Source organism: Streptomyces sp. NPDC096152, assembly GCF_044763235.1.
Classification (GTDB): Bacteria; Actinomycetota; Actinomycetes; order Streptomycetales; family Streptomycetaceae; genus Streptomyces.
Window position 1 is genome coordinate 478,936 of sequence record NZ_JBIWFW010000004.1, and the last position, 56,268, is coordinate 535,203.

Here is a 56,268-nt window from a genome sequence, read left to right on the forward strand (position 1 = left end):
CACCGCCCGTCCGCGTCGGTGGCGGAGCCGCCGAGCGCCTGCCAGTCCGCCTCCCGGCCGCCACGGGCGAGGAGGTGGACGGTGACGCCCGCGGCGGGGCGGCCGACGCTGGTGTCCAGGATGTGCGTGGACACGGAGGCGGTGGTCTCGGTGCTCATGCGGTTCCCTCTTCAAGGAGTCGGGCCAGCCGGATGCGGTTGATCTTTCCCAGCTCGGCGCGGACGATCTCCCGCTCCCGCTCCGGCGCGTTGCCGATCCGCTCCTTGACCGCGTCCCGCATCTGCTCGCCGGTCCGGCCGGTGGCGCAGATGAGGAAGACGTGGCCGAATCTCTCCTGGTAGGCCAGGTTGAGTTCCAGCATCTCCGCCCTGAGCTCGTCGGAGGCGCCGGCCATGCCCCGCTGCTCGCGGGCCGAGGCCGGGTCCCCCGGCTTGGGGCGGCCGATCGGCGGGTGGCCGGCCATCGCCTCCTGGAGGTCCTCGCCGGTCAGCTCCGCCGTGGCGGCGTCACTGGCGGCGTAGAGGTCCTCGGCGGTGGGATACGGGCGGGCGGCGAGCAGCCGGCCGCCCCATGCCGTGGAGGCGCACACCTGGTGGAGCGCGGCGCGGGCCGCGGGCTCCTCCAGGGCGTTGAGGCGGGCGAGGCCCGGGGGCGTGGCAGTCGAAGTCACGGGTGCCTCCGTGGCCGTTTCGGCCGTCGTGCTGAGCGGGCTGCGTTCAGCTAACGCCCTCCGAAAGTCGGCGTCAACACTTTGTTGAAAACTCGGTGTTCCAAAACCGCCGCCCGGAATCGGGGCGGCGGTTCGTCGCGCGGGGCGTCTTCGGGCGGCCCGTGTCCGTCCCGGGACAGGCCCCCTGACCCGGGACAGGCCACCTGCCCCGCGTCAGGCCCCCTTCTCGCGGTTGAGGTAGTTGTAGACGGTGAAGCGGCTCACGCCGAGCGCGCTCGCCACGGTCTCCACGCCGTGCCGCACCGAGAAGGCGCCGCGCGCCTCCAGGACCCGTACGACCTCCTGCTTGGCCTTGCGGTCCAGCTCAGCGAGGGGCTTGCCCCGCTTGCGCTCCATGGCGGCCAGGATGTGGTCGAGGGAGTCGGCCAGTTGCGGCAGGCGTACGGCGACCGCGTCGGCGCCCTGCCAGGAGAGCACCACGTCGTCGGGGCCGGCCTCGTCCGGCGGGAGCATCTCGCCGCCGATCGCGTCGACCAGCGGTTTCACGGCCGCGATGAAGGTCTCCTCACCCGCGGCGGTCACCGGTCCTCCCCGAGGACGTTGACCTGCAGCGAGATCCGGGTGGCACCGGCCTCGAGGCTCCTGCGCAGCAGGGTGTCCACGGCGTTGAGCACGGCGTCGGCGCCGCCCTCGGCCGTGTTGCCGAACGGACCGACGTCGACCGCGTCCAGCTCGGCGGCCTCGATCACCTCGCGGGCCGCCAGCGCGTGCGCCGGTGCCTCGTCGAGGTCGAAGGGCTCGGTCGTGAACTCCACTTTCAGTCGCACTGTGCCCCCATGGCATCCGCTCCGACCCGCGCGTTCCGCCAGGTCCGCGGTCGGGGCCGGACCACCTCGGCCGCTTGGGGAGACCTTAACGGACGCGCGTGCGGACCCGGCCGCGGAAGACCACCGCGGAAAACCACCGCCCGCGCGACGGACGCGCCGCCCCGCCGCGTAGAGCAGATGACGCGCATCCGCACAGGGAGGGGACGGCACGGTGGCAGGGCGGACAGGCAAGGGCGCACTCCGAGGGGCGAGGGGCACGGCGCTCGCGGCGGCGGCCATGGCGGCGCTGACCGCGTCCCAGGCGCCGGGCGCGTTTCCGGCCGGGGCCTCGGCGCCCGCGCCGCGGGCGGCACCCGCCGATCACGGCCCCAGCGTGTCCGGTGACACGCCCTACCGCACCGGGCTTCCGCCGCTGCGGACCGGGAAGCCGAAGGAGGACGGCGGGCCGGAGGGCACGGGCGGCGCCCTGCCGGCGAGCGTCTTCGCGGCCTACCGGCGCGCCGAGGCCGAGCTGGCGCGCAGCGCGCCGGGGTGCCGGCTGCGCTGGCAACTGCTCGCCGCGATCGGGCAGGTGGAGTCGGGGCAGGCGCGGGGCGGCCGGGTGGCTCCGGACGGTACGGCCGTACCGCCGATCCTCGGGCCGAGGCTGGCCGGCGGCGCCTTCGCGGTCGTCCGCGACACCGACGGCGGCGCCTACGACGGGGACGCGGTGTTCGACCGCGCGGTCGGCCCGATGCAGTTCATCCCCTCGACCTGGGCCCACTGGGGCGCGGACGGCAACGGCGACGGACGGGCGGACCCGGACAACGTCTTCGACGCGGCCCTCGCCGCCGGACGCTACCTGTGCGCGGGCGGGCGGGACCTGTCCGACCCGGCCGATCTGGACCGGGCGGTCCTCGGCTACAACCACTCGGAGGTCTACCTGCGCACGGTCAGGGCCTGGTACGCGTACTTCCTGGACGGGCACCGGGTGGTGCCCGACCTGCCGGCCGGGTCCCCGGCGCGGCCGGAGCCGTCCCGGCCGGGGCGGCCGAAGCCCTCGCCGCGGCCGCGGGCCCATCGGCCGGGGCCGGGCGCCTCGGCGTCCTCCGCGCCGTCCGCGCCGCCGTCCGCGCCCTCCCCCACCCCGTCCGGCACGGCGGCGGCAGGGCGGGAGACGGACGCGCCGGCGCTTCCGGTCCCCACCCCGAGCCTCACGCTGCCCACGGGCAACGCACTGCCCACTGACGGCCCGCTGACCAGCGACGGCGGGAATCCGATCGGCGCCACCCCCTCCCCAACCGCGGCTACCCGGCGGTAATGTCGCCACCCGCCGGACGGAACGGGTCCGGCGGGTGAGCGCGAAGGGGCCCTCATGGCGACGGACAAGCCCGCGGAGACGTCCGGGGACGCGGCGGCCGGCATACAGGCGGCCCACGACCGTTGGCAGCGCATGTGGAGCCACCGTGAGCACCTGCTGAAGGTGGCACGGCGCCGGTCGATGAGCCCGGAGGACGCCGAGGACGCCGTGCACGAGGCCATGCTGCGCGCCGCCGAGCGCCCGGACCTCGACGACGACCGCCTCGGCGCCTGGCTGACCACCGTGACCATGCGGCTGTGCGTCGACCGGTACCGGCAGGTCAACCGGGAGGCCGAGGTGCGCAGCAGCCCCACCCTCGCGGCGCCGGTCCCGGTGCCCGTCGAGGAGGCGGTGTGCGACCGCGCCGAGGCGAAGTGGGTGGCGGTGCGCAGCGGTGAGCTGCCCGCCCGTCAGGCGGAGGCTCTGCGGCTGAGGTCGCAGGACCTGGACGTCGGCCAGGTCGCCGTGCGGATGGGCCTGAGCTACCGGACCGTCGAGTCGCTGCTGGCCCGGGCGCGGCGCACGCTGCGCGCCTCGCTGGCCGGGACGCTCGGGGTCGCGCTGTTCCTCATCGGGCGCGGCCGGCCGCGCGCGGGCGGCAAGGCGCAGGCGGCGGGGGTCACCTCGACGGCGGCGACCCTGGTGGTCGCGGGGCTGGTGCTGCCGTTCACGCTCCACTCGGACGGAGGCGGGGGCGGCACGGGCACACCCTCGTGGCGGGCGCCGGTGTCCAGCGGCACACGGGCGTTCCGGACCGACGACTCCGGACAGGCGCCCGACCCGGCGGTGCGGCGGCCCTCGCCCACGGCGTCCGCGGCCCCGCGCGGTGGCGCGACGGCTCCGGCGACCGGCGGAACGTTCCTGCCGCTGTCCGTGCCGTCGCTGCCCGAGGTCCCGCCGTCCCCGCTGGCGGGGTTGCCGGCACCGGAGGTGCCCCAGGTGCCCGCGGTTCCGAAGGTTCCGGACCTGCCGGGCTCCTCCGCCCTTCCGTCGCTCCCGCCGCCTCCGTCACCCGCATCCGTCGGGCCCCTCCCGTCGCCCCGGGCGAAGCCGGACACGTCCGCCGTGCCGTCCCCCTCGCTCTCGGCCCCCGCACCGGACGCGTCCACCGGAGCACTGCCGTAGGGCCTCTCTTCCGGATCTCGCCGGGGGCGCGGGGGCCTCGGACGGCACCGTCGCGCGGAGCAGGCCCGACCCGGAGCAAGGGCCCTGGCCCGCCGAACGCCCCGTCAAACCAGCCCGCGAAAAAAATTCGCCGGCCTCGCGACGGACGCCCCACCCCTCCCCGTAGAGCAGGTGTACGAGCTGCTGCCGCGGGCGAAGGGTGTACCGGATGGGTGTCGAGATCTGTGTGGAAGGACTGACCAAGTCCTTCGGTCACCAGGTCATCTGGCAGGACGTCTCGCTGACCCTGCCTGCCGGGGAGGTCTCGGTCATGCTCGGCCCCTCGGGCACGGGCAAGTCGGTGTTCCTCAAGACGCTCGTCGGGCTCCTCAAGCCGGACCGCGGATCGGTCCGGATCGCGGGCCGCGACATCACCAGGCTGCGTGAGCGCGACCTGTACGAGGTGCGGAAGTTGTTCGGCGTGCTGTTCCAGGACGGCGCGCTGTTCGGCTCGATGAACCTGTACGACAACATCGCCTTCCCGCTGCGCGAGCACACCCGCAAGTCCGAGAGCGAGATCCGGCGGATCGTGCTGGAGAAGATGGACATGGTCGGGCTGCTCGGCTCCGAGGGGAAGCTGCCCGGCGAGATCTCCGGCGGGATGCGCAAGCGCGCCGGACTCGCCCGGGCGCTGGTGCTCGATCCGGAGATCATCCTCTTCGACGAGCCGGACTCCGGCCTCGACCCGGTGCGCGTGGCGTACCTGAACCAGCTGATCGTCGACCTCAACGCGCAGATCGACGCGACCTTCCTGATCGTCACGCACGACATCGCCTCGGCCCGCCAGGTGCCCGACCACATCGGGCTGCTGTTCCGGCGCGAGCTGGTGATGTTCGGTCCCCGCGAGCAGTTGCTGACCAGTGACGAGCCGGTCGTCCGGCAGTTCCTGAACGGCCGGATGCAGGGTCCGATCGGCATGGCGGAGGAGAAGGACGCGGCCCAGGTCGAGCAGGAACTCGCCGAGCTGGACACCCCCGCGAAGACCCCCGGCGGCGAGGCGATGACTCCCCGCCTGCTGCCGGGCCCGGGCGTCTCCCGGCCGCCGCGATGGGAGGCCATCGCGAGACGGGAGGACGAGCTGCGGCGGAAGGAGGTGAGGAGCGCGTGAGCCTGTCCCCGACCGGAGCGCTGCGGCAATCGGGCAACCTGTTCGCGATGGCGCTGGACGTCGTCCGGGCCCTGCCCCGACGGCCCTTCCAGGCAAGGGAGTTCATCCAGCAGGCGTGGTTCGTGGCGAGCGTCACCATCCTGCCCACGGCCCTGGTGTCCATCCCCTTCGGCGCGGTCATCGCCCTGCAGATCGGCAGCCTGACCCGGCAGCTGGGCGCCCAGTCCTTCTCCGGGGCCGCCTCGGTGCTGGCCGTCCTGCGCGAGGCCTCGCCCATCGTCACCGCGCTGCTCATCGCGGGCGCGGGCGGCACGGCGATCTGCGCGGACCTCGGGGCGCGCAGGATCCGCGACGAGATCGACGCGATGCAGGTGCTCGGCATCGACCCGATCCACCGGCTCGTCGTCCCCCGCGTGCTGGCCTCGATGGTGGTGGCCGTGCTGCTCAACGGCCTGGTGTCGGTCGTGGGCGTGGCGGGCGGCTATTTCTTCAACGTCGTCCTCCAGAACGGCACGCCCGGCGCGTATCTGGCGTCGTTCACCACCCTCGCCCAGCTGTCGGACCTGTGGGCGGCGGAGTTCAAGGCGCTGGTGTTCGGGGCGATCGCCGCGATCGTCGCCTCCTACAAGGGGCTGACCGCGCAGGGCGGTCCGAAGGGGGTCGGCGATGCCGTCAACCAGTCGGTGGTGATCACCTTCATGCTGCTGTTCGTGACCAACTTCGTGATGACCGCGGTGTACTTCCAGGTCGTCCCGCAGAGGGGTTGAACGATGTCACTTCTCGAACGCCCCCTGCGCTCCCTGGAGGAGCTGGGCACCCAACTCTCCTTCTACGGACGCTCGCTGGCGTGGACGGGGCGTACGCTGCGCCGCTACAAGAAGGAGGTCCTGCGGCTGCTCGCCGAGGTGAGCTTCGGCCGGGGCGCGCTCGCCGTCGTGGGCGGCACGGTCGGCGTGATCGCCTTCCTGTCGTTCTTCACCGGCACCGAGGTCGGCCTGCAGGGCTACGCGGCGCTGAACCAGCTCGGCACGTCCAACTTCGTGGCGTTCCTCTCCGCGTACTTCAACACCCGGGAGATCGCCCCGCTGGTGGCCGGGCTCGCCCTGTCGGCGACGGTCGGCGCCGGCTTCACGGCCCAGCTCGGCGCGATGCGGATCAGCGAGGAGACCGACGCGCTGGAGGTGATGGGCGTCCCCTCCCTGCCGTTCCTGGTGACGACCCGGATGATCGCCGGATTCGTCGCCGTGATCCCGCTGTACGTGGTCGGGCTGCTGTCCTCTTACCTGGCCGCCCGCACCATCACCACCGGCTACTACGGACAGTCGACCGGCACCTACGACCACTACTTCCACCAGTACCTGCCGCCGGTCGACGTGCTGTGGTCCTTCGGCAAGGTGATCGTCTTCGCGGTCCTGATCATCCTGGTGCACTGCTACTACGGCTACCACGCGAGCGGCGGGCCCGCCGGGGTCGGGGTCGCGGTGGGACGTGCGGTGCGCACCTCGATCGTCGCCGTCAACGTCCTGGACTTCTTCCTGAGCCTGGCGATCTGGGGCGCCAGCACGACCGTACGGATCGCGGGGTGACACGGGTGAGAGCGCTGAGACTCAGGCTGTACGGGATCGTCTTCCTCGCCGTGCTGGCGCTGCTGCTGTCGCTCGCGGTGGCCGTCTACCGGCAGGCGTTCACGCCGGTCGTGCGCATCACGCTGGAGGCCGGCACGCTCGGCAACCAGCTCGATCCGCGGGCCGACGTCAAGCTGCGCGGGCTGCTGGTCGGCGAGGTGCGCGCGGTGCACGCGGACGGCGCGAAGGCCACGCTCGACCTCGCGCTCCAGCCGGAGTACGTCCGGTACATCCCGGCGGACGTGCACGCCCGGCTGCTGCCCAAGACGCTGTTCGGCGAGAAGTACGTCGACCTCGTGGCCCCCGCCGGCTCCACGGCCCGGGCCGTGCGCGCCGGGGACGTCATCACGCAGGACCGCACGAAGGCCGGCATCGAGGTGCAGCAGCTGATGAACGACCTGCTGCCCCTGCTGCGGACCGTCCGGCCGGGTGAACTCAACGCCACCCTCTCTGCGTTCGCGACCGCGCTGGAGGGCCGCGGGGACCGGATCGGCGACAACCTGACCCGGGTCGACGCCTACCTGCGACGACTGAACCCGCATCTGCCGTCCCTCAAGGAGGACATCTCGCGCCTCGCCGACGTGGCCCGGGTGTACGGCGACGCCGCCCCCGACCTGATGAACATCCTGCGCAACACCGTCACCACCAGCCGCACCATCGTGGAGAAGCAGGACCGGCTGGCCGCCGCACTGCGGAGCACCGCGACGGTCGCGGGCACCGCGCGGGACTTCTTCGACACCAACGGCGACCGGCTGATCACCCTCGGCCGGGTCTCCCGCCCCACGCTGGAGCTCTTCGCCCGCTACTCCCCCGAGTACCCCTGCCTGCTGAACGGCCTGGTCCGGCAGGAGCAGGTGTCGGAGGACGCGTTCCGCGGCGGCGAGATGCGGATCACCCTCGAAGTCGTCCGCCCGCAGGGCGCGTACCGGCCCGGCGAGGAGCCGCGCTACGGCGAGCGGTCGGGGCCGGACTGCCGGGGCATGCCCCATCCGCAGGTGCCCGGACCAAAGCCCAGACTCGACGACGGCACGTCGTCCGGCGGTTCGGACGGCTCACCGCCCGGAGGTTCCCCCGTGTCCTCGACCGCGGCCGAACAGCGCGCCGTCGCCTCACTGGTGTCCCCCGTCCTGGGTGTCCCCGCGGACCGCGTGCCGCCCGTCACGACCCTGCTGTTCGGGCCGCTGGCCCGGGGAACGGCGGTGAGCGTCGCATGAGGACGAAACGCCGTACGGAGACGAGCCGGGCCCGGCGAACCGCCGCGCCGCTGGTCAAGTTCAGCCTCTTCGCGCTGGTCACGATCGTGGCGACGGCTCTGCTCGCCGCCACGATCGTCAACGTCTCCTTCACCCCCGAGGACACGTACCACGCCGTGTTCAGCGACGTCACCGGCCTGGAGAAGGGCGACGACATCCGGGTCGCCGGGGTGCGGGTCGGCCAGGTCGAGGACATCGGGATCAAGGACCGGACGCTGGCGGAGGTCACCTTCACCGTCGCCGCGAACCGCCCCCTGCTCACCAGCACCCGCGCGGTCGTCCGCTACCGCAACCTGGTCGGGCAGCGGTACGTGGCGCTGACCGAGGGCGCGGGCGACGGCACCCGGCTGCGGCCGGACGGCACCATCCCGCTGTCCCGGACCCAGCCCGCGCTGGACCTCAACGCGCTGCTGAACGGCTTCAAGCCGCTGTTCGCCGCGCTCAGCCCGAACGACGTCAACCAGCTCGCCACCGAGATCATCCGGACCCTGCAGGGCGAGGGCGGCACGGTGAACAGCCTGCTCGCGCACACCGCGTCGCTCACCACGACGCTCGCGGACCGCGACCGGCTCATCGGCTCCGTGATCGGCAACCTCAACACGGTGCTGGCGACGCTCGACAAGCGCGGTGCCCGCTTCTCCGGACTGCTCACCCAGCTGCGCCGGGTGATCTCCGGGCTGTCCGCCGACCGCAAACCCATCGGTGACTCCCTGGCGAACATCGGCGACCTCACGGACGCCACCTCGGGGCTGCTGACGGACGCGCGTCCGGCGCTGAAGGACGACATCGCCGGGCTGAACCGGCTCACCGGAACCATGAACAGGAACGAGAAGACCGTGGAGGGCGTGCTGAAGCGGCTGCCGAACAAGCTCAACGCGATGACGGGGACGGCGTCCTACGGCTCGTGGTTCAACTTCTACCTCTGCGACTTCGACGGCCGCATCGTGCTGCCGAAGACGAAGCAGGTGCTCAGCCCGGAGTTCCATGTGGCGCAGGCGAGGTGCGGCGGATGAGCGTGCGCAGTCCGCGGGGCGGCTCCCGGCGCCCGCGCCCCGAACCGCTGTTCACGGTGAAGGTCCTGCCGCCGAAGCTCCCGAGGCCGAGACTGCCCAGGCCTCGTGTCCCTTCGCGCGGCGGCGGACGGGCCCGCCCCCAGCCTCTGTTCACGGTGAAAGTCCTGCCGCCGAAGCTGCCGATGCTGCCCAAGCCGAAGCCGAAGCCCAAGCCGAAGCCGGCCGGCCTCGGCGCCCCTTCGGGCGGCAGCCGGCGTCCCCGCCCCGAACCGCTGTTCACGGTGAAGGTCCTGCCGCCGAAGCTGCCCGACCTCCGGCTGCGCCGGCCGCGGCTGAAGCCCTTCCGTGAGCGCAACCCCGTGGTCGTCGGCGCCGTCGGCCTCACCGTCCTCGCGCTGCTGACGGTCGCCGCGTTCAACGCCGACAGCCTGCCGCTCATCGGCGGCGGGAAGACGTACAGCGCGGCCTTCTCGGAGGCGGGCGGGCTCAAGCCCGGGGACGAGGTGCGGATCGCCGGGGTCAAGGTCGGCAAGGTGGACGGCGTCGACCTGGACGGCGACCACGTCAAGGTCACCTTCAAGATCAAGGGCGACCCGGCGATGGGCACCACGACCGGCGCGGCGATCCGGGTCAAGACGGTCCTGGGTGCCAAGTACCTCGCCCTGTATCCCAAGGGACCCGGCCGGCTGCGGCCGGACAGCGAGATCCCACTGGGCAGGACGGTGTCCGCGTACGACGTCGTCGAGGCGTTCAGCGACCTGACGACCACGACCGAGGAGGTCGACACCCGGCGGCTCGCCAAGGCACTGGACACGATCTCCACCACCTTCCAGGACTCGCCCGCGGAGGTGCGGGCGTCCATCAAGGGACTGTCGAGGATCTCCCGTACCGTCGCCTCCCGCGACGCGGCGCTGCACGACCTCCTCGACCACGCGCACGGAGTGACCGGCGTACTGGCCGCGCACACCGAGGACTTCTCCGCGCTGGTGAAGGACGGCGACAAGCTGTTCAAGGAGATCAGCAGGCGGCGCGCGGCGATCCACCGGCTGCTCAAGAGCTCCGCCCTGCTGGGCATCGAGCTCTCCGGACTGGTCGAGGACAACCGCGAGGAGATCGGGCCCGCCCTGAAGAACCTCGACACCTTCGTCACCATGCTCGAACGCAACCAGGCGAGCCTCGACCGCAGCGTCGAACTGCTCGCCCCCTACATCCGGCTCTTCACCAACACCCTGGGCAACGGCCGCTGGTTCGACTCGTACATCCAGAACCTGGTCGCCGCCCCGGTCGTGCCGCGGTCGGGAGGCTCGCGATGACCCCACGCCTGCCCGCCCGCCGCACCCTGGCCCTGCTCACCGCGCTCGCGGTCGTCGCCGCGCTCGCCGTGGTGCTGTGGCCGCACTCCACACCCGTACGCGTCACCGCGTACTTCCCGCGCACGGTCGGCATCTACCCCGGCTCGGACGTCCGCGTCCTCGGCGTCCCCGTCGGCCGGGTCGAGAGGATCGTGCCGGAGGGCGACCGGGTGCGCGTGGAGCTGTCGTTCGACGAGGGGCGCAAAGTTCCCGCCGACGCGCGAGCCGCCATCATCAACTCCTCGGTGGTCAGCGACCGTTACGTGCAGCTGCTGCCCGTGTACCGCAAGGGGCCGGTGCTGCGGGACGGCGCCGTCATCCCCGAGTCGCGCACGGCCGTCCCCGTCGAGCTGGACCGGATCTTCGACAGTCTGCACACCACCGCCGACGCGCTCGGCCCGAAGGGCGCCAACAAGGACGGCTCCCTCTCGCGCCTGCTCGGGGTGAGCGCGGACAACCTGGACGGCCAGGGCAGGAACCTCAACCAGACGGTCGAGGACCTCTCCCGGGCGGTCACCACGCTCTCCGACGGGCGGGGCGACCTGTTCGGCACCGTGCGCAACCTGCAGGTGTTCACGGCCGCGCTGGCGGCCGACGACAAGAGCGTACGGTCCTTCGACACCAGCCTCGCCGAGGTGGCGAAGCAGCTCTCCGGGGAGCGCAAGGACCTCGCGGCGGCGCTGCTGCACCTGGGCACGGCGCTCGGCGAGGTGTCCGACTTCGTGCGGAACAACAAGAAGTCGCTGACGTCGGACGTCAAGGGCCTGAGCAAGGTCACCAAGGTCCTCGTCACCCAACGCGCAGCTCTGGAGGAACTGTTGACGGTCGCCCCCGCCGGCCTGTCGAACCTGCAGAACGCCTACAACCCGGCGGCCGGCACGCTCGACACCCGCAACAACGCGCAGGGGCCGCAGGACCCGGCGTCCCTGCTGTGCTCCCTGCTGCGGACGACCGGCGACACGGGCGGCCGGAACCCGAGCTGCGCGGAGCTGCGCAAGCTCTTCGACTCCCTGCCCGAGGTACCGCCGGCCCCGGCGGCGACCGGCACGGTGGACCGGACGCTCGGCGGAATCCTGGGGGCCCGGGCATGAGCGCGCCGCGCCGGGCCGGGGTGGCCGCGTGGACGGCGGCCGGCTCACTGCTGCTGACGGGCTGCTCGTTCAACGGCTGGTACGACGTCCCGCTCCCCGGCGGGGCCGCCGCGGACGGCCACGCCTACCACGTCACCGTCGAGTTCCGGGACGTCCTCGATCTGGTGCCGCAGTCGGCGGTCAAGGTGAACGACGTCACCGTGGGCGCGGTGGAGAAGGTCGAACTGGTCGGCTGGCACGCGCGGGTGCGGCTGCGCGTCGCCGACTCGGTGAGGCTGCCCGCCAACGCGGTCGCCGGCCTGCGGCAGACCAGCATGCTGGGCGAGAAGTACGTGGCCCTGGCCGCGCCGGCCGACACCCCGCCCGTCGGACGGCTCCGCGACGGCGCCGTGATCCCGCTGTCGCGCAGCGGCCGCAACCCGGAGATCGAGGAGGTGCTGTCCGCCCTGTCCGCCCTCCTCAACGGCGGCGGCGTGGCCCAGCTGAAGACGATCACGGTGGAGCTGAACAAGGCCCTGGCCGGCCGGGAGAACCGGGTCAGGTCCCTGCTGAAGCAGCTCGACACGTTCATCGGCGGACTCGACGAGCAGCGCGGGGAGATCGTCCGCGCGCTCAAGGGCGTCGACCGGCTGGCCAAGCGCCTGAAGAAGGAGCGGAAGACCATCGCCCGGGCCGTCGACACGCTGCCGCCCGCGCTGAAGGTCCTCGCCGACCAGCGCCGGGACCTGACGAAGATGCTCACCGCCCTGTCGGACCTCGGCAAGACGGGCACAAGGGTGGTCAAGGCCTCGCGGGACGACACCGTGGCCGACCTGGAACAGCTGCGGCCGATCCTGTCGCAGCTCAACAAGGCGGGCGACGACCTGCCCAACTCGCTGGAGATGCTGACCACATACCCGTTCCCGCGCAACGCCGTCGACGCCGTCAAGGGCGACTACGTCAACCTGCGGATCAACGCCGACCTCGACCTGGCGGGCATCTACGGCAACCTCACCGACAAGCCCGGCAAGGGCGGCTCCGGAAAGGGGCCGGGCCCGGCGCCCTCGCTCCCGGGCCTCCCCGGCACGCCGGGCCTGCCGAGCGTTCCCGGCCTGCCGACGCCCACGCCCCTGCCGAGCACCCCGGGCCTGCCGAAGGTGCCGAAGCCACCGACGAGTTCCCCGCCGGCGACGGACGGCGGGGGCGGGTCCCTGTGCCCACCGGTGTGCACTTCGGGCTACGACACCGCGGGCTACGGCACCGCTGGGGACGAGCGCCGCCTCCCGCCGGGGATCGACCTCGCTCTCGCCGCACTCATGCTGAAGGGGATGCAGCCGTGATCACACGTACGGTCAAGGCCCAGTTGCTCGCCTTCGCCGCGGTCACCGCCGTCGGGGTGTCGTACGTCGGTGCCGAGTACACGGGCCTGGCGGACCGCGTCCTCCACCGCGGCTACACGGTACGGGCCGACTTCGCCGAGTCCGGGGGCGTGTTCCCCGGCGCCGAGGTCACCTACCGCGGGGTGCCGGTCGGGCGCGTGGCCGCTCTGCGGCCGACCCGCTCCGGGGTGTCGGTGGCTCTGCGGATCCAGGACGGCAAGCCGCGGATCCCGGCCGACGCCCTGGCCGTGGTCGCCGACCGCTCGGCGGTGGGCGAACAGTACGTCGACCTCCAGCCCCGGCATCTGGGCGGCCCGTACCTGAAGGACGGGAGCCCCATCCCGCGCGGGCACACCCGGACCCCGCTGCCCGTCACCGACCTCGTGCTCAGCCTGGACCGGCTGGTGAACTCCGTGGGCAAGGACGATCTGCGCACCACCGTCGACGAACTGGGCAAGGCCTTCGCCGGCACCGGGCCGCGGCTCGGCCGCCTGGTCGACTCCGGCAACGCGCTCGTCGAGTCGGCGTCGGACTCCCTTCCGCAGACGGTCTCGCTGATCGAGGACTCGCGCAAGGTGCTCAAGACACAGGCCGACCAGGGCTCGGCGATCAAGTCCTTCTCCCGCGACCTGGCGACGCTGACCGCGCAGGTGAAGTCGAGCGACGGCGACCTGCGCCGGCTGATCGGCAACACGGCGCCCGCCGCCGAGCAGATCGACTCGCTGCTCAGGTCCACCCGGCCGCAGCTGCCGGTGCTGCTGGCCAACCTCATCAGCGGCGGCCAGGTGACCCTGGCGCGGCTGCCCGGGGTCGAACAGGCCCTGGTCACCTTCCCGGTGGTGGTCGCGGGCAGCTACACGGTCCTGCCCGGCGACGGCACCACGCACTTCGGGCTCGTCGTCAACGCCGGCGACCCGCCGGCGTGCACCCGGGGCTACGGGACGCGGCGACGCGACCCCGCCGACACGAGCACGCGGGCCGCGAACACCGGCGCCCGCTGCACGGCACCGCGCGGCAGCGCGACCTCGGTGCGCGGCGCGCAGAACGCGCCCGGCGCGCGAGCTGGTTCGGGTACGGCGAACCAGTCCGCGTACGTCACCCCGTACGACCCGGAGACCGGCACCGCCACCGGCCCGGACGGGACGCCCGTCGAGATCGGCTCGACGGGCGGCGAACGGACCACGTTCGGAAAGGAGTCGTGGCAATGGCTGCTCGTCGGGCCGATGGCCTGAAAGCCGACGGCAAGGAAGCCCGCACGGAGACCGAGGGCACGGACATCGAGGACACGAAGGCCGAGGGTGCGAACGCCGGGGGGCCGGACACCGAGGGCACGGAGACCAAGGTCAGGAAGGCCGAGGGCAGGAATACCGGAGGCGTGCGGCGGGACCGCCGCAGGCTGCTGCTCGCCGGACTGGTCGGCGTGACCGTCCTGACGGCCGTGCTGTCGGGCTGGCTGGGCGTGCGGCTGTCCGAGCGGCGCGCGGACGAGCAGCGCCGCCAGGACGTCCTGGCCGCGGCCCGCCAGTCGGCGCTGAACTTCACCTCGCTCGACTACCGCCACTACGGCCGGGACAGCGGGAACGTGCTGAAGGACGCCACCGGCGACTTCAAGAAGCAGTTCGCCGCGCAGACCGCCGAGTTGACCAAGCTGGTCGCCCGGAACAAGTCGGTGTCCGAGGGGCAGGTCCTCGAAGCGGGCATCGTGCGGTCCGACGACCACGCGGCCCGGGTCCTGGTCGTCGCGGACAGCAAGGTGACCAACACCGCCGTGCCCGAGGGGCAGGCACGCACCTACCGGCTCCAGCTCGACCTCGTGCGTCAGGGCGGCCGCTGGCTGACCTCCGGCGTCGAGTTCGTGGGCTGACCGCGCCGCGTCCCGTACCACCAGGCAGCACCAGTGAGGAGAACGACCGTGGCGAACCCGACGACCCGGACCCGAGGAGCCGGCGCCCCCGCACGGCGCACCATGACCGCGGCCGCCCGCGCGGCGGCCAAGCGTGCCGCGCGGGGGGAGCGCCCGGAGCCCGAGGCGCGCCCGGAGCGCCCTGGGCACGAGGGGAGCGAGGAGCGCGACACGCCCGTCGCCGCCGAGGACGACTCGACGGCGGAGGCGGACACAGAGGCACAGTCAGGGGCGGCGGCAGGGGCAGCGGCGGAAACGGAAGCGCACGCCGAGGCCGAGCCCGAGACGGAGACAGACGCGGAGCCGGAGGGCGCGCCCGCCTGGCGGCCCGGGCGGCGGCTGCTCACCGGGGCGCTCTGCGTTCTGCTCGTGGCGGGCCTGGTCGCCGTGGCCGTGCTCGGGTGGCGGTACCGGGAGGGGCGGCGGGCGGACGAAGCCAGGACCGAGGCGCTCGCGGCCGCGCGGAAGGCGGCACCGGTCGTGCTGTCGTACGACTACCGGCACCTGGACCGGGACTTCGCCCGGGCCCGCGCCAGCCTGACCGGGGCCTTCCGTCAGCAGTACCTCAAGACCACGCGGACGGTGGTGGGCCCGACCGCGAAGAAGTACCACGGCGTGGTGAAGGCGACGGTGGCGGCGCCCTCGGACGGCGGCGACCCGGCGGCCTCGGTCGTGTCGGCCGCACCGGACCGGGTCGTCGCCCTGCTCTTCGTCAACCAGGTCACCCGGAGCACTCAGGTGGACGGTTCCCGGCTGGACCTCAACCGGGTGCGGATGACGCTGACCCGCACCCCGTCGGGCTGGAAGGTGAGCGCCGTGGACGCGCTCTGAACCGGGAGCCGGCCTCCCTCCCACCTCCGGTGCCCCCGCGCGGCTCGCGCGGGGGCACTTCTGCGTGCGCGCTCTTGACAGCCTTCCCGAGCCGACGGCAGGATTTCCATTAAGCAGAATGTTGTTTCCGCGATACGGAACAGGAGCGGTGCCCCGATGGGATTCGCAGACCAGCGCTTCAACGTCAACCTGTCGATCCTCTTCACGGAACTCCCGCTCCTGGAGCGCCCGGCGGCCGCCGCCGCGGCCGGCTTCACCGCCGTCGAACTGTGGTGGCCGTGGATCGACACCCCCACCCCCGAGCGGTCCGAGCTCGACGCGCTGAGGAAGGCGATCGAGACCGCGGGCGTGCGGCTGACCGGCCTGAACTTCTACGCCGGACGGCTCCCGGGCCCGGACCGCGGCGCCCTGTCGGTCCCCGGTGAGGAGTCGGAGAGGTTCCGCGCGAACATCGAGGTGGCCGCCGGCCTCGCCGAGTCGCTGGGGTGCGGGGCGCTCAACGCGCTCTACGGCAACCGCGTCGACGGCGTGGACCCGGCCGAGCAGGACACGCTCGCGCTGGAGAACCTGGTCCTCGCGGCCCGGGCCGCCGACCGGATCGGCGCGATCCTGCTGATCGAGGCCCTGAACCGGCCCGAGTCGCCGCTGTACCCGCTGGTGTCGGCGCCGGCCGCGGTGGAGGTGGTCGACCGGGTCAACGCGGCGACGGGTCTCGGGAACGCGAAGTTCCTGATGGACCTGTACCACCTGTCGATGAACGGCGAGGACCTGCCGGCGGTGATCGAGCGGTTCGCCGCGAGGACCGGGCACGTGCAGATCGCCGACAATCCCGGCCGCGGCGCCCCGGGCACGGGTTCGCTCCCGCTGGAGGACCTGCTCGACCGGCTGCGGAAGGCCGGATACGACGGCTGGGTGGGCCTGGAGTACAAGCCGGGCGACCGGCCGAGCGCCGAGTCCTTCGCCTGGCTGCCGACCGAGACCCGCGCCGCCCGCTGAGCGCCGACCCCACGACACAGCAGACCAGTCAGAGAGGCACCCGTATGGCCACCCTTCCCAAGATCGCCTGGATCGGCCTCGGCATCATGGGCTCCCCCATGTCCGAGAACCTGGTCAAGGCGGGTTACGACGTCACCGGTTTCACGCTGGAGCGGGAGAAGCTGGACCGTCTGGCCGCCGCCGGCGGCACCGCGGCCGGCTCGGTCGCCGAGGCCGTCCGGGACGCCGATGTGATCATCACGATGGTGCCCGCGTCCCCGCAGGTCGAGGCCATCGCCTACGGCCCGGACGGGATCCTCGGCAACGCGCGTCCGGGCGCCCTGCTGATCGACATGTCCTCGATCACCCCGCAGACCTCCATCGACCTCGCCGCCGCCGCCGGGGAGAAGGGCATCCGCGTCCTGGACGCCCCGGTGTCGGGCGGTGAGGCCGGCGCGATCGAGGCCGTACTGTCGATCATGGTCGGTGGTGAGCGGGCCGACTTCGACGCGGCGAGGCCGATCTTCGAGGTGCTGGGCAGGACCGTCGTGCTGTGCGGTCCGCACGGCTCGGGGCAGACGGTGAAGGCCGCGAACCAGCTGATCGTGGCCGTGAACATCCAGGCGTGCGCCGAGGCCGTGGTGTTCCTGGAGAAGTCGGGCGTGGACCTGAGGGCGGCCCTGGACGTCCTCAACGGCGGGCTGGCCGGCTCGACCGTGCTGACCCGCAAGAAGGACAACTTCCTAGACCGGGACTTCAGGCCCGGCTTCCGTGTCGACCTGCACCACAAGGACATGGGCATCGTCACGGACGCCGCCCGCACCGTGGGCGCGGCCCTGCCGGTCGGCGCCGTGGTGGCCCAACTGGTCGCGTCCCTGCGCGCCCAGGGCGACGGCGGCCTGGACCACTCCGCCCTGCTGCGGGCCGTGGAGCGCCTCTCCGGCGCCCGGATCTGACCCGGAGCCCCCAGAACTCCGGGTGGCGCCGCCGCCGACACCTGTCCTGTCGCGCCCAGGCGGCGGCGCCACCCGGAACCATCCGCGACCGACCGGGGCCGCGGACCGAGGACTGAAGTCCCCCAGACCGCGCGGAGTCCGACGGAGGTCGTGACTCCCCGCGCAGCCCGCGCGGTCCCCCGGCGACCCGGACGAGGGGTGGCCGGGCGGTGGCCGCGTGGGCAGGGCGAGGACCGCGGCGGTGTGCGAGCCAGTGCGGTGGTGAAGGTCCCGGACCGTCCTCTCGACCAGAGGGAGGACGGCTTCCGGAGCCGTCGCATCCGCCGCGGTCCCAGCCCTTTCCGTCCCCTCCGCCGTGCGCCACGTGCACCACGTAGGCCATGTACGTCACGCACACCTCGTACGCCATGCACGCCTCGTACGCCAGGTGCGAGGCCCCCCCGGCCCCGTCCGGCGGCGCGAATGTCCTGTCGCGCCCAGCCTCGCGCCGTCGGACGGCCAGAACCGGCCACCTGACCGGGCACCTCACCGGCCGCGAGCGCCGGACGCGGAGGACAGCCCGCGTCCGGGCTTTCCGGCGTCCTCCGGGGTGCGGATCCGGGCCGCCCGCAGCAGCCTGAAGGCATGGACAGCCCCGCGCAGCATCCGCACATCGTGGTCCACGCCCCGGCCTTGGACGGCTCCCGGCGGGTCACCGAGGGCGAGGTGACCCTCGGGCTCGCGTCCCATCTGGACGACGTCGTCGAGATCCTCCGGCTGGCGGACCTGGACCGCATCGAGGTGGAGGAGAGCGATCTCATCGAGTGGCAGGGCGGCGGCCCGGACGACTGGCCGGGCCTGACGGAGCACGACGACCTCTGAGCCCCGCGCCCGGGACGGGCCCCCGCCTCGGCACGGGGGCGGCGGTGTGCGTGCGCCCCCAGCCCCGCGTACGGCGGTGTGCGTATCCCGGCTACGGCATGCTCAAATCAACCTCTGAACCCGGCGGAAGACGCTTCGAGCACTGCCCGCGCAGGGAACATTCACCTCACACGGGGCCCGCCGGCACGGGGGCGGCGGGCCCCGCGCCACGTGGGGGGTCTCATGGACGGCGTGCCGGCGAACCAACTCGGGCCACACGAGATCGCGTTGCTGCGCGGCGGTTCCCGCGCCGCCGTCCAGGTCTGCGTCCTCGCCCTCCATCTGTACGGCACCGTCGGCGCCGGACGCGGCGGCACGATGCGGGTCACGGTACGGTCCCCGGGCGCGGCAAGGGAGTTGCCCGTCCTTCCGCCGCTGACGAGGGCGGTGCACGCGGCGCTGTACCGGCCCGCGGGAATGGGGCAGTTGCTGCAACGGCGTGGCGTGGTCCGGGCCCTCGCCGCCCTGCGGCGCGACCTCCGGGCCGCGGGGCTGCTGCGCGCCGTCCCGCCCGGCCGCACGGCCCGCGGCCGGCGCGCGCTCCGCGCCCTGCGCGGGGACCATCCGCTGCCCGCGGCCCGGGCCGGCCTGTCCCCGGACGCCGTGCTGCTCGCGGTCGCCCTGTACGGCGACCGGGCCCTGACCTCGCTCGTGCCGCGCTTCACGCGGGAGGCCGGGCTCGTCGGGCGCGGCGGCACCACCGAGCGCGCGTTGCCGGAGTCCTGGAGCGGCGGGGGCGGGGACGGGGTCGGCTCCGGCTGCGGCACGGTGTGACCGGAGCCGGAGCCGGAACCGGGACGGCGGGCGGGCGGCGTCGGCGCGGAAGGGCGGCCCCCGTACAGGGTGAGCCGCCCTTCGCCGCGCCCGGCTGACGCACCACCAGTTCTACGGCTTCAGCGTCCTGATGGAGGTCGGCGCGTGGCCCGGCTCGGTCGCGATCTCCTCGAACTCGACGACGTCGCCGATGTCGTTGGTCGTCGACATCGAGATGTTGGTGACCCGCTCCAGGACGGCCTCCACGACGACCGGCACCCGGTACTCGGCGGCGAGCTTCTTGGCCTGCTCGAAGGCCGCGCCGAGCTCGCCGGGGTCGGTGACGCGGATCGCCTTGCAGCCGAGGCCCTCGGCGACCTTGACGTGGTCGACGCCGTAGACGCCCAGCTCGGGCGAGTTGATGTTCTCGAACTCCAGCTTGACCTGGAAGTCCATGTCGAACGCCCGCTGCGCCTGGCGGATCAGGCCGAGGTAGGAGTTGTTCACCAGGACGTGGACGTAGGGGATCCGGTGCTGGGCGCCGACGGCCAGTTCCTCGATCATGAACTGGAAGTCGTAGTCGCCGGAGAGGGCGACGACCTGCGCCCCCGGGTCGGCCTTCGCCACCCCGAGCGCGGCCGGGACGGTCCAGCCGAGCGGCCCCGCCTGGCCGCAGTTGATCCAGTGCCGGGGCCGGTAGACGTGCAGCATCTGGGCGCCGGCGATCTGCGAGAGGCCGATGGTGGAGACGTACCGCGTCTCCGGTCCGAAGGCCTTGTTCATCTCCTCGTAGACGCGCTGCGGCTTGATCGGGATGTCGTCGAAGTGGGTACGGCGCTGGAGCGTCGCCCTCTTCTCCTGCGTGGACGCCGCCCAGGCGGAACGGTCGGGCAGCCCGCCCCGTGCCTTCACCTCTCGTGCCACGTCGACGAAGAGCTCCAGCGCGGCCCTCGCGTCGGAGGCGATGCCGTAGTCGGGGGCGAAGATCCTGCCGATCTGGGTGGGCTCGATGTCGACGTGCACGAAGGTGCGGCCGGCCGTGTAGACGTCGATGCGGCCGGTGTGGCGGTTGGCCCAGCGGTTGCCGATGCCGAGGACGAAGTCGGACTCCAGGAAGGTCGCGTTGCCGTAGCGGTGCGAGGTCTGCAGGCCGACCATGCCCGCGTTCAGCTCGTGGTCGTCGGGGATGGCGCCCCAGCCCATCAGGGTGGGGACGACCGGAGTGCCCGTCAGCTCGGCGAACTCCACCAGGAGTTCGCAGGCGTCGGCGTTGACGACACCGCCCCCGGCGACGATCAGCGGCCGCTCGGCGGCGTTCAGCATCCCGAGCGCCTTCTCGATCTGCGCGCGGGTGGCGGCGGGCTTGTAGACGGGGAGCGGCTCGTAGGTCTCCGGGTCGAACTCGATCTCGGTCTGCTGGACGTCGACCGGAAGGTCGATCAGGACGGGGCCCGGGCGGCCGGAGCGCATCAGATGGAACGCCTGCTGGAAGACGCCGGGGACCTGCGCCGCCTCCAGGACGGTCACCGCCATCTTGGTCACCGGCGTGGCGATGGAGGCGATGTCGACGGCCTGGAAGTCCTCCTTGTGCATCACGGCGGTCGGCGCCTGGCCGGTGACGCACAGGATCGGGACGGAGTCGCCGATGGCCGAGTACAGGCCGGTGATCATGTCGGTGCCGGCGGGGCCCGAGGTGCCGATGCAGACGCCGATGTTGCCGGGGTGCGTACGGGTGTAGCCCTCGGCCATGTGCGAGGCGCCCTCGACGTGCCGGGCGAGGGTGTGGTGGATGCCGCCGGAGGCCTTGAGCGCCGCGTAGAAGGGATTGATCGCCGCGCCCGGCACCCCGAAGGCGTCGGTGACGCCCTCGCGCTTGAGGATCTCAACTGCCGCGCGGGCAGCGGTCATTCGAGCCATCGAGTACTCCTGCTCCGGCTGTCGGATTCGCACTCCGTCGCGCCCCGCGGAAGCTTCTTCCGTATAGTGGAAATTACTTTCTACGATCTGGAATCAATGTAGGCGGGGCGGGTGAAGGGCGTCAAGAGACGGCGACCCGGGGGCGGGCGGTACGTGAAGCGGCGGACAGACCGGGGGCGGCTGGAGCACGATGGGACCGCTCCCTCGATCCGACGTCCTGGAGTGGGCCCATGCCCGAGAGCGTGCCGGTGCGCTGCCCGGCCTGCCGGCGCGAGCACGTCTACACCGCGCCGTCCTATCCCTGCGCGTGCGGGGCGCCGGTCGCCCCGTCGCTGGACCGGGGCGCGCCCGCCCCGGTCGCCCACCGCGTCTGGGACGAGGACTGGATCACCGTCCGCTGCGGATCGTGCGGCCGCCGCGACCAGTGGCCCCGCCCGGAACTGGGCTGCTCGTGCGGGACGTTCCTGCGGATCCCGCTGAGGGAGGCGGCACCGGCGGCGGAGTCCGCGCCCACCGAGAGCGTCCCCGCCGCCCCCGCTCCCCCGCCGCGCCCCGCCTTCCAGCCCGTCACGATCCGTACCGCACGTGACGCGGTCACCGCCGCCGCGCTCTATCTGCGCTGGCTCGGCTACGAGGACATCCGCCGGTCCGACCGGCGGCCCCCGGCCGGCGTCGGCCTCGCCGCCCGGGGCCTGCTCGCCCAGGTCGACCCGGCGGTGCGGCCGGCCTCGCTGCGGGACGTGGAGTGCCTGTGGCTGACGGCGATGACGGAGTCCGCGGGCTGCGCCTACTTCTCCCTGGCCGGTTACACCGACGACGCCCGCGGCCGCGCCGACGCTCTGGGCATCCCGCTCTTCGTCCTCGACCTCACGGGCACCCCACAGCCGGTGAACGAACCGGCCGACGCTCTGCACACCACGGGCGCCTGAACGGCCACCGCACCGGCAGGGGCGGGACCCCGGCAGCCTTGTGCGCCACCGACTGCGCACGCGACCGGGGCCCGCCGTCGAGCACGTGTCTCATGCTCCCTCGGATACGGTTCACACCCCGTACTTCTCCCGCAGCTCGACCTTGCGCACCTTTCCCGACACCGTCATCGGGAAGGCGTCCAGGACGCTCAGCCGGGTCGGGACCTTGTAGTGTGCCAACTGCCCCTCGCAGAAGACCCGGACGTCCTCCAGCGTCAGCGGGTCGGCCGGGTCGAGCGGGATGACGCAGGCGAGCACCTCCTCGCCGTACCGCTCGTGCGGCACGCCGACGACCTGCACGTCGCGGATCTTCGGGTGGCCGTAGAGGAACTCCTCGATCTCGCGCGGGTAGATGTTCTCCCCGCCCCGGATGATCATGTCCTTGATCCGGCCGACGATCTCGACGTACCCGTCCTCGCGCATCACCGCGAGGTCGCCGGTGTGCATCCAGCGGGCCGGGTCGACGGCCTCGGCGGTCTTCTCCGCCTCGTTCCAGTAGCCGAGCATCACGCTGTAGCCGCGGGTGCACAACTCGCCCGCGGTGCCGCGCGGCTGGGTCACCCCGGTCACCGGATCGACGATCTTCACCTCGATGTGCGGCAGCACCCGGCCGACCGTGCCGGTGCGGTGGTCGAGGTCGTCGTCCATCCGTGTCTGGAGGGAGACCGGGGAGGTCTCGGTCATGCCGTAGCAGATGGAGACCTCCGCCATGTGCATCTCGGCGACCACCCGCTTCATCACCTCCACCGGGCAGGGCGAGCCCGCCATGATCCCGGTGCGCAGCGAGGACAGGTCGTAACCGGCGAAGTCCGGGAGGTTCAGCTCCGCGATGAACATGGTCGGGACGCCGTACAGCGAGGTGCAGCGCTCCTGTTGCACGGCCTCCAGCGTGGCCTTCGGCTCGAACGACGGCGCCGGGATGACGATGCAGGCGCCGTGCGAGGTCGCCGCGAGGTTGCCCATCACCATGCCGAAGCAGTGGTAGAAGGGCACGGGCAGGCAGACCCGGTCCTGCTCGGTGTAGCCGACCGTACGCCCCACCCAGTATCCGTTGTTGAGGATGTTGTGGTGGGAGAGCGTGGCGCCCTTGGGGAAGCCCGTGGTGCCAGACGTGTACTGGATGTTGACCGGGTCGTCGCAGCTCAGCTCGGCCGCGGCGGCGGCCAGGCGTTCCGGCGGCACCGAGGCGGCGCCGGCCGTCAGCGCGTCCCACGACGGGTCGCCTATGTAGACAGTTTCCCGCAACTCGGGGCATTTGCCGCGAACTTGGTCGACCAGCGCCCGGTAGTCGCTGCTCTTGTGGGCCTGGGAGGCGATCAGGACCGAGATGCCCGCCTGCCGGAGGACGTACTCCAGCTCGTGGGCGCGATAGGCGGGGTTGATGTTCACCATGATCGCGCCGATGCGGGCGGTGGCGTACTGGACCAGCACCCACTCGGGGCAGTTGACCGCCCAGATCCCGACCCGGTCGCCCTTGGCCACTCCCTTGGCGAGCAGTCCGAGGGCCACCTCGTCGACCGCCGGGCCGAACTCGGCGTAGGTCCAGCGGCGTCCGGAGGGCACGTCGACGAGCGCCTCGCGGTCGGGATACGCGGCGACCGCCCGGTCCAGGTTGGCGGCGACGGTGTCGCCGAGCAGCGGCGTGGCGCCGGTCCCGTGGCTGTACGACGGCTCGCTCACCGGAAGTCCTCCTCGCGGTACTCCTCCTCCGAGCCGGCGGCCGTGGCCTCGCGCAGCTCGATCCGGCGGATCTTGCCGGAGACGGTCTTGGGCAGCGCGCCGAACTCCAGGCGGCGGACGCGCTTGTAGGGGGCGAGGACCTGGCGGGAGTGCTCGAAGAGCACCTTGGCGGTGTCGGGGCCGGGATCCCAGCCCTCCGCCAGCACGACGTACGCCTTCGGCACGGCCAGGCGCAGCGGGTCCGGCGCGGGCACGACGGCCGCCTCGGCCACCGCCTCGTGCTCCAGCAGGGCGCTCTCCAGCTCGAAGGGGGAGATCTTGTAGTCCGAGGCCTTGAAGACGTCGTCGGCGCGGCCGACGTAGGTGATGTACCCGTCCTCGTCCCGGGAGCCGATGTCCCCGGTGCGGTAGTAGCCGCCCGCCATCGCCTCGGCCGTGCGGTCCGCGTCGCCGTGGTAGCCGGTCATCAGCCCGGCCGGCCGCTCGGACAGGTCGAGCGCGATCTCGCCCTCGTCGGCGCCCGGCGCGCCCGAGACCGGGTCGAGCAGCTCGACGCGGTAGCCGGGGCTGGGCCGTCCCATGGAGCCGGTCTTCAGGGGCTGGCCGGGGCTGTTGGAGACCTGCACGGCCGTCTCGGTCTGCCCGAAGCCGTCCCGGATGGTCACCCCCCAGGCGCGCCGCACCTGCTCGATGACCTCGGGGTTCAGCGGCTCACCGGCGGCCACGACCTCGCGGGGCGGGGTGCCCAGTTGGCTCAGGTCGGCCTGGATGAGCATGCGCCACACGGTCGGCGGGGCGCAGAAGGTGGTGACCCCGGCGCGCTCGATCTCCCCGATCAGCCGGACCGCGTCGAAGCGGGTGTAGTTGTGGATGAAGACGGTCGCCTCGGCGTTCCACGGCGCGAACAGGTTCGACCAGGCGTGCTTGGCCCACCCCGGTGAGGAGATGTTGAGGTGCACGTCCCCGGGCCTCAGGCCGATCCAGTACATGGTCGCCAGGTGCCCGATCGGGTACGAGGTGTGGGTGTGCTCGACCAGCTTGGGGCGGGCGGTGGTGCCCGAGGTGAAGTACAGCATCAGCGGGTCGTCGGCGAGGGTCGGGCCGTCCGGCACGAACTCGGCGGGGGCCGCACGGGCGTCCTCGTACGGCTCCCAGCCCTCCTCGGGCAGGCCGCCGACGCAGACGCGGGTGTAGGTGCCGGGGACGTCGGCGAACTTGCCGGTGTCCTCGGCGCGCACGATCACGTGCTTGACGTGGCCGCGCTCGACCCGGTCGCGCAGGTCGGCGGGCCCGAGCAGCGGGGTGGCCGGGATGACCACCGCGCGCAGCTTCATCGCGGCCAGCGCCGTCTCCCAGAGTTCGGCCTGGTTGCCGAGCATGACGAGGATGCGGTCCTCGGCGGCGACGCCCCGCGCGTGGAGCCAGTTCGCGACCCGGTTGGAGCGCTCGGCCATCTCGGCGAAGGAGATCCGGGTCTCGGTGCCGTCCTCCTCGACGATGTGCAGGGCGGTGCGGTCGTTCCCCTCGGCGACGACGTCGAACCAGTCCAGCGCCCAGTTGAAGTGCTCGGGGCGGGGCCACTCGAAGCCCGCGTAGGCCGTGGCGTAGTCCTCGCGGTGTTCCAGCAGGAAGTCCCGCGCCCTGCGGAAGACCTCGGTCGCCGTCGTCATCCGTCCTCCTCGCTCCCGTGGTGCCGGACCATTGCCGGGCGGCTCTCTGCCATCGTGTAATCCGTGATGGAGGTCTCACTACCCCCGAACGGGGGTGTGGGCTCGCACAGGGGCCGCGACGAAGGGGCGAGCGGGTGACATCGGACGCGTCCGCAGCGGTGGACATTCGGGGCGCGCTGCTGCGGCTGCGCCGGACGACGGGGCTGCCGGTCGCCTTCGGCGGGGTGGTGGAGTCCGGCCGGCCGCGGGTGCGGATCACCGAGCTCAGCGGCACGACGACGCTCGCGCTCAGCGCCCTCGCGGTGACCTCGGGCAACGGTCTCGGCGGCAAGGCGGTGGCCCTCGCCCGCCCGTGCGCGGTGACGGACTACTCCTCCTCCCGGCAGATCAGCCACGAGTACGACGTCCCGGTCGCCGCCGAGGGGCTGCGCTCGGTGCTGGCGGTGCCGGTCGTGGTGCGGCGCCGGGTGCGCGGGGTGCTGTACGGCGCGCTGCGCACGGCCCAGCCGCTCGGCGACCGCACGCTGAGCGCGGCCGTGGAGGCGGCGCGGGACGTGGAGCAGGCGCTGGTGGTGCGGGAGGAGGCGCGGGGGCTGCTGGCGGCGGTGCGGACGGCCCCGGACCCCGACGCCGCCGGCGTCGTCCGGGAACAGGTCCGGGAGGCCCACGCGGCGCTGCGCGCGCTGGCCCCGCGGATCACGGACCCGGCGCTGCGGGCCGAGCTGCTGGACGCGTGCGCCCTGCTGACGGGCGTCGCCCCGGCGTGCGGGGTGGGTCTGGCGCCCCGGGAGCTGGACGTCCTGGCCTGTGTGGCCGCCGGGGCGACGAACGCGACGGCCGCCGCCCGCCTCGGGCTGAGCCCGGAGACCGTCAAGGGCTACCTCCGCTCGGCGATGCGCAAGCTGGGCGCCCACACCCGGGGAGAGGCGGTGGCGGCGGCCCGCCGGGCCGGGCTGCTGCCGTAGGACCGGGCGCCGCGGTACACCGGTGCCGCCCCGCCGGACGTCGTGCGCGGAGTACGGTGGGGCGGGGCGTGGGAGTGGTGGCGGCGGGGTTGTCGGTGCGCGGTTCGTATTCATTCGGCGGTGCGGTGAATTCACCGCGACCGCGCCGCTGTTATTTCCCTCACCACCCCGCGGGTCCGAATTTCAAGGACGTGTTGCCTAGAATTTGCCCCGGACACGACACACGAGGGGAGCGGTGACCGTGCGACGGGACTTCAAGGACCCTGCGAGCTGCCGCTCCGACCAGGTCATCGGCCGGGCGGAGCCGTCGGCCGCGGCGCGCGAACAGCTCGCCCGCGGCGGCAGCGTGCTGCTTCACGGCCCCGCCGGAATAGGAAAGTCGACCGTGCTGCGGGCAATGGCGGCGGAATATGCCCCGGCGGCCCGGACCGTGTTGCGCTGCTCCGCGACGGAGTCCGAATCGCACCTGCCCTTCCTGGCGCTGGCCGACCTGCTCGGCCTGGTCCTGGACGAGGTGTCCGGCAGGCTGCCCGCCGCCCAGCGCACCGCCCTGGAGGCGGCGCTCACCGGCCGCGGCGAGTCCACCCTCCAGCGCGACGGCCTCGCGCTGCGTCTGGCCGTGCTGTCGGCACTGCGCGCGCTCGCCGCCGAGGGCCCGGTCCTGATCGTCGCCGACGACCTCCAATGGCTGGACCCGGCCAGCGCCGAACTGCTCGGCTTCGCCGCCCGCCGCCTGGGCGAGACGCCCGTGCAGATGCTGTGCGCGGTGCGCACCGAGGGCCAGGAGTACGACCGCCATCTGCGGGCCTGCCCGCCCGACACCCTGGCCGTCCGGCTGGGCCCGCTCTCCCGCACCCAGGTGTCCTCGCTGCTCGACCTCCGCGGCTACACCGGCCTGCCCCGCTCCACGGTCCGCGACATCCACCGCACCAGCGGCGGCAACCCCCTGTTCGCGCTGGAGCTGGGCCGGGCCATGGCCGAGAGCCCGACCGCGCCCCGCCCGGGCGAGCCGCTGCCGGTGCCGACCTCGCTGCGCGCGCTGGTGCTGAGCCGCCTGGAGATGCTCTCCGGCGAGGCGCGCCGGACCCTGCTCGTGGCGAGCGCGGGCGCCCGTCCCACGCCCGCGCTGCTGCGCGCGGCCGGCCGGGAGAGCGCCGAGGCGGAGTGCGCCCAGGCGGCCGAGCTGGGGCTGCTGACGACGGACCCGGAGGGCCCGACCGTACGGTTCGCGCACCCGCTGATCTCGGCGGCGCTGTACGCGGAGGCGCCCGCGCAGGAGCGGCGCGCCGTGCACGCCGCGCTGTCCACCGCCGCCTCCGACCCGATCGAGCGGGCCCGGCACCTGGCGCTGGCCACCACCGGCACCGACCCGGAGGTGGCCGCCCGGCTCGCCGGGACGGCCGCCCTGGCCCGGGACCGCGGGGCGCCGTCGGTGGCCGCCTCGCTCGGGCTGCTCGCGGCCCGCCACACCCCGCCGGACAGCGTGCCGGGCCCGGACGACCGGCGTCTGCAGGCCGCCGAGGACGCCATCACCGCCGGGGAGGTGGACCTCGCCCGGGACATCGCGCGGGAGGTGCTGACCCGGGCGACGGTGCCCGCGGACCGGGTGCGGGCCTGGATGGTGGTGATCGAGGCCGCCGGGCAGGCCCTCGGGGACGTGGACGCGGTGTTCCCGCAGGCGCTGGCCGACGCGGGCGACGACCCGCGGCTGCTGGCCCTGGTCCACTACCAGCTGGCCTGGCGCGGGCTGGTGGTGGAGGGCGACTTCGAGGTGGCCCGGCGGGAGGCCGCGCACGCGGCGCAGCTGGCCGCGCGCGGCCGGGACCGCAGGACCGAGCTCATGGCGCTCGCCTTCCAGTCGTCGACCGAGACCCTGATGGGGCACCCCGACGCCCCCGCGACCATCAAGCAGGCGCTGAAGGAGCCGCAGGACCCGTACGTGGCGTGCCACCACAACGGCGTCGGCTCGGCCCGGTTCCGCTGGCTGCTGATGAGCGACCAGCTCGCGGAGGCCCGGACGACCATCACCACGCTGCTGCGCGAGGTGCGGCGGCGCGGCATGGTCGAGAGCGAGGTGCACTTCGTGCGCATGCTGGCCGAGACCGAGCTGCGCTGCGGGCACTGCGGCCGCGCGCTCGACCTGGCCCGGGAGAGCCTGCGGATGGCCCGGGACACCGGGATCGGCGAGAGCGCCTCCGCCATGCTGGCCGCCATGGCCGAGGCCTCCGGCGGGGACGCGGAGCGCGCCCAGACCCTGGCCCGGGAGGCGGTGGGGCACGCCGAGGAGGACGGCGACCCGATGTACCTGTCGCGCGCCCTGGCCGCGCTGGGCTACGCCCAGCTGGTCGCCGGGGACGCGCCGGCCGCGGTCGCCTCGCTGCGCCGGGTGCGGGAGCTGGAGTCGGCGCTCGGCATCACCGACCCGGCGCGCGGCCGCTGGCACGGCGACCTCGCGGAGGCGCTGGTGCAGGCCGGGGAGCCGGCCGAGGCGCAGGACGTGATCGACGTGGCGCGCGAGCACGCGCTGCGGCTGGACCGGGAGAGCGTGCTGGCCGTGCTCGACCGGTCCGAGGCACTGGTCCGGGCGGCCCGCGGCGACCAGGAGGGGGCCGTGGCCCAGCTGACGTCCGCGCAGGACCGGCTGGCGAAGCTGGGGCACGGGCTGGAGGAGGCCCGGGCGGCGTTCGCGCTGGCCCAGCTGCGCACCCTCCCCCGGGCTCCCGGCTCCGCTCGGGCAGGGGGGAACCCCGGGCCGGGACCGACGTCGTACGACGAGGCGGCGCGCCTGTTCCGGCGCTGCCGCGCGCTGCCCTGGCTGGGCCGGGTGGAGGCGGCCGCCGTCGCCCGTCCGGCCCAGCCGGAGGTCACGCCCGCGGCGCTGGACGGGCTGGCCGCCATGGAGCGCCAGGTGGCCGCGCTGGTCATGGAGGGCGCGACCAACCGGGAGATAGCCGCGCGGCTGTTCGTCAGCGTCAAGACGGTCGAGGCGACCCTGACCCGCGTCTACCGCAAGCTGGGGATCCGTTCCCGGGTGGACATCGTCCGATTGGCGGCGGCCCGGCGCGCGAAGTGAGGGCGGCCCGGGTTAACTGCCTGGAGTGGGCCCCGTGCGGGACGCCGCCGTCGGCGCATCGAGCAGGACCGAGGGTTTTCCCTGCCCAACTCCCCTAGGGGGTTCCCTCATTGGGGCGGATTGCACCGGGCCCTAGCGTAAGAGCCGTGCCGCTCGCCCGGGCATACGGGGGTCTGTCCCGAGACCCCCGTGCTCAACCGCCCGGCGCCCCCCCCCACCGGCCAGCCCACGAGGAGACGCATGTTCGGCCTCACCCGCGCCAGACAGACGGCCGCGCTCGGCGCGGCCGCTGCCTCCGCCGCGACCGCGCTGCTCACCGCTCCCTCAGCCGCCGCTCTTCCCCAGCCCGTCGTCGGCGGCACCACGACCACGACCGGCGCGTACCCGTTCGTCATGCAGATCACGGACGCGTCCGGCAACCAGTTCTGCGGCGGCACCCTGGTCGCGCCCACCAAGGTGGTCACCGCCGCCCACTGCATGGCGGGCGAGACCCCGACCGGTGTGCGCGTGGTGGGCGGCCGCACCTACCTGGACGGCACCGACGGCACGGTGAGCAAGGTCGGCCGGATCTGGATCGACCCGGACTACACGGACGCCACCAACGGCGACGACGTGGCGGTGCTGACCCTGTCGACCTCGATGCCGTACACCGCGGCCCCGTACGTGTCCTCCGACGACAGCGGCGTGTACGCGGCCGGCACCACGGCCCGCATCCTCGGCTGGGGCACCACGTCCGAGAGCGGCAGTTCCTCCAACCAGCTGCGGACCGCGACCGTGCCCGTCGCGTCCGACTACAGCTGCGCCGGTTCCTACGGCTCCGACTTCGTCGCGAGCGACATGGTGTGCGCCGGATACTCCTCCGGCGGCGTAGACACCTGCCAGGGCGACAGCGGCGGTCCCCTGCTCATCGGGGGCGTCCTGGCAGGGATCACTTCCTGGGGCAACGGCTGTGCGGAGGCGGGTTACCCGGGTGTGTACACCCGGCTGACCGCCTTCTCCGGCCTGGTCACCGCGCAGGTCACCTCGTGACCCGCTGACGGTTCGACCCCCAGGTCAGTGCCAGGGGGCGTTGCGGGCCTCCACGCGCGGCCCGCAACGCCCCCTATCCATGTGCCCGGAGCGCGGCCTCGGTGGTAGCACCCGGAGCGGGGCGCGGCTTCGCGCCCCGGCGGCGCTGCGGCCTGCGCCTCCGCGGTTCTGCGGCTCAGCGGTTCTGCGCTCTGCGGCTCAGCGGCTCAGCGGCGCACCACGGTGCCGAACCGGATGTCGTACGAGCTCCCCGGATGGAGCACCGCGAGCATCCGCTCCCCCTCGGCGGTGATCTCCTGCCGCTCGGCCCTGGTGGGCTCGCGGAAGGGCTCGACGACGAGTGCGCCGCCCTCCAGCTTCCACACGCCGGCCAGGAAGCCGTCGACGAGGAGGACGCGGTGGGCCTGGTTGCCCCGCGCCGCGCGCCCCCGGTACTCCTCCGGCACCACGCGCGTGCGGTCGGCGTGGGAGAGGAGCAGGTTGTCGAACTCGGGCAGGAACCGGGGCGGGGCCGGGATGTCCGGGTCCGGGCGGGGCGCGTCCGGCAGGTCGAAGAGCTCCAGGCCGGTCTCGTCCCGGAAGGTGACGAGCCGGGGCCGCAGGCGCTCGAACACCTCGCGCAGACGGGTCAGGCCCGCCCAGATCTGCATGTCCTTGACGGAGGCCGGCCCGAAGGCGGCGAGGTAGCGCAGGACGGTGGCGTCGGGGGCGGGCGCGGGTTCGGCGGGGCGGCCGAGCCAGTGCTCGGCGGTGGTGAGGACGACCTGTCCGCTCCTGCCCCACAGTCCGCGCGGGGGGACCTGGACCAGCGGGAGCCGGCAGCGGGCGGCCACGCCGAGGGCCTGCGGGTCGGCGTCCGGCCACTCGGCCAGGAGGGCCTCGCGCAGCCGGCTCATGGTGCATGGCTCGGCCTCGACGAGTTCGCGGGCGAACGCGGCCAGCCGGTCGAGATCGACACCGGCGAGCCCCTTGCGGAACAGCGTGATCTCACGGTCGCGGGCGGGCTGGACGAGCGGGCGCAGGGAGAGGCAGTCGTCGGCGGTGTGGGTGTGGATGGTGGAGCGGATCGTGACGATCCGGACGACCTCGCGGCTCGCCATGAGGCTGGACAGCTCCTCGGGGCCGAAGCCTTCGAGGCGGGCCGCGAGCGCGTAGTAGGGCGGTTTGACGTTCTGGGCCTGGAGGCCGACGAGGTGCTTGACGGCGGCCTCGGCGGACATCGGCGAACGGCTCAGCAGGAGCTGCCTGCTGAGGGTCGCGCGGTTCAGGGCGCGGGCGCCGAGCACGGGGGCGGTCGCGGCGGCCGTCGGCTTTGTCATGCACGCACGCTAACGCAGCGGGCCGACAGCATCCGTCCGCTATGCCGGGCGCCCCGGGGCCGCGCGGTCCGCGAGGGCCGGCCCGGTCCGCCCCTGGTACTGCGACGGTTCGCCCGCCGCCTCCGGCCCTTAGGTCTCGTATGCTGACCGTGATCTCGCAGGCGCAGGTTCGGTCGAGAGGCGGTCCCCGATGCCCGAGCGACGCAGCCGTCCCGCCTCGTCCGTCTGGCGCCGCGCGCCGGCACCGCCGCCCGGCGAGAGGTCCCCGGCTCCGCCTGCCCAGACGACCGACGCGGACCCGGCCGAGGTGGCGAGCGTGGTGCAGGCGGCCCTCTACCGCGACGGGGTCCGGGTCTCCTCCCCCGCCTCCCTCGCCGAGACCTTCCGGGAGCTGCGCGAGCAGCCCGAGGGGATGGCGTGGATCGGGCTCGCCCGTCCCACGGAGAGCGAACTGCTCTCCCTGGCGTCGGAGTTCGACCTGCATCCGCTCGCGGTCGAGGACGCGATGGAGGCCCACCAGCGGCCCAAGCTGGAGCGCTACGGCGACACCCTGTTCGTCGTCCTGCGGGCCGCGCGCTACCTCGACGCGCCCGAGCAGGTCGACTTCGGCGAACTGCACGTGTTCGTGGGCCCGGACTTCGTGATCACCGTGCGCCACGGCGGCGCCCCCGACCTCTCCGCGGTCCGCCGCCGCATGGAGGAGACGCCGGACCTGCTGAAGCTGGGCCCGGAGGCGGTGCTGTACGCGATCCTCGACGCGGTGGTGGACGGCTACGCGCCGGTCGTGGCCGGCGTCCAGAACGACATCGACGAGATCGAGACCGAGGTGTTCGGCGGCGATCCCGAGGTCTCCCGCCGCATCTACGAACTCTCCCGCGAGATGGTCGAGTTCCAGCGCGCCACCCGTCCCCTGGTCGGCATGCTGCACGGCCTGATGGCGGGATTCTCCAAATACGGCACGGACGAGGAACTCCAGCGGTACCTGCGGGACGTCGCCGACCACGTCACCCACACCAGCGAGCGGGTCGACGCCTTCCGCCAGGCCCTCACCGAGATCCTCACCGTGAACACCACCCTGGTCACCCAGGAGCAGAACGCGGAGATGCGGGCCCTGGCGGAGGCGGGGTTCGAGCAGAACGAGGAGATCAAGAAGATCTCCTCGTGGGCGGCGATCCTCTTCGCCCCCACCCTGGTCGGGACGATCTACGGCATGAACTTCGCGCACATGCCTGAGCTGCACTGGGTGTTCGGGTATCCCTTCGCCATCCTCCTGATGGCCGTCGTGTGCGTCACCCTGTACGTCGTCTTCAAGCGGCGGGACTGGCTCTGAGGGCCCGGCGGCTCAGGCGGGGGCGGACGGCGGGCCCGCCTCCCAGCCGGTCCAGTGGTGGACGGTGACCGCGATCACCGGGCCGTCCGGCGGCTCGTCCTGGTACTGCGGGTACTTGCGCTGGAGCCGGGTGAGCGCGTCCTCGTAGGCCCGCCGGACCTCGGGGTGCGCGGCGTCGGGCGTCACGATCCGCGCGCCGCCGTCGGCGCGGACCCACCACAGCCGGCCCCAGTCCTCGTCGTAGGCGTCCGCCAGCAGGCACACGGCCGGGGTGACGGCGACGTTGTGCAGCCGTTTCAGCCCGGACGTGCTCTTGGGCTTGCGGTCGACCGCGGTGACGATCTCGTCCTCACCGTGGGCGGCGAACACCACCGGCACCAGGTGGGGGCGCCCGGCCGCGTCCACCGTGGCCAGCCGTGCCACCCGGGCGGCGGCGAACCGCCGCCGCGTCTCGTCGGGGTCCATCTGCGGCACGGGTGTCTCCTCTCCCGGGTCGCGTCGGGGCGGACTCTCCTCCGCTTCGCGCCGGGTACCCCGGCCGGGCCCGGGCGACAACATGAGGACCGCCGCCCCGGGCGGGAGACCCGGAAAATAGCTCACATTTTCGAAATTGCTCGGCGTGCGCCCCGGCACCCGACCCGGCCCCGTCACGCCTTCCGCGCGCTGGGCCAACCGTGTGACCTGGGGACGAACACGTCGGGAAACAGGCCGCGTTGCCTACGATCGACCTGTGGTCACCTTCTTCCTCGAACGCACCGCCCCGCTGTCCATCGACGAGGCGTGGCGCCGGCTCACCCAGTGGTCCCGCCACGCCGACGTGGTCCCGCTGACCCGCATCACCGTGGTCACGCCCGAGCCGACCGGCGAGGGGACACGCTTCGTGGCCCGTTCGGGGATCGGCCCGCTCGCCTTCGACGATCCCATGGTGGTCACCGTCTGGCACCCGCCGGCCGATGGCGAGGCCGGCCTGTGCCGCCTGGAGAAACGGGGCCGTGTCGTCAAGGGCTGGGCGGAGATCGAGGTACGGCCGGGCCCCGGCGGCCGCACCCGGGTGCGGTGGCGCGAGGAGGTGCGGATCGCGTGCCTCCCCGGCCTCTTCGACCCCGTGGTGGAACGGACGGCACGCACCGTGTTCGGCCGGGCGGTGAACGGGCTGCTGCGGCGCCCGTGACGACCGCCGGCCCGCGGGCGGGCCCCGCGGGCCGCCGCTGCCCGGCCGGTGTGCCGTCACCCCGGCGCGGGGGCGTCACCCCGGCGCGGGGGCGTCACCCCGGCGCGGGGGCGTCGTCCGGCGCCGTCGCGGCATCGTCCGGCGCCGTCGCCCGCGCCGTCATGGCGGCATCCGGCACCGTCGCCCGCGCCGTCGTGCCGTCGTCCGGGGGAAGCAGGCGGGACCAGACCGAGCGCCGGGCCGCGGCCAGGGCCAGCCGTTCGCGCGGCGGACGCGGGCCGACCGGCCGCCAGACGAGGGCGGTGTCACCCGCCGAGCCGGAGCGGGTCCGCAGGGCCACCACGTCGTCCCGGCCGAGCAGCGCATGGCGGAACAGGGTGTGGCTGCCGCTGTCCTCGACGAGCGTGTCGGGCGTCCAGCCGTGTTCCGCGAGCCGGGCCAGGACGGCGGACGCGTAGCCGGGGGCCCGCCGGGCGGGGAACCACAGCAGCCGCAGGCCGGTGAGGTCGCCCCACCCGAGTTCCGCGCGCCCGGCGAGCGGATGCCGGCGGCGCATCACGACGCCCAGGGGCTCGTCGGCGATCGTGCGCAGCTCCAGGCCCCGCACGTCGTCGAGCGGGGTGCGCAGGACGCCGTAGGCCAGTGTCCCGGCGCGCAGCAGGTCGCCCGTGCGCGCGGAGTCGGTCCGCTCGTAGGCCAGGCGCAGGGGCCCGTCGCGCGTCAGGATCCGCTCGGTGCGCTCCAGGATCTCCGGTGCCACGCCTGCGCACACCCCGACGGCGGCGGTCGGGCAGGCCGAACGGGCCGCGGCCACCGCGGAGTTCAGCGCGTTCAGCGCCTGGTCGACGCCGTCGAGGAGCAGCCGTCCGGCCTCGGTGAGTTCCATGCCCCGGGGCAGGCGCCGGAACAGGGCCGTGCCGACGCGCCGCTCCAGCAGCGCGATCTGCTGGCTGAGGCTGGGCTGGGCGATGCGCAACCGGCGGGCGGCCTCGGTGACGGTGCCCGCCTCGGCGACGGCGGCGAAGTACCGCAGCGGACGCAGCTCCAGGTCCGGCAGCCGGTCCAAGGCCCGCTCCCGCGGCCCGGATTCGCCGTCCCCTTCGCCGTCCCCGGCCCGGACCGTCCCGCTCCCACCCGTACCCATAGGTTCCAGCCTATAGCTCTCTCGGCGACAGGTCCTGGTCCCGGGCGCGCCCGTGCCGTTGGGTGGAGGCATGTACGTCATCGTGTTCAGGTACCGCGTCCCGCTGGAGCGGATCGACGCACTCAAGGAGGCCCACTACACCCATCCCGAGGGGGTGTTCGCCCGGGGGCTGGCCCGCCTCGCCGGGCCCCTGGAGCCCCGGACCGGCGGGCTCGTCCTCGCCGACGGGCCGCGCTCCGCGATCGAGGCCGCCGTCGCCTCGGACCCCTTCGTCACGAGCGGCTCCGCCACGGCGGAGATCCTGGCCTTCCGCCCGGTGTGGACGCGGACCGAGGACGCCGCACCGGACACGGATGGGGGCGCCTGGCCCGCGGAAGGCACGAACCGGCCTGCGGCATCGCGCGGTTGACGGGGACCGGGTTCCGTCGGCTCAGGCCACCGACCCCATCCGCCGCGCCGGCGCCGTCGCCTCGTCGTGGTGGATGGGTGTGTGCGCGCCGGTCAGGGAGACCCCGCTGCCGCCACGCCGGTCGGCGACGATCTCCGCGGCGATGGACAGGGCCGTCTCCTCCGGGGTGCGGGCGCCGAGGTCGAGGCCGATGGGCGAGTGGAGGCGGGCCAACTCGATATCCGTGACGCCCTTTTGGCGCAGCCGCTCGTTGCGGTCCAGGTGGGTGCGGCGCGAGCCCATCGCGCCGACGTACGCCACCGGCAGGCGCAGCGCCCGCTTCAGCAGGGGGACGTCGAACTTGGCGTCGTGGGTCAGCACGCACAGCACGGTACGGCCGTCCGTCTCCGTGCGTTCCAGGTACCGGTGGGGCCACTCGACGACGATCTCGTCGGCGTCGGGGAAACGGGTCCGCGTGGCGAAGACCGGACGGGCGTCGCACACCGTGACGTGGAAGCCCAGGAACTTGCCCGCGCGGACCAGCGCCGACGCGAAGTCGATGGCGCCGAAGACGATCATCCGGGGCGGCGGCACCGACGACTCCACCAGCAGGGTGAGAGGGGCCCCGCAACGGGAGCCCCGCTCACCGATCTCCAGGGTGCCGGTGCGTCCGGCGTCCAGGAGGGCCGCCGCCTCGCCGGCCACCGTGCGGTCCAGCTCCGGGTGCGCGCCGAAACCGCCCTCGCACGTGCCGTCCGGGCGGACCAGCAGGGCCCGGCCCCTCAGTCCGCCGGGGCCGGAGACGATCCGGGCGAGCGCCGCCGCCTCGCCGCGCCCGGCGGCGGCCAGCGCGGCGGCGAGGACGGGACGGACCGGGTCGGCGGCCCGTACCGGGGTGACGAGGATGTCGATGATCCCGCCGCAGGTCAGGCCCACGGCGAAGGCGTCCTCGTCGCTGTATCCGAAGCGTTCCAGGACGGTCTCGCCGTCCTGGAGCGCCTGCCGGCACAGGTCGTACACCGCGCCCTCCACGCAGCCGCCGGAGACCGAGCCGATCGCCGTGCCGTCGGCGTCCACCGCGAGGGCGGCGCCCGGGCGGCGGGGCGCGCTGCCGCCCACGGCCACCACGGTGGCCACGGCGAAGTCGCGGCCCTGCCCGAGCCACCGGTTCAGGTCCTCGGCGATGTCCAGCATCTGTCGGTCTCCTTCAACAGTGTCTGCGTGCGGTGCGGCTGACGGAACGTCAGTGCACGCCCAGCCAGCTCTCGATCGGGTGGAGGGCGAAGTACACCAGGAAGATCACCGCCAGCCCCCACATGAAGGCGCCGATCTCCCGCGCCCTGCCCTGGGCGGCCTTGATGGCGACGTAGGAGACGACACCGGCCGCCACACCGGTGGTGATGGTGTACGTGAACGGCATCAGGACCACGGTGAGGAACACCGGGATCGCGGTGGCGCGGTCGGCCCAGTCCACGTGCCGGGCGTTCATCAGCATCAGGGCGCCGATGACCACCAGGGCGGCGGACGCGACCTCCTGGGGGACGATCGCGGTCAGCGGGGTGAAGAACAGGCAGGCCGCGAAGAACAGGCCGGTGACCACCGAGGCGAGGCCGGTACGGGCGCCCTCGCCCACGCCGGTCGCCGACTCGATGAAGACGGTCTGACCGGAGCCGCCCGCCACGCCGCCGATCGCGCCGCCCGCGCCGTCGATGAACAGCGCCTTGGACAGGCCCGGCATCCGGCCCTCGTCGTCGGCGAGTCCGGCCTCGGTGCCGACGCCGATGATGGTGGCCATCGCGTCGAAGAAGCCGGCCAGCACGAGGGTGAAGACGATCATACCGACCGTCATCGCGCCGACCTTGCCCCAGCCGCCGAACTCCACGTGCCCGAAGAGCGAGAAGTCCGGCATCGAGACCGCGCTGCCGTGCAGTTCGGGGGCCCCGGCGGCCCATGCGCCGGCCTTGACGACCCCGGCGGCGTTGAGGACGGCGGCGACGGCGGTGCCGCCGACGATGCCGATGAGGATGGCGCCTGGGACGTTCCGGGCCTGGAGCACGAAGATCAGCAGCAGGGTGCCGGCGAAGAGCAGCACGGGCCAGCCGGCGAGCTCGCCCGCCGGTCCGAGGGTGACCGGGGTGACCTTGCCCTGGTGCACGAAGCCGGACTTGTAGAAGCCGATGAGGGCGATGAACAGGCCGATGCCCATGGTGATCCCGTGCTTGAGCGCCAGCGGGATCGCGTTCATGATCATCTCACGCAGGCCGGTGACGACCAGCAACATGATGACCACGCCGTAGATCACGCACATGCCCATGGCCTGCGGCCAGGTCATCTGCGGGGCGACCTGGGAGGACAGGACACCGGAGACGGAGAGGCCGGCGGCGAGGGCGAGCGGCACCTTGCCGAAGAACCCCATCAGCAGGGTGGTGAAGGCCGCCGCGAACGCGGTCGCGGTGATCACGGCCTTCTGGCCGAGGGTGTCCCCCGCCGCGTCCTTGCCGGACAGGATCAGGGGGTTGAGCAGCAGGATGTACGCCATCGCCATGAAGGTGGTGACGCCGCCGCGCACCTCGCGCGCGATCGAGGACTCCCGCAGGGATATGTGGAAGTAGCGGTCGAGCCAGGACCGGCCGGCCGGGACGCGGGTTCCCGCGCCCGCGTCGTCGGCGGTGGTCCTCGGCTCCACGGATTGCTGGGTCATGGGCCATCTCCCAAGGTTCACAGGGGCACCCGGCGCCCGCGAGGGCGTACGGGATTTGGGAATGGACGACCCGGGGGACGGCCCGAGACGAACATGGAGGGGTGGGGTCCGGGGGACACGGGGTCCCCCGGGGTGACGCACCTGCTCAACTCCCGCGGGATCACGTGCCGGTGAGGTGCTCCGGCCGTACCGGCGTGCGGTTGAGCTCCAGCCCGGTCGCGTTCCGGATCGCCGCGAGGACGGCCGGGGTGGACGACAGGGTGGGGGCCTCGCCGATGCCGCGCAGCCCGTACGGCGCGTGGTCGTCGGCGAGTTCGAGCACGTCGACGGGGATGGTCGGCGTGTCGAGAATGGTGGGGATGAGGTAGTCCGTGAAGGAGGGGTTCCGCACCTTGGCGGTCTTCGGGTCGACGACGATCTCCTCCATGACCGCGATGCCGAGGCCCTGGGTCGTGCCGCCCTGGATCTGGCCGACCACGGACAGCGGGTTGAGCGCCTTGCCGACGTCCTGGGCGCAGGCCAGCTCGATCACCTTCACCAGGCCGAGTTCGGTGTCGACCTCGACGACGGCGCGGTGCGCGGCGAAGGAGTACTGCACATGGCCGTTGCCCTGGCCGGTGCGCGGGTCGAAGGCTTCGGTCGGCCGGTGCCGCCACTCCGCCTCTACCTCGACGGCCTCGTCCTCCAGGACCTCGGACAGGTCGGCGAGCACCTCGCCGGCGTCGGTGACGACCTTGCCGTCCTCCAGCAGCAGTTCGGCGGTCGCCCAGGCCGGGTGGTGGGAGCCGAACTTGCGGCGGCCGATCTCCAGGACCTTCTCCCGGACGAGTTCGCACGCGTTCCTGACGGCGCCGCCGGTGACGTACGTCTGCCGCGAGGCCGAGGTGGAGCCGGCCGAGCCGACCCGGGTGTCCGCCGGGTGGATGGTCACCTGGGCGACGCCCAGCTCGGTGCGGGCGATCTGCGCGTGGACGGTGACGCCGCCCTGGCCGACCTCCGCCATGGCGGTGTGCACGGTGGCGACGGGCTCACCGGCGAGGACCTCCATGCGGACCTTGGCGGTGGAGTAGTCGTCGAAGCCCTCGGAGAAGCCGACGTTCTTGATGCCGACCGCGTAGCCGACCCCGCGTACGACGCCTTCGCCGTGCGTGGTGTTGGACAGGCCGCCGGGCAGCTGCCGGACGTCCGCGCCCTCGGAGCTCTCCCACTGGCGCTCGGGCGGCATCGGCATCGCCTTGACACGGCGCAGGAGTTCGGCGACCGGGGCCGGGGAGTCGACCTGCTGCCCGGTCGGCATGATCGTCCCCTGGGACATCGCGTTGAGCTGCCGGAACTCCACCCGGTCCATGCCGACGGCGTCGGCGAGCTTGTCCATCTGCGCCTCGTAGGCGAAGCACGCCTGCACCGCGCCGAAGCCGCGCATGGCGCCGCAGGGCGGATTGTTGGTGTAGAGGGCGATGGCCTCGATGTCCACGTCGTCGACGACGTAGGGGCCGATGCCGAGCGAGGAGGCGTTGCCGACGACCGCCGGGGAGGCGGAGGCGTACGCGCCGCCGTCGAGGACGATACGGCACTTCACGTGGGTCAGCTTGCCCTCGCGTGTGGCCCCGTGCTCGTAGGACAGCTTCGCGGGATGGCGGTGGACGTGGCCGAAGAAGGACTCGAAGCGGTTGTAGACGATCTTGACGGGCTTGCCGGTTCGCAGCGCCAGGAGGCAGGCGTGGATCTGCATCGACAGGTCCTCGCGGCCACCGAACGCGCCGCCGACGCCGGCCAGCGTCATCCGCACCTTGTCCTCGGGCAGGCCGAGGACGGGCGCCATCTGCCGCAGATCGCTGTGCAGCCACTGGGTGGCGATGTAGAGGTGGACGCCGCCGTCCTCCTCCGGCACGGCGAGACCGGACTCGGGGCCGAGGAAGGCCTGGTCCTGCATGCCGAAGGTGTACTCGCCCCTGACGACGAAGTCCGCCTTCCTCGCGGCCTGTCCCGCGTCGCCGCGCACGATCGGCTGGCGGTGCACGATGTTGGGGTGCGGGACGTGGCCGACGTGGTGGTCGGTGCGGTTGTCGTGGACGAGGATGGCGTCGGGGGCGGTCGCGGAGGCCTCGTCGGTGATGACGGGCAGTTCCCTGTACTCGACCTTGATCCTGGCGGCGGCGCGGCGCGCGGTCTCCGGGTGGTCGGCGGCGACGATCGCGACCGGCTCGCCGTGGTGGCGGACCTTGCCGTGGGCGAGGACCGGGGTGTCCTGGATCTCCAGGCCGTAGTGCCTCACCTCCGTCGGCAGGTCGTCGTAGGTCATGACGGCGTACACACCCGGCAGGGCGAGGGCCTCGCTGGTGTCGATGGAGACGATCTCGGCGTGCGCGACCGTGGAGCGCAGGATCTGGCCCCAGAGCATGTCCTCGTGCCACATGTCGGAGGAGTACGCGAACTCGCCGGTGACCTTGAGGGTGCCGTCCGGGCGGAGCGTGGACTCGCCGATGCCGCCCTTGGTCTGCGAGCCCTGAGTGATCTTCGTCGGAGCGCCGAGGGGGGCACCGCCCTGCTCGGACGTGGTGGAGAGATTGGGGGACGGCATGGTCAGACCCCCTCGGACTGCCGGGCGGCCGCGAGGCGGACCGCGTCCATGATCTTCTCGTAGCCCGTGCAGCGGCACAGGTTGCCCGACAGGGCCTCGCGGATGTCCGCGTCGCTCGGATCGGGGTTGCGCTCCAGCATCTCGTCGGCGGCGACCAGCAGCCCCGGGGTGCAGAAGCCGCACTGGACGGCGCCGGCGTCGATGAAAGCCTGCTGGACGGGCGAGAGTTCGCCGCCCTCGCCGGTCTGGGAGTCGGTGCCCCCGGCCTGCCATCCCTTGGCCTCGTCCAGTGACGTGCCGCAGGCGTCCGTGCTGCGGGCGCGCTGCCTGGCGAAGTCCGCCAGGCCCTCCACGGTGACGACCTCGCGGCCCTCGGCCTGCCCGGCGGCGACCAGGCAGGAGCAGACGGGCACGCCGTCCAGGCGGACCGTGCAGGAGCCGCACTCGCCCTGCTCGCAGGCGTTCTTGGAGCCCGGCAGGCCGAGGCGCTCGCGCAGGACGTAGAGCAGGGACTCGCCCTCCCAGACGTCGTCGGCCTCCTGCGGGCGTCCGTTGACGGTGAAGTTGACGCGCATTACGCAGCTCCCTCCGAGGTGCGGCGGGCGCCGCGGTACGACTCCCAGGTCCAGGTCAGGGTCCGGCGGGCCATGACGCCGACCGCGTGGCGGCGGTAGCTCGCGGTGCCCCGGACGTCGTCGATCGGGTTGCAGGCGGCGGAGCACAGCTCGGCGAACTGCTTGGCGACCGACGGGGTGATGATCTTTCCGTTGTCCCAGAAGCCGCCCTCGTCGAGCGCGGCGCCGAGGAAGTCCTCGGCGGCCCGGGCGCGGACAGGCGTGGGCGCGGCCGAGCCGATGCCGGTGCGGACCGTGCGGGTCCCGGGGTGCAGGGCCAGACCGAACGCGCAGACCGCGATGACCATGGCGTTGCGGGTGCCGACCTTGGAGTACTGCTGCGGGCCGTCCGCCTTCTTGATGTGGACGGCGCGGATCAGCTCGTCGGGGGCGAGCGCGTTGCGCTTCACGCCCGTGTAGAACGCGTCGATCGGGATGCGGCGGGTGCCGCGCACCGACTCGGCCTCGACCTCGGCGCCCGCGGCGAGCAGGGCCGGGTGGGCGTCGCCGGCCGGGGAGGCGGTGCCGAGGTTGCCGCCGACGCCGCCGCGGTTGCGGATCTGCGGGGAGGCCACCGTGTGCGAGGCGAGCGCCAGGCCCGGCAGCTCGGTCCGCAGGTGCTCCATGATCTTGGTGTACGGCACCGAGGCGCCGAGCCGCACGCCGTCCGCGCCGACCTCCCACTCGTAGAGATCGCCGACGCGGTTCAGGTCGAGGAGGTACTCGGGCCGGCGGTGGTCGAAGTTGATCTCGACCATCACGTCGGTGCCACCCGCAATCGGCACAGCGGTGGGGTGCTCCGCCTTCGCGGCGAGCGCCTCCTCCCAGCTGGCGGGGCGAAGGAAGTCCATGACCGGCTCTCTTCTTCGTCTCGTGGGGCGTACAGATCGAGCCAATCCGTGTGCGGCGGCCGAGGCTCTTTCCTGTGCTGTTTACGCGGAGTGCCGTCAGTACACAGCTCTGTGCGCCGGAGGGGTCAGTCACCGAAACCATGAAGGAGTTGGCTGGCCAGGGCGGGCATCTTGTAGATTCGTATGAACGGAGGCGGTCCGTAACCTCTCGGCTTTCCCCTGGAAACAGAGGACACGGCCCTCACCTCGGCGGAACCTCCTCACCGGCGGCACGGCCGGGCTCGCCACAAGACCTCTCACAGTTTTCTAGACACAGAACGGCGGCGACGAGAATGCGGCTGCGCGCACTGCTGGACACCGATGCGCTGGGCCTGAAGCTGCTCGGCGGCCAGGAGGAGCTGGAGCGCACCGTGCGGGGCGTGATGACCACCGACCTGCGCGACCCCAGCCGCTACCTCTCCGGCGGTGAGCTGGTGCTGACCGGTCTGGCCTGGCGGCGCGACGCCGACGACTCCGAGCCGTTCGTACGGATCCTCGTGCAGGCCGGTGTGGCCGCGCTGGCCGCCGGTGAGGCCGAGCTGGGCGAGGTGCCCGAGGACCTGGTGGCGGCCTGCGCCCGGCACCGGCTGCCGCTGTTCGCGGTGCACGAGTCGGTGGCGTTCGCGACGATCACCGAGCACGTCGTACGGCAGGTGTCCGGCGAGCGCGCCGGGGACCTCGCGGCCGTGGTGGACCGGCACCGCCGGATGATGACGTCCGGCCCGGCCGGCGGCGGCCCGGACGTGGTCCTGGACCTGCTCGGCTCCGACCTGGACCTGCGGGCCTGGGTGCTCTCCCCGGCCGGGCGGCTGATCGCGGGGGCCGAGGGGGCGGGACCGGCGCTGCCCGCCGAGGTGTGCGGCACGCTCGCCGCCGAGCACCTGTCGGCCGCCCGGACGGGGCGGCGCGGCCCGCACCGGGTGACCGTGGGCACCACCACGTACTCGCTCTTCCCGATCCGCGGCACCGGCCGTACGGCGCAGGGTGCGCAGGCCGCGCGGGACGTGCGCGAGACGGTGCTGTCGGACTGGCTGCTGGCCGTGGAGGCGGACGCGAGCGACTGGCCCGCGGAGCGGCTGGACCTGCTCCAGGGCGTCACCCAGCTGATCGCGGTCGAGCGGGACCGCCGGGACGCGGCGCGCACGGTGCGGCGGCGGCTGGCGCAGGAGGTGCTGGAACTGGTGCAGGCGGGCGCGGCGCCCGCCGAGATCGCCGCGCGGCTGCGGGTCGCGGCGCCGGTGCTGCTGCCCGGACTCGGCGCGGCCCCGCACTGGCAGGTGGTCGTGGCCCGGGTGGAGTGGGAGGGCGCCGAGATCGACGGCGGCCCGGTCGCCCAGTCCCTGCTGGAGGAGATCCTCGTCGCCCCCGCCGCGGGCCCTTCGGGCGAGGCGTACCCCGGCGGCGCCGAGTCCGCCGACCGGATCGCCGTGGCCCACACGGGCGACGAGGCGGTCGCCCTCGTCCCGCTGCCGGCCGTCCCGGCCGAGCACGACGGCCCCGAGCCGGGCATCCTCGCCGACGCGCTCCTGGAGTCCGTACGCGATCCGCTGTCGGCCGGGCTCGACGGCGACGGGCGGGTCACCCTCGGCGTCAGCGCGGCCGTGCACTCCGCGGAGGGGCTGCGTGGGGCGCTGGAGGAGGCACGGCACGCGCGGCGGGTGGCCGCCGCCCGGCCCGGCCGGGTGTGCGCGGCGGGGCACCAGGAGCTCGCCTCGCACGTACTGCTGCTCCCGTTCGTGCCGGACGACGTGCGCCGCGCCTTCACCGCCCGGCTGCTCGACCCGCTGCGCGACTACGACCGCCGGCACCGCGCCGAGCTGATCCCGACCCTGGAGGCCTTCCTCGACTGCGACGGGTCCTGGACGCGGTGCGCGACCCGGCTCCACCTGCACGTCAACACGCTGCGGTACCGGGTCGGGCGGATCGAGCAGTTGACGGGGCGTGACCTGGGACGCCTGGAGGACAAGCTGGACTTCTTCCTGGCGCTGCGCATGAGCTGAGGCGGGCCGGGCCCCCGGCGGCGGACGACGGACGGGCGCGCCGCGCGCCCGCCGTCGCACGACTTTGTGAAATCCTTCACCCACCCTCTTGGCCGGGCCACGGAATTCGTGCTGAGATGCGGCCACCACTCAAGGCTCGACGGCGTGCTCGGGGAGGGCAACGTGGCGCATACCGCCATGTCTGGTAACGGAACGACCGCTGGTGACGATCCACTCCAGACCGCGGTATGGCGGCTGCGCTCACGCGCGTGCTGGGCCGACGCCGCAGCACTGCTCCAACCGGTCACCGCGGCCGCCGCGCTGCAGCGCGCCGCGCTGCTGGTGGAACGGTGCCTGTACACCGAGCAGGGCTGGGAGGAGGCGGAGGACGCGCTGCGCACCGCCGAGGCCCTGGCGCACAGCGACGAGGAGCGGGGCGCGGCCGCTTGTGAACGGGGGCAACTCGCCTACGCGGCCACGCTGCACACGGTGCGGGACCGGGCGGACGAGGCGCGCGCCGCGCTGGGCCGGGCCGCGGCCCTGATCGCTCCGGGAGCGTCCGGACGGGCCCTGCTGGACTTCCGTCGCGGCCTGCTCGCCGAGAACCTCACCCGGTCCCCGCAGGCCGCGCGCGCCGCCTACCGCCGGGCGCACGCGGGCGCCACCGCCCACGCGGACCCGCTGCTGCTGTCCTTCACCTGGCGGCACCTGGCCGGACTCGCCCTGCGTGACGGCGAGTTGGCCGAGGCACGGCACGGCTTCGCCGAATCCCTCCGGATCCGCGAGGAGTTGGGCTACCTGGTCGGTACGGCGCCGGCCCTGGCGTCCCTGGCGGACGCGGAGACGGAACCGGAGGCGTCCCGCCTGCGCGAGGAGGCCCGCCGCCTCTACCGCCTCCTCGGCGGCGTACCCACCTGGCTCTCGCGCCATCTGGCCACGCCCCCTCCGGCCGCGGGGGCGGCGGCCACGGCTTGAGAGCCGCCGGGTGCGGTCCGCGGCACTGCCGACGGTCGGAATATCTGGTCGGAATGCCTGGAATGTCCCCCATTGCGGCGGAGTGGTGTTGCTCAGAGGAACCTGAGAGGTTGCCGTGACAGGGTGACGAATCCGAACACGCGGGCGGATGCACCATGCCCGTGTGCACCCCCCACGGTCGCCCCCGGAGGAGCGCCTGATGAGTCTGATCAACGGCCTGCCCGCGCACGTTCTGCTGGTCCACATCGTCGTCGTCCTGGTGCCTCTGAGCGCGCTGGTCCTGGTCGTCTGCGCGATCTGGCCGCAGGCCGCCCGGCGGCTCGGGCTGGCGCTGCCGATCCTCGCCCTGGTCGCCCTGGCGAGCGTGCCCCTGACGACCCAGGCCGGTGAGTGGCTGGAGCGGCACGTGGACAGCGACCCGCTGGTCCGCACCCACACCGAGCTGGGCGACGGGCTGCTCCCGTGGGTGATCGGCCTGTTCGTGCTGGCGGCCGGTGTCTGGTGGATCGCCCGCCGCACTCCGGCCGAGGGCACGGGCGCGCGCTCGGGTTCGGTGCTGCGGATCGTCGCGGCCGTGCTGTCCGTGGCGGTGGCGGCGGGCGCGACCGTCGACGTCTACCGCATCGGCGACTCCGGGGCGAAGGCCGCGTGGCACGACGCCTACTCGAAGACGCCGACCAAGGGCGAGGGCGACAAGGGCGACGGCGACGAAGGCTGACCGCTCCGCGCGGCGCCGCGCCGTCCGGTCAGGGGACGCGCGGCGCCCGCGCGGCCCGGGCCCGGCCGGGGGCGGCAGTCTCCGGCCGGGCCCGCTTCCGTCGTGCCGGCCCGTACGGCGCACGACGGTCGGGCGGCGCGGCAGTCTCCGGCCGGGCCCGCTTCCGTCGTGCCGGCCCGTACGGCGTACGACTGCCGGGCGGGGCCGCTCCGCCTTGCCGGTGCGCATGGCACGGATACGACGGGCGGGGCCGCTCGGCGCCTTATCGGCCCGTCCGGCGCCGGACGGTCGGCCGGGGCTGCTCGGCCACGCCGGCCGTACGGCGTGGAGACGTACGGGCCGGGCTCGCATCTGGCCGGCAGCGCGTACGGTGCACGGCGTCCGGGCCGGGCCGCTCAGCCCGCGCAGGCGAAGTGCTCGTGCACCAGTGAGCGCACGACGTCCGGGTCCCGCGCGACGAGCGCGTCCAGCAGGGCCGTGTGCTCCGCCGCGTCGGCGATCAGGTCGGCGCGGGCGGGACCGACGGGGCCGCCGACGAGGGGCCACTGGGCGCGCCGGTGGAGGTCCTCGGCGAAGCGGACGAGCTGTTCGTTGCCGGTGAGGGAGAGCACCGCGCGATGGAAGGCGCGGTCGGACTCCGCGTAGGTAGCCCGGCAGCCCGAGGACGCGGCCCGGACGGTCGCCTCCGCGAGCGGCCGGAGCTCCGCCCAGCGCTGCGGCGGCACGGTGCGCGCCAGCCGCAGCAGCACCGGCACCTCGATCAGGGCCCGCACCTCGGCCAGCTCGGCCAGCTCACGGGCGCCGCGCTCGGCCACCCGGAAGCCGCGGTTGGGCACCACCTCGACGGCGCCCTCCTGGGCGAGCTGCTGCATCGCCTCCCGCACCGGCGTCGCCGAGACGCCGAAGCGCTCGCCGAGCGCGGGGGCCGAGTACACCTCGCCGGGCCTCAGCTCTCCGGCCACCAGGGCGGTGCGCAGGGCGTCGAGGATCTGGCCGCGCACGGAGGAGCGCCGCACGACGGGGCGGGGGGCCGGCAGGGGCCGCTCGCTGTGCGTGTGCTCGCCCCGGGCATCCGCCGCCGGGACGTTTCCTCCGCCCCGCTCGCGCCGCACGTCGGCGGGCTGCGGCTGCGGCGGCACCCACGCCGCGACCGGCCGGACCTCCGGCGCTCCGGTCCCGGCGGAGTCCTGCGCGCCCTGCTTCACGGTCACTCCTCCGGGCTTGTGGGTGCTTGCGGTCATTACGACGGGTTGTTACTCGTCCGTCAAGCACCTTAGGCCCAAGAGAGCGATCGTTCACATTTCACATGATTCAAGTAAGGCAAGCCTTACTTCACTCGAACGCGTATCCGCTGCTCGCACATCCACACCCCGCCGACCGCGACGGGCGCCGCGTACCACCGCAAGACGGCCACCCGAGGCACGCTCGCGCCGTAAGCTCCCCCACACGCCGACACCGACACGGTCACGGCGACTTCACAACTTCCTCACCCGTCGCGGAAACTTTCCGCGGAACCATCCGTGCGGGTAGTCTTATTCGAACTCAACTCCCGCCGCTCAAGCGGCAGTTCGAGCAAAACGCTGCCCTGGGCAACCCCTCGCGCTTCCTTGGCGGCCTCTTGCCCCGAAACCCCCTGAGGCGCGTCGGGATTGGGCCACTATGGCGGGCGTTACGCCCTATCCCAATGCAAGGGACCCCAGATGAGATTGACCGACATATCGCTGAACTGGCTGCTTCCGGGCGCCGTACTGCTCCTGGGCATGCTGGCGGCGGTTGCGGTGCTCGCGCGCGGCAAGCGCTCCTCCGGGGAGAAAGCGAGCGCGGACGACTCGTGGGAGCGCAGCGAGGAGCGCCGCAGGCGGAAGGAAGCCATCTACGGCACGGCCTCCTACGTGCTTCTGTTCTGCTGTGCGGCGGTCGCCGCCGCACTCTCGTTCCACGGCCTGGTCGGCTTCGGCCAGCAGAACCTCGGCCTCACCGACGGCTGGGAGTACCTGGTGCCGTTCGGGCTGGACGGCGCGGCGATGTTCTGTTCCGTGCTCGCGGTGCGCGAGGCCAGCCACGGTGACGCTGCGCTCGGCTCCCGCATACTCGTGTGGACGTTCGCGGGCGCCGCGGCCTGGTTCAACTGGGTGCACGCGCCGCGGGGCCTCGGACACGCGGGCGCCCCGCAGTTCTTCTCCGGCATGTCCCTGTCCGCGGCGGTGCTGTTCGACCGCGCGCTGAAGCAGACCCGCCGGGCCGCGCTGCGCGAGCAGGGGCTGGTGCCGCGTCCACTGCCGCAGATCCGTGTGGTCCGCTGGATGCGGGCGCCCCGCGAGACCTACAAGGCCTGGTCGCTGATGCTGCTGGAGGGCGTGCGCAGCCTGGACGAGGCGGTCGAGGAGGTCCGCGAGGACCAGCGCCAGAAGGAGGAGAACCGGCGGCTGCGGCGCGAGCAGCAGCGCGTCGAGCGGGCGCAGCTCAAGGCCATCAGCCGCGGGCACCGCGGCTTCGTCGGCCGCGGCGGCCGGCAGGTCGAGACGCAGGCCCTGGAGCGGGGCTCCTCGCAGGTCACCGCGGAGCCTGCCATATCCGCGGCGGAGCAGCTGCCCATGCGCGCGCGTCCCTCCCTGCAGCCCGTCCGCAAGGCGTCTGACCCGATCACCGTCGACCTCACCGCGGAGGACGACACGATGGCCCTGCCGCGTCTGGACTCGCTGGAGCGCAAGCTCAAGGATCTGGAGCAGCAGTTCGGCTGAGGCCGGCCCACGGCCACGGCTGCCGCACCGCCCGCCGGGTCCGGCGCACGGCCGCTGAGCGAAGGGGCGCGTCCCGTGCTGGACGCGCCCCTTCGCTGTCCCCGCACACCGATCGCGGCCGTCCCCCGAGCACCCACCGAGCGCCCACCGAGGAACGAGTGAGGACCGACCGAGGCTCGAATCAGGCCGCTTCCGCGCCCAGTTCGAACCATACGGACTTGCCGATCCGGTGCGTACAGACTCCCCACGCGTCGGCGAGGGACTGCACCAGCACCAGGCCCCGGCCGTGCGTGTCCTCGTCGGCGCCCGGCAGACGGAGCCGCGGCCTGCGGGACACGAAGTCCCTGACCTCCACACGCAGTCCGCGCGGTGACACGGTGGCCGTCAGGATCGCCTCGTCGTCGGTGTGGACGAGCGCGTTGGTGACGAGCTCGCTGGTGAGCAGTTCCGCGACCGCCGAGGTGCCCGGCCTCCCCCAGTGCCGCAGCAGGTCGCGCAGTTCCCGGCGCGCCTCGGGCACCGCCCGTAGATCGGCCCGCCCCAGTCTGCGTCTCAGCTGGGGCGCCGGGGGCCGGTCCGTGGTGCCGTCGTCCTGGTCCTCCGCCACTTCCTCCACCGTCTGAGCCGAGGAGGCCCCGACCGTCCCGGGACCGCCCCCTCGTGCCTGCCTCTTCATAACCCCCGCCCGGGTGCCGATGTCGGTTCCCCCAGCTCGAACACGTTCACGGGGATGCATGCCCCACGGCACACACGCCGAGTCATCCCGCCGCGTCGACGACCAGGTGTTCGGCCACCACCGCGACACTCCGCGACCGGCCGGGGCGGAGACACCGACCGGCCGACGGAGGACCTCGATCCCCCGCCACCGCCCCCGCGGCTACAGCTCCCGGGGGCTGATGACCGGACGGCATGGGCCCAACTGCCGACCGGCGGCTGCCGATTCCGCCGTAGCCGACGGGGCGGACCGCTCGGCGCGGACGCGCAGGCCGGCCGGTGACGCGAGTCCGGGCACGGCGCGGCCGCTCGCGCAACCCGGCTCGCCGTCAACGAAGTTGGCCGAAGGACGACGGTCGTGGGCCGGTTTGGAGGCGCCGGCCCCGTCGCTCCGGGGCCCGAGCGGCGGTCACGGACGCGGCACGTTGCGCAGGTTGGACCGGGCCATCTGAACCATCCGGCCGACGCCGCCCTCCAGCACGACCTTCGAGGCCGACAGCGCGAAGCCGGTCACCATCTCGCGGCGGATCTTCGGCGGGATGGACAGGGCGTTGGGGTCGGTGACCACGTCGACGAGCGCCGGGCCCTTGTACCTGAAGGCGTCCTGCAGTGCCGCGGCGAGCTGCTTGGGCTTCTCCACCCGGATCCCGTGGGCGCCGCAGGCGCGGGCGACGGCTGCGAAGTCCGGGTTGCGGTTCACCGTGCCGTAGGCGGGCAGGCCCGCGACCATCATCTCCAGCTCGACCATGCCGAGGGAGGAGTTGTTGAACACCACCACCTTCACCGGCAGTCCGTGCTGCACCAGGGTCAGGAAGTCACCCATCAGCATGGAGAACCCGCCGTCACCGGACATGGAGATCACCTGGCGGTCCCGGTCGGTGAACTGCGCGCCGATCGCCATCGGCAGGGCGTTCGCCATCGAGCCGTGGGAGAACGAACCGATGATGCGGCGGCGGCCGTTGGGCGAGAGGTACCGGGCCGCCCAGACGTTGCACATGCCGGTGTCGACGGTGAACACCGCGTCGTCGTCGGCGACTTCGTCCAGCACGGAGGCCACGTACTCGGGGTGGATGGGGACGTGCTTCTCCACCTTCCGTGTGTACGCCTTCACCACGCCCTCGAGCGCGTCCGCGTGCTTCCTGAGCATCTTGTCGAGGAAGCGCCGGTTCTCCTTGGCCCGCACCCGCGGGATGAGACAGCGCAGGGTCTCCTTCGCGCCGCCCCACACCGCGAGGTCGAGCTTGGAGCGGCGGCCGAGGTTCTCCGGCCGGACGTCGATCTGGGCGATCTTCACATCGTCCGGCAGGAAGGCGTTGTACGGGAAGTCGGTGCCGAGCAGGATCAGCAGGTCGCACTCGTGGGTGGCCTCGTAGGCGGCGCCGTAGCCGAGCAGGCCGCTCATGCCGACGTCGTAGGGGTTGTCGTACTGGATCCACTCCTTGCCGCGGAGCGCGTGCCCGACCGGTGACTTGATCTTCCCGGCGAGCTCCATCACCTCGGCGTGCGCGCCCGCCGTGCCGCTGCCGCAGAACAGGGTGACCCGGTCGGCCTCGTCGATCATCTCGACCAGTTTGTCGATCTCCGCGTCACCGGGGCGGACGCTCGGCCGGGAGGTGACGATGGCGGTCGGGGCGGCCTTCTCCGGCGCGGGCTGGTCGGCGATGTCGCCGGGCAGGGACACCACGCTGACTCCGCGGCGTCCGACCGCGTGCTGGATGGCGGACTGCAGCAACCGCGGCATCTGCTGCGGGTTGGAGATCATCTCGCTGTAGTTGCTGCACTCGCTGAACAGGCGGTCCGGGTGAGTCTCCTGGAAGTAGCCGAGGCCGATCTCGCTGGAGGGGATGTGCGAGGCGAGGGCGAGCACCGGCGCCATCGAACGGTGGGCGTCGTACAGCCCGTTGATGAGGTGCAGGTTGCCGGGGCCGCAGGAGCCGGCGCAGGCCGCCAGCTTCCCGGTGATCTGCGCCTCCGCGCCCGCCGCGAAGGCGGCCGTCTCCTCGTGGCGGACATGGATCCAGTCGATGGCGGCGTTGCGGCGGACCGCGTCGACCACGGGGTTGAGGCTGTCGCCGACGACGCCGTAGAGGCGCTTCACGCCGGCGCGGACGAGGATGTCTACGAACTGCTCCGCGACGTTCTGCTTGGCCATGGTTCCCGGGCTCCCCTTCGGTCTCCTGCGGTTCCCTCTGGGTCCATGAATCCACAGCCGCCGCGCTCACGCCTCCCACACGGCGGCGGCCGTACGGTCGTCCGCGTAGCCCTTGACCCGGACCTGGGTGTCCGCCAGGAAGGAGGCGAGGCCGGGCGGATGAGGGCCGGACCACCGGCGCTTCAGGTACGCGCACAGTTCCGGCTCGCCGCGCAGCGGCTCGGCCAGACCGCCGGTGCACATCAGGAACGTGTCACCCGGCCGGGCTACGGAGGCGCGGAAGCGGAAGGGCTCGCGGGGCGGTTGCGGGTCCGGTTCGTACGGGCTCGGCGGGGGGCTGATGCCGAAGTCCATGGTGAGCCGGTCGCCGTCCGGCGTCTCGGCCGGCCGCGCCCCGAAGCCGGCCACGGCGTCGCCGGCCGTCTCGGACACCCGCGGCTCGATGTCCTGCCACTCGCCGTCCCGCAGCCGGAACAGGCCGCCCGCGCCGACGCCGAAGAAGACGCGCGTACGGCACCGCGGATCGGCGGGCAGGAGCAGGCAGCGCAGTGTGGCCGTGTACTCCTCCGGGTCGATGCCCTGTTCGACGGCGCCGGCCCGGAGTCTGCCGAGGCTGCGGTCGGTGAGGCGGTGCAGCCCGGACTTCAGGTCGCCGCGGCGGGCGGCCCGGATGTCCTCGGCGAGCCGGCCGTGGCTGCGGCCCACGGCCTGTGCGATCCACTGGCACAGCTCGGTGGCGGCGCGGTGCGCTCCGGGGGTGGCGCGGGCGCCCGTCGCCATCGCCACCAGGACGAGCGCCTGCTCGCCGGCACCGAACCGCGCGGTGAGCAGGGCGTCCCGGCGCGGTTCGCCCCGGTAGCGCGCGGAGTCCCCGCGGAGGGAGACCGCCCGCACGGTGCACGCCCCGTAGCGCGCCCCGTCCAGCACGGTGTCCGGCACCAGATCGTCGAGCGCGTCGGGCTCGGCGAGGGGGAGCGCGGTCGGCTCGGCGTCGTAGGTGGGCGGGCGAGTACCGACGTAGTCGACGGGGGTGGCGTAGTCGGTGGGGATGGCGAAGCCGGCGGGGGGCGCCTGCTCGACGGGGGCGGCGGAGGGGACGTCCGGAGGAGTGGGGCGGGAGATCGACGGGGGTCCGGGGCGGCTGGGCCCGGGGGCGGGCGCGGCGTCCGCGCGGCTCTGTCCGGGGGCGGGCACGGGCTTCTCGGCGGCAGCGGAGGGCGGTACGTCGGGGCGGCGCGGCGGTGGGTTCGGCGTGGCGGGGGTGCCGCGGTCGTCGGCGGAAGCGCCGGGGCCGATGCGCGGGGGCACGGGAGGCGGCGGGGGCGGGGAGGGTTGCGGGGGCGCCGAGGGCTGCGCGGGTGCGGGCGGCTGCGGTGGCATGGAGGGCTGCGCAGGGGCGGCGTGGGACGAGGGAGCGGGCGCGGAGGACGCGCGACGGGGGTCCGAGGGAGGGGAAGCGGCGCTCGCGGGAGACGGAGGAACCCCGGGAGGCGGGGGTGGAGCGGCAGGGGGTCGCGGGACCGCGGAGGGGGGCGCGGACGGTGGGGGCGGAGCGGCAGCGGGGGGCCTGAGCGAGTCGGGGGGCGCCGGCGCGGCGGCGGGGTCCGAGGGCGTGTGCGCGCCCGTCCCGGACGCCGTGGGGCTGCTGGGAGCACGGTCGGTGGAGCCGGAGGACCCGGCGGGCGGACGGGCCTCGTCCGGTCGCCGGGAGTCGCCGCCGGCGGGACGGGGCGGCTCGGTGGGCGGGCGCTCTCCGGCAGGTCGCCCGGAGTCGCGGTCGGCCGGACCGGACGGCTGGAGCGGGCGGCCCGCCTCCGGTCGCCGGGAGTCGCGGTCGGCGGGACGGGGTGGCTCGGCGGCCTGACGAGCCCCGGGCGGTCGCCCGGAGTCGCGGTCGACGGACCCGGACGGCTCGGCCGCCGGACGCCCCCCGGCCGGTCGCCGGGAGTCGCGTTCGGCGGCGGCCTCCGACTGCTGTGGGGCGTCCGGGAAGGCGGCCGGCCCCGACTGTGTGGCCGGAGGCACCTCCCAGGGCGCGCGCTGCCACCAGTCCGGGCCGGGGCCCGACGGTGCGTCCGTGCCGGATGGGCCGCCGTCCGGCGAGGCGTAGGAGCCGGAGGAGCCACGATCCGGCGGGGTATCCGACCCGGACGAGCCGCGATCCGACGAGCTGTACATGCCGGAGGAGCCGTGGTCCGGCGGGGCGGGCGGGCCGGGGTCGGTGAGTGTGCGGGGCGGGGGTGCTCCCTCCCCCGGCGCGGGTGCGCGGGCGGGCCGGTAGGCGGGCGGGGCCGCGTCCTCCGGGGCCGCTCCCCCGGTGTGCGCGGCGTCCGGCGGCCTGTCCAGCGTGCCCGCCGCCGAGGCGTACCGGTCGTCCAGGGAGTCCGCCGCGGCCGTGGGCCCCGTGTCCTCCGCGCAGTCGTCGTCGTACAGCTGCTCCCACCAGTCGTCCCCCGGACCGGTGGGCCTTCCCCCCTGCTGGCTCATGCCCCAATTTTCCACCGCACGGGCCGCCTGAAAACGGGGCATCCGGAAAATCCGGCGGGCGCCCGCCTTTCGAACGGCGTGTCGGACGACGCATCGAACTTCGGTACGAACCAGGGCCACCGGGCGGCCCCACCCCCCACGGGAGGACCGCCCGGCGACTCCGGAGTGACCCGGTCCGGATTCTCCGGGTGCCGTCGCACCCCCCGAGCCCGGATCACGTTCTGGGTGCCGTCCGCGCGGCTGGGCGGGCGGACGGCCGAAACACCGTCGTCCGGGTCACCCGCCGAGTGGAGCCCGCCCCGGCGGGAACCCGCCGTGAGGGCCGGGTTCGCCGTCCGTCCGGATTCCGCGCGTGGCCGGGCTTCCGCGCAGGCCACACGCTTTCGGCCGGACACGTCAGGTGCCGTCGATGCTTCGGTGGCGCCACCTTGTCAGAGAGGCGGGTGCTACGGCGATGATGGGCCGAGGCGGGTTTGCGCCGTGGCTGTTTTCCGCCACCACGTCCACCAGGCCCGCCACGCCCGCCCCGGGGGCCGAACCCCGGAGGCCGGAAGGGGAGGAACGAGAGCTGATGCTGGCTGCGATAGGCCTGGACGAGACGCACGAGTCGGCGTACCGGGCCCTGGTGTCCGTGGGCGCCGCCGAGGTGCCCGATCTCGCGCGGCGCCTGATGCTCGGTGAGCAGGACACCGAACGCGCGCTGCGCCGCCTGGAACGGCACGGACTCGCCGCCCAGTCCTCGGCCCGCCCCGGACGCTGGGTCGCGGCACCGCCCGGCGTGGCGCTGGGCGCGCTGCTCACCCAGCAGCGGCACGAGCTGGAGAAGGCAGAGCTGGCGGCCGCGCTGCTGGCCGAGGAGTACCGGGCGGGCGCCGCGGAACCCGCCGTGCACGACCTGGTCGAGGTGGTCACCGGCGCCTCCGCCGTCGCGCAGCGCTTCCTCCAGCTCCAGCTGGGCGCCACCGACGAGGTGTGCGCGCTGGTCACCGGCAATCCGGTCGTCGTCTCGGGATCCGAGAACGAGGCCGAGAAGCAGGCCGCCGGGCGCGGGGTCCGCTACCGGGTCGTGGTGGAACGGGCCGTACTGGACCGGCCGGGCGGCATCGCCGAGCTGACCGCGGCGCTCAGCCGCGACGAGCGGGTGCGGGTGATGGACGAGGTGCCGACGAAGCTGGTGGTCGCCGACCGCACGCTGGCGATGGTGCCGCTCACCTCGCACACCGCCGAGCCCGCGGCGCTCGTCGTGCACGCGAGTGGGCTGCTGGAACTGCTGTCCGGGCTGTTCGAGTCGGTGTGGTGCGGGGCGCTGCCGCTGAGCCTCGGGGCGTCCGGCGTCACCGAGCAGGGCCCGGACGGCCCCGACGGCACCGATCTGGAGGTGCTCTCCCTGCTCCTGGCCGGCCTCACCGACGCGAGCGTCGCCAAGCAGCTCGACCTGGGCCTGCGGACCGTGCAGCGCCGGGTGAAACGGCTGATGGAGCTGACGGGGGTGACCACCCGTCTGCAACTGGGCTGGCACGCGTACGAGCGCGGCTGGGTGGCCCGGGAACGCCAGGGCTGACCGCCACGGGCCCCCGCGGGCCCGGAAACGGCCGGGGGCGGCGGCGCTCGGGCCGTGGAGTAGGCGTCCAGCGGACCGGAGGACGGCCGGGGAGACGGCGGAAACTCGGGCCGGGGCACGGCTGGCCTGCGGGGATTCGGGTGCTCCGGCACTCTGGGCAGATGGGAGTGTGGGAGCTCCTGCTGGTCGGCCTGGTTCTCCTGGCCGGCCTGTGCGGAGTTCTGGTGCCCGGGGTGCCGGGGTCGTGGCTGGTGTGGGCCGCGGTCCTGTGGTGGGCGCTGACGGATCCTCAACCGGTGGCCTGGGGGGTCCTGGTGGGCGCCACCGCCGCGCTCCTCCTCTCCCAGGTGGTGCGCTGGGCCCTGCCGCCCCGCCGGCTGCGG

At 73.6% G+C, this 56,268-nt stretch carries 49 protein-coding genes (2 of these 49 cut by a window edge); 30 read left to right on the top strand and 19 right to left on the bottom strand.

Annotation, left to right across the window (positions count from 1 at the left end; genetic code table 11):
- The 4 genes from uraH to ACIQ9G_RS16695 form a co-directional block, all read right to left on the bottom strand.
- Positions 1 to 158 carry the start of a hydroxyisourate hydrolase gene (gene uraH / locus ACIQ9G_RS16680; RefSeq protein WP_403609534.1) on the bottom strand. The gene continues 241 nt to the left of window position 1, outside the view, so 158 of the gene's 399 nt are visible here — the first part of the coding sequence; it begins with the start codon at positions 156 to 158; its stop codon lies off the left edge, out of view.
- Positions 155 to 670, bottom strand: coding sequence for a 2-oxo-4-hydroxy-4-carboxy-5-ureidoimidazoline decarboxylase (uraD, locus tag ACIQ9G_RS16685; protein ID WP_403609536.1), 516 nt, complete (start codon positions 668 to 670; stop codon positions 155 to 157). Before uraD ends, uraH begins: the two co-directional genes overlap by 4 nt.
- A gap of 213 nt (positions 671 to 883) precedes the next feature.
- Complete coding sequence (locus ACIQ9G_RS16690; RefSeq protein WP_403609538.1) at positions 884 to 1,252, bottom strand: helix-turn-helix domain-containing protein; 369 nt, start codon at positions 1,250 to 1,252, stop codon at positions 884 to 886.
- Positions 1,249 to 1,497, bottom strand: a complete 249-nt coding sequence (locus ACIQ9G_RS16695; protein WP_403609541.1) for a hypothetical protein — start codon at positions 1,495 to 1,497, stop codon at positions 1,249 to 1,251. Before ACIQ9G_RS16695 ends, ACIQ9G_RS16690 begins: the two co-directional genes overlap by 4 nt.
- A 277-nt stretch (positions 1,498 to 1,774) precedes the next feature.
- Between ACIQ9G_RS16695 and ACIQ9G_RS16700 the strand changes: the two genes are divergently transcribed.
- The 17 genes from ACIQ9G_RS16700 (at position 1,775) to ACIQ9G_RS16780 (ending at position 19,139) form a co-directional block, all read left to right on the top strand.
- Positions 1,775 to 2,797, top strand: coding sequence for a lytic transglycosylase domain-containing protein (locus ACIQ9G_RS16700; RefSeq protein ID WP_403610054.1), 1,023 nt, complete (start codon positions 1,775 to 1,777; stop codon positions 2,795 to 2,797).
- A 54-nt stretch (positions 2,798 to 2,851) separates the two neighbouring features.
- Positions 2,852 to 3,961 (top strand): sigma-70 family RNA polymerase sigma factor, encoded by a 1,110-nt coding sequence (locus tag ACIQ9G_RS16705; RefSeq protein ID WP_403609544.1) that lies wholly within the window; start codon positions 2,852 to 2,854, stop codon positions 3,959 to 3,961.
- Between the two features lie 208 nt (positions 3,962 to 4,169).
- Entirely contained in the window at positions 4,170 to 5,108 is a 939-nt protein-coding gene (locus ACIQ9G_RS16710) for an ABC transporter ATP-binding protein (RefSeq protein WP_403609546.1), read from the top strand.
- Positions 5,105 to 5,875 carry an MlaE family ABC transporter permease gene (locus tag ACIQ9G_RS16715; RefSeq protein WP_392192482.1) on the top strand — a complete coding sequence of 257 codons (771 nt, stop codon included), beginning with the start codon at positions 5,105 to 5,107 and terminating at the stop codon, positions 5,873 to 5,875. Before ACIQ9G_RS16710 ends, ACIQ9G_RS16715 begins: the two co-directional genes overlap by 4 nt.
- Before the next feature lie 3 nt (positions 5,876 to 5,878).
- Positions 5,879 to 6,694 carry an ABC transporter permease gene (locus ACIQ9G_RS16720; RefSeq protein WP_356195560.1) on the top strand — a complete coding sequence of 272 codons (816 nt, stop codon included), beginning with the start codon at positions 5,879 to 5,881 and terminating at the stop codon, positions 6,692 to 6,694.
- Between the two features lie 5 nt (positions 6,695 to 6,699).
- Positions 6,700 to 7,947, top strand: a complete 1,248-nt coding sequence (locus ACIQ9G_RS16725) for an MCE family protein (RefSeq protein ID WP_403609548.1) — start codon at positions 6,700 to 6,702, stop codon at positions 7,945 to 7,947.
- Positions 7,944 to 8,999 carry an MCE family protein gene (locus tag ACIQ9G_RS16730; protein WP_392192480.1) on the top strand — a complete coding sequence of 352 codons (1,056 nt, stop codon included), beginning with the start codon at positions 7,944 to 7,946 and terminating at the stop codon, positions 8,997 to 8,999. The genes ACIQ9G_RS16725 and ACIQ9G_RS16730 overlap by 4 nt, the downstream gene beginning before the upstream one ends.
- Before the next feature lie 332 nt (positions 9,000 to 9,331).
- On the top strand, positions 9,332 to 10,312 hold the full coding sequence (locus ACIQ9G_RS16735; RefSeq protein WP_403610057.1) for an MCE family protein: 981 nt from the start codon (positions 9,332 to 9,334) through the stop codon (positions 10,310 to 10,312).
- A complete protein-coding gene (locus ACIQ9G_RS16740; RefSeq protein WP_403609551.1) occupies positions 10,309 to 11,442 on the top strand; it encodes an MCE family protein in 1,134 nt (377 codons plus the stop codon). Before ACIQ9G_RS16735 ends, ACIQ9G_RS16740 begins: the two co-directional genes overlap by 4 nt.
- Positions 11,439 to 12,761, top strand: coding sequence for an MCE family protein (locus ACIQ9G_RS16745; RefSeq protein WP_403609554.1), 1,323 nt, complete (start codon positions 11,439 to 11,441; stop codon positions 12,759 to 12,761). The genes ACIQ9G_RS16740 and ACIQ9G_RS16745 overlap by 4 nt, the downstream gene beginning before the upstream one ends.
- A complete protein-coding gene (locus ACIQ9G_RS16750) occupies positions 12,758 to 14,032 on the top strand; it encodes an MCE family protein (RefSeq protein ID WP_403609557.1) in 1,275 nt (424 codons plus the stop codon). The genes ACIQ9G_RS16745 and ACIQ9G_RS16750 overlap by 4 nt, the downstream gene beginning before the upstream one ends.
- Positions 14,005 to 14,664 (top strand): hypothetical protein, encoded by a 660-nt coding sequence (locus ACIQ9G_RS16755; RefSeq protein WP_403609560.1) that lies wholly within the window; start codon positions 14,005 to 14,007, stop codon positions 14,662 to 14,664. The genes ACIQ9G_RS16750 and ACIQ9G_RS16755 overlap by 28 nt, the downstream gene beginning before the upstream one ends.
- 48 nt (positions 14,665 to 14,712) lie before the next feature.
- Complete coding sequence (locus tag ACIQ9G_RS16760) at positions 14,713 to 15,534, top strand: hypothetical protein (RefSeq protein ID WP_403609562.1); 822 nt, start codon at positions 14,713 to 14,715, stop codon at positions 15,532 to 15,534.
- A gap of 156 nt (positions 15,535 to 15,690) precedes the next feature.
- Positions 15,691 to 16,530 (top strand): TIM barrel protein, encoded by an 840-nt coding sequence (locus ACIQ9G_RS16765; RefSeq protein WP_403609564.1) that lies wholly within the window; start codon positions 15,691 to 15,693, stop codon positions 16,528 to 16,530.
- Positions 16,531 to 16,574: 44 nt separating this feature from the next.
- On the top strand, positions 16,575 to 17,465 hold the full coding sequence (locus ACIQ9G_RS16770; RefSeq protein WP_403609566.1) for a 2-hydroxy-3-oxopropionate reductase: 891 nt from the start codon (positions 16,575 to 16,577) through the stop codon (positions 17,463 to 17,465).
- Positions 17,466 to 18,089: 624 nt separating this feature from the next.
- Complete coding sequence (locus tag ACIQ9G_RS16775) at positions 18,090 to 18,326, top strand: hypothetical protein (protein ID WP_403609569.1); 237 nt, start codon at positions 18,090 to 18,092, stop codon at positions 18,324 to 18,326.
- 210 nt (positions 18,327 to 18,536) lie between these two features.
- On the top strand, positions 18,537 to 19,139 hold the full coding sequence (locus ACIQ9G_RS16780) for a TIGR04222 domain-containing membrane protein (RefSeq protein WP_403609572.1): 603 nt from the start codon (positions 18,537 to 18,539) through the stop codon (positions 19,137 to 19,139).
- Between the two features lie 111 nt (positions 19,140 to 19,250).
- Here the strand turns inward: ACIQ9G_RS16780 and gcl are convergent, their stop codons facing one another.
- Entirely contained in the window at positions 19,251 to 21,035 is a 1,785-nt protein-coding gene (gene gcl / locus ACIQ9G_RS16785; protein ID WP_403609574.1) for a glyoxylate carboligase, read from the bottom strand.
- A 230-nt stretch (positions 21,036 to 21,265) separates the two neighbouring features.
- Here gcl and ACIQ9G_RS16790 point away from each other — a divergent pair, with 230 nt between their 5' ends.
- Complete coding sequence (locus ACIQ9G_RS16790) at positions 21,266 to 21,964, top strand: hypothetical protein (protein ID WP_403609576.1); 699 nt, start codon at positions 21,266 to 21,268, stop codon at positions 21,962 to 21,964.
- A gap of 111 nt (positions 21,965 to 22,075) precedes the next feature.
- Here ACIQ9G_RS16790 and ACIQ9G_RS16795 read toward each other — a convergent pair whose 3' ends face one another.
- Both ACIQ9G_RS16795 and ACIQ9G_RS16800 read right to left on the bottom strand, forming a co-directional pair.
- The gene (locus tag ACIQ9G_RS16795; RefSeq protein WP_403609578.1) at positions 22,076 to 23,683 is read right to left on the bottom strand and encodes an AMP-binding protein; all 1,608 of its coding nucleotides are present in this window, start codon (positions 23,681 to 23,683) and stop codon (positions 22,076 to 22,078) included.
- Entirely contained in the window at positions 23,680 to 25,353 is a 1,674-nt protein-coding gene (locus ACIQ9G_RS16800) for an AMP-binding protein (protein WP_403609581.1), read from the bottom strand. Before ACIQ9G_RS16800 ends, ACIQ9G_RS16795 begins: the two co-directional genes overlap by 4 nt.
- A gap of 134 nt (positions 25,354 to 25,487) precedes the next feature.
- Here ACIQ9G_RS16800 and ACIQ9G_RS16805 point away from each other — a divergent pair, with 134 nt between their 5' ends.
- From ACIQ9G_RS16805 to ACIQ9G_RS16815, 3 genes are all read left to right on the top strand, one after another.
- Positions 25,488 to 26,318: a response regulator transcription factor gene (locus ACIQ9G_RS16805; protein ID WP_403609583.1), complete on the top strand. Its 831-nt coding sequence runs from the start codon at positions 25,488 to 25,490 to the stop codon at positions 26,316 to 26,318.
- Positions 26,319 to 26,553: 235 nt separating this feature from the next.
- Positions 26,554 to 29,391, top strand: a complete 2,838-nt coding sequence (locus tag ACIQ9G_RS16810) for an ATP-binding protein (RefSeq protein ID WP_403609586.1) — start codon at positions 26,554 to 26,556, stop codon at positions 29,389 to 29,391.
- Between the two features lie 240 nt (positions 29,392 to 29,631).
- Positions 29,632 to 30,420 (top strand): S1 family peptidase, encoded by a 789-nt coding sequence (locus ACIQ9G_RS16815; protein ID WP_403609588.1) that lies wholly within the window; start codon positions 29,632 to 29,634, stop codon positions 30,418 to 30,420.
- A gap of 206 nt (positions 30,421 to 30,626) precedes the next feature.
- Here the strand turns inward: ACIQ9G_RS16815 and ACIQ9G_RS16820 are convergent, their stop codons facing one another.
- On the bottom strand, positions 30,627 to 31,739 hold the full coding sequence (locus ACIQ9G_RS16820) for a winged helix DNA-binding domain-containing protein (RefSeq protein ID WP_403609590.1): 1,113 nt from the start codon (positions 31,737 to 31,739) through the stop codon (positions 30,627 to 30,629).
- A gap of 190 nt (positions 31,740 to 31,929) precedes the next feature.
- Here ACIQ9G_RS16820 and ACIQ9G_RS16825 point away from each other — a divergent pair, with 190 nt between their 5' ends.
- On the top strand, positions 31,930 to 33,069 hold the full coding sequence (locus ACIQ9G_RS16825; protein WP_403609593.1) for a magnesium and cobalt transport protein CorA: 1,140 nt from the start codon (positions 31,930 to 31,932) through the stop codon (positions 33,067 to 33,069).
- 12 nt (positions 33,070 to 33,081) lie between these two features.
- Here ACIQ9G_RS16825 and ACIQ9G_RS16830 read toward each other — a convergent pair whose 3' ends face one another.
- Positions 33,082 to 33,543 (bottom strand): TIGR03668 family PPOX class F420-dependent oxidoreductase, encoded by a 462-nt coding sequence (locus tag ACIQ9G_RS16830; protein ID WP_403609596.1) that lies wholly within the window; start codon positions 33,541 to 33,543, stop codon positions 33,082 to 33,084.
- 256 nt (positions 33,544 to 33,799) lie between these two features.
- On the opposite strand from ACIQ9G_RS16830, the gene ACIQ9G_RS16835 reads away from it, so the two are divergent.
- Positions 33,800 to 34,240 (top strand): SRPBCC family protein, encoded by a 441-nt coding sequence (locus ACIQ9G_RS16835; RefSeq protein ID WP_392192461.1) that lies wholly within the window; start codon positions 33,800 to 33,802, stop codon positions 34,238 to 34,240.
- A 94-nt stretch (positions 34,241 to 34,334) separates the two neighbouring features.
- Here ACIQ9G_RS16835 and ACIQ9G_RS16840 read toward each other — a convergent pair whose 3' ends face one another.
- Positions 34,335 to 35,384 carry a LysR family transcriptional regulator gene (locus ACIQ9G_RS16840; RefSeq protein WP_403609599.1) on the bottom strand — a complete coding sequence of 350 codons (1,050 nt, stop codon included), beginning with the start codon at positions 35,382 to 35,384 and terminating at the stop codon, positions 34,335 to 34,337.
- 70 nt (positions 35,385 to 35,454) lie between these two features.
- Between ACIQ9G_RS16840 and ACIQ9G_RS16845 the strand changes: the two genes are divergently transcribed.
- Positions 35,455 to 35,793, top strand: a complete 339-nt coding sequence (locus ACIQ9G_RS16845; RefSeq protein ID WP_403609602.1) for a YciI family protein — start codon at positions 35,455 to 35,457, stop codon at positions 35,791 to 35,793.
- Positions 35,794 to 35,814: 21 nt separating this feature from the next.
- Here ACIQ9G_RS16845 and ACIQ9G_RS16850 read toward each other — a convergent pair whose 3' ends face one another.
- The 5 genes from ACIQ9G_RS16850 to ACIQ9G_RS16870 form a co-directional block, all read right to left on the bottom strand.
- Positions 35,815 to 36,966 carry an XdhC family protein gene (locus ACIQ9G_RS16850; RefSeq protein ID WP_403609604.1) on the bottom strand — a complete coding sequence of 384 codons (1,152 nt, stop codon included), beginning with the start codon at positions 36,964 to 36,966 and terminating at the stop codon, positions 35,815 to 35,817.
- Between the two features lie 49 nt (positions 36,967 to 37,015).
- Positions 37,016 to 38,473 (bottom strand): NCS2 family permease, encoded by a 1,458-nt coding sequence (locus ACIQ9G_RS16855; RefSeq protein WP_403609607.1) that lies wholly within the window; start codon positions 38,471 to 38,473, stop codon positions 37,016 to 37,018.
- A 160-nt stretch (positions 38,474 to 38,633) separates the two neighbouring features.
- Positions 38,634 to 41,054: a xanthine dehydrogenase family protein molybdopterin-binding subunit gene (locus tag ACIQ9G_RS16860; protein ID WP_403609610.1), complete on the bottom strand. Its 2,421-nt coding sequence runs from the start codon at positions 41,052 to 41,054 to the stop codon at positions 38,634 to 38,636.
- Between the two features lie 2 nt (positions 41,055 to 41,056).
- Entirely contained in the window at positions 41,057 to 41,629 is a 573-nt protein-coding gene (locus ACIQ9G_RS16865) for a (2Fe-2S)-binding protein (protein WP_403609612.1), read from the bottom strand.
- Positions 41,629 to 42,519, bottom strand: coding sequence for an FAD binding domain-containing protein (locus tag ACIQ9G_RS16870; RefSeq protein WP_403609614.1), 891 nt, complete (start codon positions 42,517 to 42,519; stop codon positions 41,629 to 41,631). The genes ACIQ9G_RS16865 and ACIQ9G_RS16870 overlap by 1 nt, the downstream gene beginning before the upstream one ends.
- Before the next feature lie 332 nt (positions 42,520 to 42,851).
- Between ACIQ9G_RS16870 and ACIQ9G_RS16875 the strand changes: the two genes are divergently transcribed.
- The 3 genes from ACIQ9G_RS16875 to ACIQ9G_RS16885 all read left to right on the top strand — a co-directional run bounded on the left by ACIQ9G_RS16875 (position 42,852) and on the right by ACIQ9G_RS16885 (position 46,230).
- Positions 42,852 to 44,558 carry a PucR family transcriptional regulator gene (locus ACIQ9G_RS16875; RefSeq protein ID WP_403609616.1) on the top strand — a complete coding sequence of 569 codons (1,707 nt, stop codon included), beginning with the start codon at positions 42,852 to 42,854 and terminating at the stop codon, positions 44,556 to 44,558.
- A gap of 162 nt (positions 44,559 to 44,720) precedes the next feature.
- Complete coding sequence (locus tag ACIQ9G_RS16880) at positions 44,721 to 45,512, top strand: hypothetical protein (protein WP_403609618.1); 792 nt, start codon at positions 44,721 to 44,723, stop codon at positions 45,510 to 45,512.
- Between the two features lie 199 nt (positions 45,513 to 45,711).
- Positions 45,712 to 46,230, top strand: a complete 519-nt coding sequence (locus tag ACIQ9G_RS16885; RefSeq protein ID WP_403609620.1) for a DUF2231 domain-containing protein — start codon at positions 45,712 to 45,714, stop codon at positions 46,228 to 46,230.
- Positions 46,231 to 46,625: 395 nt separating this feature from the next.
- Here the strand turns inward: ACIQ9G_RS16885 and ACIQ9G_RS16890 are convergent, their stop codons facing one another.
- Positions 46,626 to 47,435, bottom strand: a complete 810-nt coding sequence (locus tag ACIQ9G_RS16890) for a GntR family transcriptional regulator (protein ID WP_403610060.1) — start codon at positions 47,433 to 47,435, stop codon at positions 46,626 to 46,628.
- A 495-nt stretch (positions 47,436 to 47,930) separates the two neighbouring features.
- Here ACIQ9G_RS16890 and ACIQ9G_RS16895 point away from each other — a divergent pair, with 495 nt between their 5' ends.
- A complete protein-coding gene (locus ACIQ9G_RS16895; protein ID WP_392192452.1) occupies positions 47,931 to 48,971 on the top strand; it encodes a DUF2637 domain-containing protein in 1,041 nt (346 codons plus the stop codon).
- A gap of 181 nt (positions 48,972 to 49,152) precedes the next feature.
- Here the strand turns inward: ACIQ9G_RS16895 and ACIQ9G_RS16900 are convergent, their stop codons facing one another.
- The 3 genes from ACIQ9G_RS16900 to ACIQ9G_RS16910 form a co-directional block, all read right to left on the bottom strand.
- Positions 49,153 to 49,647, bottom strand: a complete 495-nt coding sequence (locus ACIQ9G_RS16900; RefSeq protein ID WP_403609623.1) for an ATP-binding protein — start codon at positions 49,645 to 49,647, stop codon at positions 49,153 to 49,155.
- A gap of 447 nt (positions 49,648 to 50,094) precedes the next feature.
- Entirely contained in the window at positions 50,095 to 51,837 is a 1,743-nt protein-coding gene (locus ACIQ9G_RS16905) for a pyruvate dehydrogenase (RefSeq protein ID WP_403609625.1), read from the bottom strand.
- A gap of 66 nt (positions 51,838 to 51,903) precedes the next feature.
- Entirely contained in the window at positions 51,904 to 54,015 is a 2,112-nt protein-coding gene (locus tag ACIQ9G_RS16910) for a protein phosphatase 2C domain-containing protein (RefSeq protein ID WP_403610063.1), read from the bottom strand.
- A gap of 880 nt (positions 54,016 to 54,895) precedes the next feature.
- Between ACIQ9G_RS16910 and ACIQ9G_RS16915 the strand changes: the two genes are divergently transcribed.
- Together ACIQ9G_RS16915 and ACIQ9G_RS16920 are read left to right on the top strand one after the other, a co-directional pair.
- Entirely contained in the window at positions 54,896 to 55,885 is a 990-nt protein-coding gene (locus ACIQ9G_RS16915; protein WP_403609628.1) for a helix-turn-helix domain-containing protein, read from the top strand.
- A gap of 161 nt (positions 55,886 to 56,046) precedes the next feature.
- Positions 56,047 to 56,268 carry the 5' portion of a DUF456 domain-containing protein gene (locus tag ACIQ9G_RS16920; protein WP_403609631.1) on the top strand. It continues 261 nt past the right edge of the window, so 222 of the gene's 483 nt are visible here — the first part of the coding sequence; its start codon is at positions 56,047 to 56,049; its stop codon lies off the right edge, out of view.

Bases quoted from the DNA above. Each gene is read 5' to 3' on its own strand.
- ACIQ9G_RS16700 (WP_403610054.1), top strand. From the start codon at position 1,775: ATGGCGGCGCTGACCGCGTCCCAGGCGCCGGGCGCGTTTCCGGCCGGG.
- ACIQ9G_RS16705 (WP_403609544.1), top strand. From the start codon at position 2,852: ATGGCGACGGACAAGCCCGCGGAGACGTCCGGGGACGCGGCGGCCGGC.
- ACIQ9G_RS16710 (WP_403609546.1), top strand. From the start codon at position 4,170: ATGGGTGTCGAGATCTGTGTGGAAGGACTGACCAAGTCCTTCGGTCAC.
- ACIQ9G_RS16720 (WP_356195560.1), top strand. From the start codon at position 5,879: ATGTCACTTCTCGAACGCCCCCTGCGCTCCCTGGAGGAGCTGGGCACC.
- ACIQ9G_RS16730 (WP_392192480.1), top strand. From the start codon at position 7,944: ATGAGGACGAAACGCCGTACGGAGACGAGCCGGGCCCGGCGAACCGCC.
- ACIQ9G_RS16740 (WP_403609551.1), top strand. From the start codon at position 10,309: ATGACCCCACGCCTGCCCGCCCGCCGCACCCTGGCCCTGCTCACCGCG.
- ACIQ9G_RS16745 (WP_403609554.1), top strand. From the start codon at position 11,439: ATGAGCGCGCCGCGCCGGGCCGGGGTGGCCGCGTGGACGGCGGCCGGC.
- ACIQ9G_RS16755 (WP_403609560.1), top strand. From the start codon at position 14,005: ATGGCTGCTCGTCGGGCCGATGGCCTGAAAGCCGACGGCAAGGAAGCC.
- ACIQ9G_RS16765 (WP_403609564.1), top strand. From the start codon at position 15,691: ATGGGATTCGCAGACCAGCGCTTCAACGTCAACCTGTCGATCCTCTTC.
- ACIQ9G_RS16770 (WP_403609566.1), top strand. From the start codon at position 16,575: ATGGCCACCCTTCCCAAGATCGCCTGGATCGGCCTCGGCATCATGGGC.
- ACIQ9G_RS16775 (WP_403609569.1), top strand. From the start codon at position 18,090: ATGGACAGCCCCGCGCAGCATCCGCACATCGTGGTCCACGCCCCGGCC.
- gcl (WP_403609574.1), bottom strand. From the start codon at position 21,035: ATGGCTCGAATGACCGCTGCCCGCGCGGCAGTTGAGATCCTCAAGCGC.
- ACIQ9G_RS16790 (WP_403609576.1), top strand. From the start codon at position 21,266: ATGCCCGAGAGCGTGCCGGTGCGCTGCCCGGCCTGCCGGCGCGAGCAC.
- ACIQ9G_RS16800 (WP_403609581.1), bottom strand. From the start codon at position 25,353: ATGACGACGGCGACCGAGGTCTTCCGCAGGGCGCGGGACTTCCTGCTG.
- ACIQ9G_RS16815 (WP_403609588.1), top strand. From the start codon at position 29,632: ATGTTCGGCCTCACCCGCGCCAGACAGACGGCCGCGCTCGGCGCGGCC.
- ACIQ9G_RS16820 (WP_403609590.1), bottom strand. From the start codon at position 31,739: ATGACAAAGCCGACGGCCGCCGCGACCGCCCCCGTGCTCGGCGCCCGC.
- ACIQ9G_RS16825 (WP_403609593.1), top strand. From the start codon at position 31,930: ATGCCCGAGCGACGCAGCCGTCCCGCCTCGTCCGTCTGGCGCCGCGCG.
- ACIQ9G_RS16840 (WP_403609599.1), bottom strand. From the start codon at position 35,384: ATGGGTACGGGTGGGAGCGGGACGGTCCGGGCCGGGGACGGCGAAGGG.
- ACIQ9G_RS16845 (WP_403609602.1), top strand. From the start codon at position 35,455: ATGTACGTCATCGTGTTCAGGTACCGCGTCCCGCTGGAGCGGATCGAC.
- ACIQ9G_RS16850 (WP_403609604.1), bottom strand. From the start codon at position 36,966: ATGCTGGACATCGCCGAGGACCTGAACCGGTGGCTCGGGCAGGGCCGC.
- ACIQ9G_RS16855 (WP_403609607.1), bottom strand. From the start codon at position 38,473: ATGACCCAGCAATCCGTGGAGCCGAGGACCACCGCCGACGACGCGGGC.
- ACIQ9G_RS16860 (WP_403609610.1), bottom strand. From the start codon at position 41,054: ATGCCGTCCCCCAATCTCTCCACCACGTCCGAGCAGGGCGGTGCCCCC.
- ACIQ9G_RS16865 (WP_403609612.1), bottom strand. From the start codon at position 41,629: ATGCGCGTCAACTTCACCGTCAACGGACGCCCGCAGGAGGCCGACGAC.
- ACIQ9G_RS16870 (WP_403609614.1), bottom strand. From the start codon at position 42,519: ATGGACTTCCTTCGCCCCGCCAGCTGGGAGGAGGCGCTCGCCGCGAAG.
- ACIQ9G_RS16875 (WP_403609616.1), top strand. From the start codon at position 42,852: ATGCGGCTGCGCGCACTGCTGGACACCGATGCGCTGGGCCTGAAGCTG.
- ACIQ9G_RS16885 (WP_403609620.1), top strand. From the start codon at position 45,712: ATGAGTCTGATCAACGGCCTGCCCGCGCACGTTCTGCTGGTCCACATC.
- ACIQ9G_RS16895 (WP_392192452.1), top strand. From the start codon at position 47,931: ATGAGATTGACCGACATATCGCTGAACTGGCTGCTTCCGGGCGCCGTA.
- ACIQ9G_RS16900 (WP_403609623.1), bottom strand. From the start codon at position 49,647: ATGAAGAGGCAGGCACGAGGGGGCGGTCCCGGGACGGTCGGGGCCTCC.
- ACIQ9G_RS16905 (WP_403609625.1), bottom strand. From the start codon at position 51,837: ATGGCCAAGCAGAACGTCGCGGAGCAGTTCGTAGACATCCTCGTCCGC.
- ACIQ9G_RS16910 (WP_403610063.1), bottom strand. From the start codon at position 54,015: ATGTACAGCTCGTCGGATCGCGGCTCGTCCGGGTCGGATACCCCGCCG.
- ACIQ9G_RS16915 (WP_403609628.1), top strand. From the start codon at position 54,896: ATGCTGGCTGCGATAGGCCTGGACGAGACGCACGAGTCGGCGTACCGG.